Below are 57,671 nucleotides of genomic sequence, written 5' to 3'. Positions count from 1 at the left end.
CCAAACGTGAGTGAATTTTGCAATTTCTGTAAGCCGTTCTTGTTTGCCTTTTTCTGAAACATAAAAGAGGTGTTCGCCAGTAATGATGGCTCCGTAATTATTAAGAGGAAATACATTAACACTTTTTTCTACTACTTCTCGTCGTACTCTTGGATTTTCTGAACTACATAAGTTGTTCTTTACACTTTCCATCATATGCGTTAGTCCTTCTGTCAGACCTCCTTTATCGTGATAAAACTCAAAATCTTCCACAAAAAATGTTTTGAATTTATCAATATCACAACTATTATAGGATTTCCAGAATTCACCATCTAATTCGAGAATAGTGTTAGTTAGATTTTTTATACCTCCTTGATTTTGAGCTTGACTTGTATATCCAGATGCTATTGTAATGCATAGGAATAAAATTAGGGTTTGAAATTTTGATGTCATTTTTTCGTTTTTTGAACCACGTTAAGTAGAAATATTGATGAATATTGATTAACTGATGCTAATGTGGTATGATGAATGGTTAGGATATAATAAGAACCACCCGAAAAGCATAATATCTAAATAACTTGTCTGTCAACAAACAATGGGTGCTTTTCAGGTGATTCTATTTTTTTGGTTGGTGGGGTGGTTGGTTGAATTGATTGGTTAGGTTATTAATTTTTAATGTCTACGTACATTTCCTCCAGAATTATCGCTTTCCGATACACTTTCAGGATTACCGTAATAAACTACATCTGCGCCACTGGTTGCTTTTCCAGTAAACTGGTCTTTAGCATGAATTTTTATATGCGCACCACTGGTCGCTTTTGCTTCAGAAATAAGACTTAAGAGTTCATCTGCTCTTATATCAGCTCCACTTGTTGCACTAGCTTTATGGTTGTTTACTTTTCCTGATAAATTCATCATTGCACCACTTGTTACTGATGTAGTAAGTGTTTCTGCTTTTACTTTAAGTTCTACATCTGCGCCACTGGTAGCACTAATTGCAAGATCTTTCTGAACAACTGCTCCCTGAGACGTAACTCTAGCACCACTAGTTGCTGATATTTTTCCTAATTTATCATAAGAAACATAAACTGTCTTTTCATCAGCTCGATAAATATTCTTGTCAGAAGTAATGTATAGGGTTTCTCCTTCTACATACACCTCTATGTGTTGATGTAGATTTTCGTTTGCTTCAATAATTACTTTTCTATCTTTTTTATTAGTTAGTACTACATCTAAACCTCTACTAGATTTTATAGTATCAAAGTTTTCATTGATGGTTTTTTCTTTTCTAATTACTTCTCCTTCACCTCTGATTCCATCAAAAGCGATGTTGCAAGAGCAACATAAAGCGGTAAGTATTAATGTTGCTATAATTTTGGTTAGTGTTGTCATAATAGTGTGATTTAATTTATTAAACTGTTCGTTTTTTGATCCGCTTTAGGCGGACAGATTGATTAATTATCGGTTTTGATTTTTATTCCGTTCTCGTCTATTTTGATATCTACTTCTTCACTTTTGATTTGTACTCCATCTTCATCGATTTTAAGATTTGCATCTTCATCATCAGAGTTGATTTTGATTTGTACTCCATCTTCATCAATTTTTAGATTTGCATCCTCATCATCAGAGTTGATGTTAATTTTAACTCGGTCAGTATCGCTGTTGTCATTGTCTTCCCATTCATTATATTGCCATTCATCCTTAGGACAATCCTGACAAGTAAACTTACCATCAATCAATTTTAGATATTTCTCTTCTTTACCATCTATGGTTAGATAATCATTGTATTTCCAAGAGTTATTATATCCAGATGTATTATCATCAGCTAATATGGTCATTCCTTCTGGGATAGAAATAATAATTTCCACTTCTTGATCATTGTACTTGTTTGTGTAATCGGTAATTGCATATCCATTTAGTAATAACGTATTACCCTTTATATCATAGTCGTACTGAATTGCTGCAGCTCTTTCTTTAGCTTCATCGTAGCTACTTCCTTCAGCATTCTTTCTAACCATAATTTTAGGAATAGAATCTTCTCTGTTTTCTTTTATAAATACTTCGATATCCTGAATTACGATTACTTTATTATCATTTTGATCTCTTTTTATTTTAAAATCATTTTTATGATATAAATTTCTTACGTACCTACTATTCCCAACCATTTTTATGTTTAAAGTGTCTGTAGATTGAAGATATAAGTTTCTGGAATCTTCAATTATTTCTGCATCATATGCTTCTTGAGTAGCTTGACGAATCCCTACAATTGCTAATCCTATTACTGATAGAATCCAAACTGCCAATAATGCTAATTTAGCTGGTGTACCAATTGATTTTAGATTATTGATAACAATCTTTAATCCTAAGATGAATAAAAAGAAAAATGGAATACCTACTGCAAACAATGTGAGTAATGAAACCAACCATAGAGGCACATTTGGATGATTAATTACATCAATGTATTCTGTAAAAGGTGTCTCAATTAGTCCAAAAGTTCCAACGGTAAATAAACTAATAAATAAACTTATTAACGTGATTCCTGCTACAATGATTAATAGTACTCCTATGAATTTTACAAATATTTTTAGTATCACTAAAAGTACATCTCCGAGTGCATCAAAAAAACTGGTAGAACCACTTTTTACTTTATCACTATATTTCTGATAATCTACATCTTTTACCTTATCCGCAACATCATTAAATCCTTCCTTGATTTTTTTTTCGATATTACTAATATTTACAGCTTCTCCTTTCATTGCTAAATAGTCTGCTGTACTTTTTGCTTCTGGTACAAAAATCCAGAATGCGATATAGATAAGGATGAAAGCTCCACTAGAAAATACCGTAAAAAGAATCCATGCTATTCTTAACCAAATAGGATCTATACCAAGATAATGGCTTAATCCAGAACTTACACCTCCTACATAAGAGTTAGAAGTATCTCTAAATAACTGTTTAGATTTTGGAGTTCTCTGATAAGAAGATTTTGGTTCGTCTTCAAAAATCTCTTCATCCAATCTATAATCTTCGGGTTGCCCCATAACTTCGATTACTTCATCTACTTCTTTTATGCCGATTACTTGTCTTTCGTCTTTTATTTTTTCACTGAAAAGCTCTGCTATTCGTGCTTCAATATCAGCGATAATCTCATCTCTACCTTGAGAGTCGGTAAATGAACGTTTTATCGCCTGAATATAGCGCTGCAGCTTTAAATAAGCGTCTTCATCTATGTGAAAAAATATGCCTGCTAAATTTATATTGACTGTTTTGTTCATTTTTGTTTCTTTTTTTGTTTAGTAACTATAGTTACCGCATTTTGTAATTCGTCCCAAGTGGTATTTAATTCTTTTAGAAAAAGTTTCCCTGTTTCCGTAAGTCCATAATATTTACGTGGTGGTCCTGATGTAGATTCTTCCCAGCGATAACTAAGCAATCCGGCATTTTTAAGCCTTGTTAATAAAGGATATATTGTGCCTTCTACAACTAACATCTTTGCGTCTTTAAGGGTCCCTAAAATCTCTGCTACATAAGCGTCGTCATCCCTAAGAATTGAAAGTATGCAATATTCCAGAACACCTTTGCGCATTTGCGCTTTTGTGTTTTCGATCTTCATAAAACTGGTTTTTAAAAAGTTAAACTGTTCATTTTTTGATTGATTAATTGATTGATGATGTTATTTAAATATATATTGATCAGAGAATACAACTCCAGCAATAAAAACTGAAGACAAAAGATAATTGATTAGGTTAAATTTTAAGTTGTATCTCTGTTCTTTTGATGTTTTGATTAATAATACTAGTAATGTAAAGCCAACTAATAATGGTAAAATCCAATATCCAAGCCCAAGCCAAGCACTAATACGAGCTTCATCATTAGGGTTAAAAATTGATATGATCATTGCTAATACTCTAGAGTAAAATGCAAAAAATAAAAAAGGATACCAATATTTATTATTCGTTTTATTTATAAAATAAAATATCACAAAAGCCTGAAGCATGGTAAATAGGGGACCAGCTGCACTAACTAATTGTTGGTGCCAAGCTGATTGGTATTCTCCTTCTAATAAGAATGCAGAATTAAGTGTCATTCCCATTTCGTATCCTAAAAGTTTCCCAGTGATGAAGTGAGCAAACTCATGAAAAAAGAAAGAGGATACCACTGCTATGGCAGTAATTAGAACATATTTTATGTTGATTGATGAGTTCATTCTAAATTACTTTATAAATCGGATTGTTAGCGGATATCTGTATAGTTCTCCTTTATTTCCTTTTAATGCCGCGGAGATGATAAAAATGATTTCTAAAAAGAACCCTATTAGTGCTAGTACACCTACAAATGAAGCTCCTATTAATGTTCTAAATCCTCCATCAGTAGAAAAATTAATATCTAGTCCATTGTGATTAAAAACATCAAATAAAGAAGCATCTCCAAAGATGTTGAATATAAAAAAAGGAACCGATATCATTCCTAAAATTATCGTATAAAGCAGTACACTCAACTGAAAGTTGATAGCTTCCTTACCGTGGTTATCTATAAAATCTGATTTATCCTTATTGGTAGTCCATAATAATATGGGAACTATAAAATTACCAAATGGAATAAAGTATTTGGTAAATACCCCTAAGTGCATAAACGTTGCGATATTTTTGTGGTTGTTATTGGACATTTTTAAAAGTATATAATAGTTTCTTATGCAAATATATGTCTAAAAAAAGGTATTATGCAAAACATAGTACCATATTTTAACATAAATTTATGATTTGATGTTATTTTGTATGTCCATACTTTTTCAATACTTTAGGACAATTAAATACTATAATATGAAGATTACTCCTAGAAAAATTAACACCTTCACAATGTTTAAGTTACCTTCTGCGTGGCTTTGTGGAGTGCGTGTAAAAAAAGTTAATGAATCCAGTTGTACCGTAAGTGTGAAACACAGGTGGATGAATCAGAATCCTTTTAACTCTATGTTTTGGGCAGTACAAGGTATGGCTGCAGAGATGAGTACAGGAGCTATGGTGTCGGGCCAAATCCATGAAAGTGGAAAGAAAATTTCCATGTTGGTTGCCAATAATAATGCCTCCTTTACCAAAAAGGCAACAGGTAGGATTACATTTATATGTAATGATGGACATTTGATTAAAGACGCCATCCAAAAAACTATTGAAACAGGTGAGGGACAAACCGTCTGGATGAAATCCATAGGAACTAATAAAGATGGTATTGAGGTTTCTACTTTTAACTTTGAATGGACGATTAAACTTAAAAGTTAATAAATTCTAAATTTTAGTAGTATGTGTCCATAAGTTCTGATGTATCGAAAAATAAATTTGTAACACTTTATGGAAACTTATTACTTATATATTAAAACATTTATTAATCAGTAAAAATAAATAGCGAAAATCATGACAGCACACGAAATAGACTATACCATTTATGGAGAGGAAATGCAATATGTAGAAATAGAACTGGATCCGCAAGAAGGAGTAATCGCCGAGGCAGGAAGTTTTATGATGATGGAAGATGGTATTAAGATGGATACTATTTTTGGAGACGGTTCTCAGAAAGATGAAGGATTTATGGGAAAGATTTTTGGAGCAGGAAAGCGATTGCTTACGGGTGAGAGTTTATTTATGACCGCCTTTTATAATGAAGTTGTAGGCAAAAAGAAAGTTAGTTTTGCTTCTCCTTACCCAGGAAAAATTATTCCTATCGATCTTACAGAATATGGAGGAAAGTTTGTTTGTCAGAAAGATGCATTTCTATGTGCGGCTAAAGGAGTATCTGTTGGTATCGAATTCTCTAGAAAACTAGGAAGAGGTTTGTTTGGAGGAGAAGGATTTATCATGCAAAAGCTAGAAGGAGACGGAATGGCATTTGTACATGCAGGAGGAACCACGGCACGAAAAGAGTTAGCAGTAGGAGAAACATTAAAAATAGACACAGGATGTATTATTGGATTCTCTAAAGGAGTTAATTATGATATAGAAATGGTAAAAGGTATTAAGAATACTATTTTTGGGGGAGAAGGCTTGTTTTTTGCAAACCTAACAGGACCTGGAGTAGTATACATACAATCATTACCTTTTAGTAGATTGGCTAATCGAGTATTGGCTGTGGCTCCTAGAGGAGGAGGTAAAAGTAGAGGAGAAGGTAGTATTTTAGGAGGTTTAGGAGATCTTTTGGATGGCGATAATAGTTTTTAATAAAGTTAAATAAGGGTTAAAAGACAGTTTTTTGGTTTTATTTGACTATATTAGATTCAACAACTTTAAAATAGTAAGTATAATCCTACAATTACTTGTATTAAACCTAACATTTAAACCCCTATTAATTTATGGCGAGAGCAATGTTTGATTACACTAAGACTGTACTAAAAAAAGTTAGTTTTGATGTAAATCTATTTACAAAGGAAGTAATTAAAGCACTAAACAGATTACTCCCACACGAGATTGAAGAATTAAAACTTTGGATTCAATCTTTAACAGTAAACAAACCAGAGTTAGAACCTTGTTTAATCTATTTAAAATCATAAATATAAAAGCGACTTTTTAGTCGCTTTTTATTTTAGATATAGGGCTTATAATTTGTACATTCTGAAAAGTAATTGCGCCTTTTACAACCCCTGCAATTGTAGTGTGTAACGCTTCTATTATTTGCATTTTTAATTCACTTTTATGATAAATAAGGCTTACTTCTCTAGCGGGAGATGGTTCATTGAAATGATGTAAGTTTCTTTTCTCTTTATCATTAATGTCTAATGTATGTAGATAGGGTAAAAGTGTCATGCCAAGTCCCTCATTAGATAACTTAACTAACGTTTCGAAACTTCCACTTTCCAACTGAAAATGATCATCATCATAGCTTTTTTGAGTTTTACAAAGGTTAACAATCCCATCTCTAAAACAATGCCCGTCTTCTAGTAATAGCATGTCATCTATATCCAGATCAGAAACATCGATTTTACTCTTTTGATTTAATCTGTGACTAGGAGGAATATATCCTACAAAAGGCTCATAATATAATACCCTTTCTTTTATATTTTCATTTTGTAATGGAGTAGCAGCAATAGCAGCATCTAGATGTCCATCCTGTAAGCGTTCCATAATAGCTTCTGTAGTAAGCTCTTCAATTTTGAGTTTTACTTTTGGATATTTCTTTATGAAATTATGTAAGAACATTGGTAATAGCGTAGGCATTACCGTTGGTATCACTCCCAGTTTAAACTCACCTCCTATAAACCCTTTTTGTTGATCAACAATATCCTGAATACGCTCACTTTCGTTCACAATATTTCTAGCCTGTTGTACTAATTTTCTGCCTACTTCAGTAAGTTCAATTGGTTTTTTACTTCGATCAAAAATTAGGATGTCTAACTCTTCCTCTAACTTTTGAATTTGCATACTCAGTGTAGGTTGCGTAACAAAAGTTTTTTCTGCTGCTTTAGTGAAATTTTGGTGTTCAGCTACCGCAAGAACATATCTTAATTGTGTTATAGTCATTGTTATTTTTTTGCAACACAAAAATAAAAAAGCTATTGATAATATTGATTAAATAAATGATAAAAATTTGTTTTATCTATAGGGGTCTTAAGTAATCTGATTCGTAATCAATTAGGTGATATTAGATATTACTATTGGTAATTTTATAGTAGTTAGCACCCCTGAATTATCTTGCAGTTCTTCCAAATTATCCATGCTAAAATGATAATTTCCTTCATAAATAGTGTCAATCCTTGATAGAATATTGGTAATTCCTGTACCAAAAGTGACATCTTCATATTTCGGTATCGGCTTACCATTGTTAGATACTTCTATAACTAAATAATTCTTAGCTTTTGAAGCTTTTAAGGTAATTTTTAAATTATCGTGTTTTAAAGAAAATCCATGTTTTATTGAATTTTCTATAATAGGTTGTAAAACCAGAGGAGGAACTTGAAGTTCTAACAGTTCATCGTTTATGTTTATTTTAAAATCAATTTTATCTCCAAACCGTATTTTTTCTATTTGAATATATTTTTTCAATAAATACAATTCTTGTTTTAACGTAAGCAATTTTACATCCTTGAGATTTAGCGTATCTCGTAATAAATCACTTAAATCGGCAATAGCATTTTGTGATTTTTCGACATTAATTTCCATTAAAGCAGAAATATCATTCAAAGTGTTAAACAGAAAATGTGGTTGTAATTGTGACTGTAAGGCATTTATTTTAGAATCCAGTAACTGGGATTTTAGATTCTGCTCTCTTAATTCGGTATCGGTCTGTTTTTTAAGATAGTAATATGCGTAGACAATGGCGAGCATGGTAAAATAGACAAAAAAGTTAAAACTAAGTCCACTTAAACCTCTTACCCAAACCGACTCGATGGTTATAGGTGATGCTGTCTGGTGAATCAGTTTACTAGAAACCATCGCCATAAAAGATGAGTAAAAAGATAATAAAAATGCAGCAAATGTGTGTAAAATCAGGGATTGTATAAAATACTTTCTTTTATATATAAATGGCAGTGTTATATATATGGCTACACCTAAGAAAAGTGATTTATAAATATAATAAACAATAAAGGTAACTATTGTTTTACCAATGTCTTGATCAACAGGGGTTGGTCTCCAATAATTTACCAAAATAGATCCTGTAAAGTCAATAACATAAGCCATGAAATAAAATAAAAGTAAAAACCGAAGTAACTTCTTGTTTAAGAAAAAATCTTTTCGAATACTCATTTTATATTCATTTTTCGTAGAAAATCAGATTTGTAATTTTTTGTTAATACAAAGCTTTCTCCGCTATTAATAGTAATACTGTAGTCGCCAAGTCCTTCGCTGAAAACAGCTTTTATTTCCTTTAAACAAATGATAGTAGATCTATTAATTCTTGTAAAGTGATCTGGATTTAATCTACCAATTAATTCACTCATCGAAATTCGATAAATGTATTTCTCCTTATTTTGGGTGAAAATTTCGGCATAATATGCAGAGGAAGTAATGTATTTGATATCATTTACATTAATAAAAATATATTTTTTACCAATCTTAATTACAATTTTATCCAAATATGTATTATTTCTACTTTGCTTAATTTGATTATTATCTAGAAAATTCAGTAGGTGATTAATTTTATCTCGATAGTCATTAAGTTCTTCGGATTTAAGTTGAAGTTTAGCCCTGTTAAAAGAGTCAATCAATCGTTCCTTTTTATAGGGTTTTAGTAAAAAGTCAACTGCTTGAATTTCAAATGCTTTTACTGCAAAATTATCAAAAGCAGTTACGAAAATAATAAGAGGAATGGTAAACGAATCATTTTTTAGTTTTTTGATAACATCAAAACCTGTCATATCAGTCATTTGGATATCGAGGAAGACGATTTCTGGTGTTTGCGTTCTTATAAGGTCGATAGTTTCTTTACCCGAACTGGATTCGATAATTTGATCCAAACCATCAAGTTTATTAAGAATACTAAAAACTCTTTTCCGTGCTAAATCTTCATCATCTGCAATTAAAATTTTCATATTTACTAAATAGCCTGATTGAACAAAACCTACAAAATAAAATAAAACATATGATTCTTTACCAGTTTGATAAGAAGATCATAAAATATAGATATGAATTACTTAATTTTTGATATAAACTTCTAGTGTGTGCTTAAGTTATGAAATAGAAACCTATTTGATGTCAAAGTATATCTTATTTATCATCTTATGAATCGAAAATATCAAATTTTGCTTTATGATACGTATCTGTTTTTAGTTTTGTAACTATTCGCTTCCGTTGAATTATTATTAAATTTTAATGAAGTATACTATTTTTTTTGGGATGCTATCACTAGTGGTAAGTATCTCTTGCGGCAATTTAATTGATCCTGATCAAGTAAAGATATCCGAACCAACTATTCCTTCTATAGCATTTTTAGGGACCTTTCATTTTGGGTCTACAACAGATTATTCTTCTATGAAAACTGATAATTTCTTATCAGATAAAAGACAGCAAGAAATAAACGAATTGGTAGCCGTTTTGGCACAGTATCAGCCTACCAAAATAATGTTGGAATATACAATCAAGGAAAACGATAAAGTAATGGAGTGTTTTACAAATTATCTTTCTGGCGGTTACCAACTTAAATTAGACGAGAGAGAACAACTTGGTTTTCGGTTAGCAAAAAGATTAGGTCATAAAAAGATTTACTGTATTGATTACAAGAAGCCGCTTCCTTTTAGAAGATTATCCGAATTTGCTAATACATACAGCCCTGATACATTCGAAAAATTTCTAAACAGTATCAAGGAGAATGACAAAAAGGACTCAGAGTATCTTAATGATGCAACACTTCTTGATTATTATGCTTTTAAAAATACAGAAGTGGAAGATTCAAAAAATAAAAATCAATACTTAGTAGATACAGCAGGATTCATTTCTGATTCTTCCTATATAGGAGTAGAGTTTGTCTCAAAATGGTGGGAACGAAATTTTCATATTATGGCAAACATAAACTTGAAAATTGAGCCAAAAGACCGTGTTTTGGTCATCATTGGAGGAGCACATAGAGCTGTTTTAAAGGATTTTTATAAAGACAGAAATGATATAGAGTATGTAGAAATCCACACGTTTCTAAAATGAATTTAGATTATAGTAAAAAATATGCAGATGTTTGTATTCGCATACCCTTAGGATTTCATTTGGTATATGGAGTACAGGATAATATTTTTTCTTGGGATGATATGCTGGTATTCAGAGATTTTCTAGAAAGTTATCAGTTTCCTTTTCCTTTAATAGCTGCTCATATTTCTGTCTATACACAGTTTATTTGCGGTGTGTTATTTATTCTTGGTTATAAAACTAAGTATGCTGCTTTGATGATGATTTGTAACTTTATCATAGCAATTATAGCAGTACATTTAGATGATCCTTATCCTAATAAATTCCCTGCAATCATGATGCTTTTTGGTTCTTTTTATATGTTATTACAAGGTGATGGATATTACACTATCAAAATTTTGACGAATCGATTAAAATCTAAACAAAGAAATCTGCCTTTGTCGTAAATATCAAAAAATAGTAAAAACATATCGTAGGCTTTTATGTCTATATCATTCTTAGCCAAAGTCGCTTCTACTATCTTTTAATTTGTTTAAAAACCATAAGACATGAAAAAAATAGTACTACTAAACCTTATATTTCTTAATATAACGTATCATTCGAATTGTCAATCTTTCGAAAATCAAAATATACCGGACATGACAACGACGCTATCGGCATCACGAAGCGCCAACTTTGTCGATGTTAATAATGATGGATGGGATGATATATTTTTCTCAAATGGTAGATCGGGAGGACAAAATAATATGTTATATATCAACAATGCAGATGGAACTTTTACAACAGTTACAGGAGATGATATTGTAAGTGACAATAGCAGTTCTGATGGTACTAGCTTTGCTGATGCCGATAACGATGGAGATCTGGATGCATTTATGGTAACTTGGGCATCTTCGCCAAATGGCATCAATTATTTTTATCGTAATAATGCAGATGGCACCTTTACTCTCGAACCCAATAATGTGTCAGGTATTTTATCTACATTCTCTGAAATGATTACCTGGGTAGATATTAATAATGATCAGTTATTAGACATCTATTTTACCAACAGCGCTGGAGCTGCTGCCAATCGTTATTATGAGAATCAGGGAGATGGTAGTTTTCTGCCAGTTACTAATCTTGCTATTACAGGTGAAATTTTGGGTACCAGATCAGTTGATTGGATAGATTATGATAATGACGGGGATTGTGATTTGTTTTTGACCAATGAAAACAATGCAAGGAATTCACTTTTTAGAAATGACGGAGTGGATAGTTTTACACAAATAACAAATTTATCGATAGTGCAGGATTTTAGAAATTCTGGAGGAAGCTCTTGGGGAGATATAGATAATGACGGGGATTACGATTTGTTTGTCGCTAATTATAACAATCAAAATAATCAATTATTTATTAATGATGGCGGTACTTTTATCGAACAAACCTCTTCGGTTATAGCTTCAGGAGGTGGGTTTTCATTTGGTTCTTCTTTTGCAGACTTCGACAACGACGGAGATCTAGATTTATTAGTCTGTAATGCATTTTTGACAGGTCAGCAAAATAATTTTGTGTACATAAATGATGGTCAAGGCAATTTCACTCAGGATACCACTAGTGCTTTGGCTTTGCAAACAGGATGGACGTTTGGTTGTGCATTTGGGGATTATAATAATGATGGTTGGTTAGATGTTATTTTGGCAAATACACTAAATGAAGCACAGACAAATTCACTCTTTAAAAACACAGGTTCGGGAAATAATTGGGTTAAATTTAATTGTATAGGTACAACATCGAATAAATCGGCAATAGGAGCTACTGTTAAAATTAGAGCTACTATTAATGGTACTGAAGTTTGGCAGACCAGGAAAATAACCTCATCCTCAGGTTACAACAGTCAAAATAGTTATGCAGTTCATTTTGGATTAGGGGATGCCACTATAATCGACGAATTGGAGATTACCTGGCCGGTTGGAGATGTCGAAAGGTTGACCGATTTAACTGTCAATACTAATTATACATTAACAGAGAGTTCCATACTTAGTGTTTCAGAATTTGAAAGGTTTAATGCCTATATTAAAATATTTCCAAATCCAATAGGAGATAAATTACATATAACTATAGATGAATCTTTTTTAAATAAAGGAGATTCTAATTACGATTTTATACTATTCGATAGTTTAGGGAAAAAAACAAAGATTTTTAAAAACTTAAAAAAGGAAGCGTTAACGGATAATACATATTTAGATATTTCTTCCTTACAATCAGGGACTTATTTTTATGAATTAAAGCCACATAATTCAAATAATTCTGCTAGAGGAAAGGTTATCAAGAAATAATAACTAATTACTTTATAAGTCCCATATATCAAGAAAGAAGGCTTATCGATATCGATAAGCCTTCTTTATGTATGAGAGTTAATTCTATTAGAAACAGATTATTGATTTTTTACTTACACCAAAAATGTAGCTATCTAACACTTTCTCCCGCTTTTTTTATAGTTTTCGATATATAGCAAGTCAATATTTCATTATTGTGTATTAGCCCTTACGTTAATTCCAGATGATAAAAGCAAAATCTATTGATGAAACTTATTAAAGATATATGAGAGATTTGTTTTTCTATTGAAGTTTTTTACAAAAAATGTTTACCTCTTTCTTTTTGCTCACACTAACTACTGAAAAAACTTTAAATAATAAAAACAAAAGTGATGAAATCAATTACGAAAATTACCTTACTATTAGGACTTAGTCTATTTACATTTTTAACATCTTGTTCTGAGGAAGATATTGTTGAAGATCTTACAGGAGGATGTGTCCCTTTATCTGCGATAGAAAATTATACTAATGCATTTGAACGTTATTCTAATAACCCAACGGTAGAAAATTGCGAAGCTTTTAGAGCAGCTTCTATAACATATTTAGGCGAATTAGATAGCTGTCCTTTTATTGAAGATGCTGATTTAGAAGAAGTATTACGTGATGCTAGTGAGATAAGTTGTGAGGATAATACTTAAAATCATAATACTAAGAATGGGTTTTGTCTTTTTTATAGACAAAACCCTCTTTTTGATTGATGAATATCTATTGGTTGATTAAAATCTAATCTCTAGATCTAAGTTTTCGTTACCAACTTCAAATTTTGCATCTGCCCACATAGGAGGTCCATAACTCATATTGTTATTGGATACACCATAGCTCTCTTTTGGCATTCCATTTTCTTCAAAATCCATTCTTTCATTGTTATTAGCGTCGTGTACACAAGAAATTCCATATTCTCCAGCTGGTATATCTGTAAATGTAATTTTGGCAATACCATTTACAATTTCACCTTTTGCGGATTTAACAGGAGCAGCTTTCATAAAAGTAGCTTCGTCATATAATCCAAAAAGAACCGCACCATCAGAACTTGATACATTAGGTACTGTTACAGTGATGGTGATTCCTGCAGTATCTTGTGCCTTGGTTACAAAATTTACGGCTGTCATTGCTAAAAATAAGATTAGAGTTTTCATAAGAGTTTAGTTTTTTGATTTCTATTATTTCGTTTGATGATTCAAAAGTCTATAAATTTTATGCGTATTTATAAAGTATCTAACTCAATTGTAGAATTTATGGGATGAAGTGTATTTTAGTATGTGAACTGTTGAGTAAATGAGTGGTTGAGTAGGGGAGTATTTTGAGTTTTTAAGCTAGTTATTGATCAGACGTTAATAGTATACAAGTATTTTATATCAGTGCTTTATGACCTTGTTTTTGAATTCGTCATTCGCAATTACAAAAGCCCTCTTGCTTTTATCTCTAAATATTTATTGATAGTGTTTACAGTTAGGTCTTCAGGAGATGTTAAAACGGTTTGGATTCCGTGCCTTTGTAACTCTTTTACCATTATTTTTTTATCATAAGCGAATTGCTGTGCAATCGTTTGATCATAGATTTCTTCTAAACCTGTTGCAGTATGATTTATCAGTTGATGTAGCTCGGTGTTTTCAAAGAAAATTACAACCAAAAGATGTTTTTTAGCTAGTGCTTGTAAATAAGGTAGTTGTCTTTTTAATGAAGAAATATGTTCAAAGTTGGTGTATAGTAATAGAAGACTCCGATGATTTATTTGTCTTTTTGCATGTGCATATAATAATCCAAAATCAGCATCTAGAAACTGTGTTTTTACATTATATAAAGTTTCTGAGATATTATTGATATATGTTTTCTTTCTACTTGCAGGTAAGAAATCACGAACCGTATTAGAAAAAGTAAACATTCCTACTTTGTCATTTTTTTTAAGTGCTATGTTAGAAAAAGCCAATGTACTATTTATTGCGTAATCTAATAAGCTTAGTTCTTTGAAAGGCATTTTCATCACACGACTTTCATCAATAATAGAGTAAATCGGTTGTGATTTTTCATCTTGAAATTGATTAATCATCAGATTTCCGTGCTTAGCAGTTGCTTTCCAGTTAATGGTTCTCACATCGTCTCCAATGACATATTCTTTGATTTGTTCAAACTCCATAGTATGTCCTATGCGTCTGATTTTTTTAAGCCCGAACTGAGTTAATTTGTTATCGATAGCCAAAAAGTCGTATTTCTTCATTTGAATAAAAGATGGGTATACTTTTACCATTGCCGATTTATCAAAACTATAACGCCTTTTGATTAAATTGATTTTAGTCATAGCATACACGTGTAAATGACCAAAAATATATTCACCTCTTTTTACAGGTCTTAGTGAATATTCAAAATCTAAGGTGGATTTTGGGTTAATTGTACCTGTTTTTAAAAAGTCACGTTTTTGAAACTGAATAGGAATTTCATCAATTATTTCTGTGTAGGTAGTAAATGAATAGTTGTTTTTGACTCTCACCGGAATCGCATTAAAGTCACTATTCGAAAATTTTTCAGGGAGTAATCTACTAGCTTCAATACCATTTCTGGTGTTGAACAAAATCACAATATCGAATAAAAAAGTGATCATTAATCCCCATACTAATAACCAAGCTAATGGATATATTGCATGAAACCAATACGAAACTAAAAATAGTACCGATAGGATAGCGAGTATATAAAATACTCTGGAACTTAGGTATAAGGATTTATAGAATTTAATCACAATTAACGTGGTATTTCTACTGATTGTAAAATCATCTCAATTACATTCTCTGTAGTCATTCCTTCCATTTCACGTTCTGGAGATAGTATAATACGGTGGCGTAATACAGGATATAATGACTTTTTAATATCTTCTGGAGTCACAAAGTCTCTACCATTAATTGCTGCAAATGCTTTTGAAGCATTCATCACTGCAATAGAAGCACGTGGAGAACCTCCAAGATAAAGATGTGGATGTGTCCTGGTTTTAGTAACAATCTCTGCTATATATCCTAAAATCTTTTCTTCTATAATAACTTCCTGAGTTTTTTTCTTATACTCTGCTAGTTTTTCTGGTGTCATCACTGGATTTACCATTTCTAATGGCTTTAGAGCTTTCCTTTCATGATGTGTTTTTAGAATATCCACTTCTTCTTGTAATGAAGGATAATCTACTTTGATTTTAAACAAGAAACGATCTAATTGAGCTTCTGGTAAAGCATAGGTTCCTTCTTGTTCAATTGGGTTTTGCGTAGCTAACACCATAAAAGGAGGTTCCATAATATAACGGATTCCATCAATGGTTACCTGACGTTCTTCCATGACTTCGAATAAAGCTGCCTGCGTTTTTGCAGGAGCACGGTTGATCTCATCAATAAGTACCATATTAGAAAATATGGGGCCTTTCTTAAACTCGAAATCACTGGTTTTCATATTCAATACCGAGGTTCCTAAGACATCACTAGGCATAAGATCAGGAGTAAACTGAATTCTGTTAAATTCGGTTTTCAATGTCTTAGCAAATAGCTTTGCTGTAATTGTTTTGGCAATACCAGGAACTCCTTCAATAAGTACATGACCATTGGATAAGAGTGAAACAATAAGTAGTTCGATAAAATCCTGTTGACCTACAATTACTTTAGCTAATTCAGATTTTAATTTTTCTACTGCTTGTTGTAACTCACTAAGATCAATACGATTCTCAAAGCTTATCTTTTCCGAAGTAGTTTCGGTAGTCGTTGTAGTTTCTTTAGGAGTATCAATAGGAGCAGCGTTTTCCTCGCTTTCCTGAGGAGTATTCTCTAAAGCATCATTTTGTAACTCTTCGTTTTCCATATGATTATATTTATTCTCGGTTAGAGATTGTTCTATATCTTTATTGTTATGATTTATTTTTGAATTCGCTTATCATATCATATAATCGAATTAATTCTTCTTTTGATATTACTCTTTTTCGATTAAGTTCTTCAAAATACTTAAATAAACTTTTAGTGTCTTCTATGTTATTATTACTTCTGGCAGAAATATCTAACAATGTTTTTTCGTCCAGCGTGTTTGTCTGTATTCTAAGATCGTGATGAACATAGTCTAAAAAGAGAAGGTTTTGTTTTTCTACAATTTCTTTATGTTTTTCCTTTTCATAGTACATTGCGCTAATCGTTCGGGTAAAGGCTAGCGTCTGGTTTTTAAGAGGTTCTATAATCGGAATACTTCTTTGTTTTCGTTTTCCTTCAAAAATAACAAAAAGCAAAACTCCAATTATTAAGGTGTAGTATGCCCATTTTAGATATCTGTTTTGTAACAGGAAAAATAGAGGAGATGTATAGATCGTCTTCCCTGATTTATAATGATTGTCCCAGAAAATTTTTTTAGTTTGATCAATATATGATACTATATTCTGAGTGTATTCATAATTTTTGCCCTTTAACATAAAGTAATTTCCAAAAGCTTCAGGAAAAGAATGAAGTAGTATTTCTCCATCACCAAAGGATTGTTTGATATAATTTAGTTTTGGGTCTTTAATCTGTAACGTATCATTATATAATTGTGTGACTCCAAGAACGGTCGTATTAACAGTGTCTATTTCACTAAAATAAGGATTGTATACATCACGATCATAATGATATGGTTTTTCTGCTTTTAGATTTTTATTCACTAATTCGACCATTGGTTGGGTAGAAATATCATCGATTGATATCAGATTATCTGTATCGATTAACAAGGTGTCTAGTAGGTTTCTACTAATTGTTTTGGAGGACACAAATAAGGTATTACCTTTTTCTACCCAGTTTAATATTCTATCTAATTCACTATCATCAAAACCAATAGATCCGTTTACGAAAAAATATGTCCCGGATACGGTATCATTATCTAATAAAAACTCATAAGGCGGTTGGTTAATATCTTTTAATGTACTATCCCCAAAAGTCTCTTTCATTATAGAGTAAGAGACAAATGTTCCTAAAGGAATTTTGTCGGTCTTAGCATAGCTCGGAAACCAGTTAATAGGTTCTGGCTCACTTGCCTCTAAAAAAGTAAGTAAGCCTATAGCGGCTATGATTATAATGATAAATATTTTAGATTTTTTACTTAACAAATTATGAGGGTATACTATTAGTTATTGATTTAAATTTTTGTTGTGCCTGATGAAAGGATTTCTCATCAACTTCAAAACTTCCATACCATATAAAATCATACAATCGGGTAATGTTTTGAAACTTGCTTTTTAAGGAATCATCTGTCAATTCTTTTAAATAATCGGTATTTGTTTTTTGAGATTCCCAATTTATTAATTCAGTATCCGATAATTTTTTTAATACAGAAAGGTAATAATACCTGATCGCTAGTCTATAATTATTCTCTTTTAGAGCTAACTCAATCAATTGTTGAATATCTTGATTCTGAATGATATCTTCATCCTCGGTAAGGATAATTTGTGGGGCTTCTTGTTTTTCGAATAATATATCTCTTGGACTTACTTTCATAAATAACCATCCTAGCAAAAATAATACACCAATAATGATTAGATAGGGCAATAGCTTGAGTAAAATCGCCCAAAACCCTGTAACTTTTTCTACACCAAATAACCAATGAATAAAGCTATTCCATAATTGACCTAACCATTTTTTGAATCGTGTCCAGATATTATCGGGCTCTTCATATTCGGTATAGTTAAAATCCTCATCATTTTGTAATTCTTGAATTTTATCAGAACTAAACTTTTTAATTTCTTTGGTAGCATCCAGATCATATATGATCTCTTGAGATTCGGATACCGTTGTGCTATCTTGAACATCTGCAGATACAGAGAAAGAAACGACTAGAAATAGAAAGTAAAGTAGTATTTTCAAATTATTCCGATTTACCTAAAGAATCAATCTGCTCTAACGTTCCTGTATGATGTTTTCTTTCATTTAGATTAAAATAAATGAATGCGCTAGATATAGATGTAAAAAGATATATTATAATGTATTGTATAACAGATGAGATAGTATTAAGTAAAATAAATACCCAGTCAAACATACTTGATGGATCAGAAAAAGATCCTTCTGTTGCAGCTGTAAATGTTTTAAAGAAAGTGTACATTATAGCAGGAATAGAAAACACCATACTTATGATATAGGATAATATTCCGATTACCAGAAGTGTAGCAAAAGTAATCCACCATTCATTTTTTACTAATTCAAAACTTTCACCAATAGCATCAAACACGCCTGATTTACGAAAAATAAGAATAGGGAAAACAAGACTTAGAGGTACATAAAGATATATTCCTGGCACTACACATAACGCAAGTCCAATTCCGGTCATTATAGATGAAAGAATAGCAAGTCCTATTATACTTCCTAAGTCATTTTTTACTCCATCGGTAATTGTTTTTTGGTTAATTACTCCATTATTATCAATATATACTTTGATATAATGCAAAACAGTTCCAAACATTAATCCGTAAAAAATTAAGACGCTGATAAGCATAACTAATGCAGCTATTATTATTGCTCCAGAATTAAATATTTGTGAATTGCCTGCAATATTAAATGGATCTAATAAGTTAGATGACGAATAGGTATAATAACCTATGGTAAATAACATTACAATAAAGACAATACCCGATGTTTTAAATAAAACAGAAAATAAAGGTTTAAAATTTGTTCTTAAAAATGCAAAAACATCGGAGAGGATATCTCCAAGTTCTCTTTTTTTCTTAAAATCGATGTATTGATTATTCATATAATGATTTTTTGTATAATTGTCTGGGATATATAACGTAATAAAATAGAATTAGACTTAAAGATCCCAGTATAATAAAAATGGCCAGCCAATCCGGCATTTCTGTATGTCTAGTTACAAAACCTTCTAAGAAACCTGCAATAATAAAAAAAGGAATTGTACTTATCACAATTTTTAATCCTGCTTTAACACCTCTAACAAAAGAAGTAAGACGTGTATACGTTTTAGGAAATAAAATAGAATTACCAACTACTAATCCTGCACATCCTGCAATAATAATAACCGAAATCTCTATGGTTCCATGTATCCATATGGTACGAGCACTTTCCCAGAATAATCCTTTTTCATAAAAGAAATACTGAAAAGAACCTAACATAATAAAATTTCGCATCAACATGTATATGGTGCCAATCCCTAGCATGATCCCTAATATAAAGCAGTTTAATGCTACTCTAATGTTGTTTATAGTAATACCAAGAAACATATTAGTTTCTTCCATTTGCTTATATACAGCCATAGGATCGTCATTCTCAATATTCTCTAATGTCATATTTACATAACCATCTCCTAGAATAGATCTCACAAATGCTCCATCTGTAGCAGAAGAATAAACGCCAATCACTGTAAAAAGTGCTGAAACTAAAAATGCAATAAGAAGTTGTCGTTGGTATTGATAAAACTCTAATGGAAACTCTTTTACCCAAAAGGAATAAAATCGATTTTTCTTTTCTTTTTTTGTTTTGTAGATTTTTTGATGTGCTTTAGAAGCGAGTCCGTTTAAGTAGCTGAATGTTTGGCTATTAGGGTAAAAGGTTCTTGCGTAACTCAAATGATCAGTGATCTCAATATATAAACTAGAAAGTTCATCTGGAGTTATTTGTGCATTATTAAGCAGAACACTTTCAAATTTTAACCATTTATCTTTATTTTGCTTCACAAAAGCCGCCTCACGCATGGATCAAAAATTAGGAGCTTCAAAGAAACATAATTAATGGATAATTTTCAAATAGAAACTGCTCAAAATGTAAGTATACAGCAAAATACAGCTGGAATAGGGGAACGGATCTTGGCATACTTGATCGATCTCTTGATTATTATAGCCTATTTCATTATTGCGATTTTTTTTATAGGAGCTTTAGACTTAGATGTAGGAGATCAATGGTCATTTTGGTTGATAATAGGACTTCCTCCCTTTCTTTACTTTTTGTTATGGGAAACTTTTTGGGATGGTAAAACCCCAGGGAAAGCTACTATGAAGATAAAAGTTGTGCGTTTAGATGGATCAAGACCTGCTTTTTCTGGTTACCTTATCAGATGGTTGCTTAGGCTGCTTGATATTACTTTAGCATCAGGAGGAATTGCTGTGGTGGCAATTCTTTTTAAAGGAACCGGACAACGACTTGGTGATATGGCCGCCGGAACTACCGTGATAAGTGAGAAACAAAAAGTTAGATTTCATCAAACAATTTTAGTAGATATTCCAGAGGATTATAAACCAGTATATCCACAAGTTACTGTTTTTAGCGATATGGAGATGCGTAAAATAAAAGGCATTTATCATGATGCCAGAAGAAATGGGAATCATAATATCATTTTGGAACTTTCTAATAAGGTAAGTGGTCTTATGCAAATTACGCCTCAAGAAAAACCAGTACAATTTCTTTCTAAAGTATTAGAAGATTATAATTATTATACGCAGAAGCTCTGATATGATAGATGAGTATTAGAGCTAGTGAGTACCTGTTTTTTTATAGATTTACCTCAAGCCTATTTAATCACCTCTGCTTTAATAAAGATATTTTCCTTAGGCCATTCACTGCCATCTACAGGAACATTAGATATTTTATCAGCTACATTCATTCCTTTTACGACCTTACCGAATATGGTATGTTCTCCATCTAGATGATGAGCTCCTTGTTTAGCAATGACAATAAAAAATTCATAAGGAGTAGAACGATTAGATGGGTTATTAACCCATTGCTTCGATAAAGCTACGGACCCACGATTATGAGTAAGACCCTTAATAGGCTCGTGGGGTACAGTATAATCTCCAATATCATGACGTTTTTGAGCCATTTGATTACGATCACTATTTCCACCTTGAATTACGAATCCTTTGGCTACTCGATAAAAAAAAGTTTCATCGAAATATTTTTGTTTTACTAAGTAGATAAAATTAGCTCTATGTAATGGAGATTCTTTAAAAAGTTTGATATGAATATCTCCAAATTTAGTATTAATACGCACTAAGGTTTCAGGGTTTTCCTTACCATATTGTAGTAAGAAGCTCTTCATGTTTTTATTAGTAAGCTTAAAAGGCTCATCTTCCAAAACAGAAGTATCTTTAGTTTTTGCTTTAATTTCAGTTTTTAGTGTATCATTCTGGTTACCAGATTTTTTTGCAGAAATAGGCTGTTCGTTTTCGATAACCGGCTGCTTAGTTTTTTTAGAATGTGTATCTTCACAACTGTAGAAGCTAAAAAAAACAATACAACTATACACTAAAATTACTCTGTTAAATGACATTCGAAACGTTTAAAAGTTTGATTCCAAAAATACAGAAAATGTCAGTACCTGGAGAATCTTCTCATTTTATTATGGCTCCCGAAATGCGGATGCAAGAGCTTTATAAAATTAAAATAGAAGAAAAAAATCCTAGGAATGCAGCTGTACTTATGCTTTTTTATCCTAAAGAGCATCATACACATTTAGCGTTAATATTACGTCCTACTTATGAAGGAGTACATTCTGGTCAAGTGGCATTACCAGGTGGTAAAGTAGAAGAGTTTGATAAAAATTATGAATCTGCAGCCTTAAGAGAAACCTGGGAGGAAATAGGTGTAAAGTCTGATTCTGTTGATGTATTGAAGCATCTTACCAAAGTGTATATTCCTCCGTCTAATTTTTGGGTACATCCTTTTCTTGGAGTAACTCATAAAACACCTAATTTTATTCGTCAGGAAGAAGAGGTAGCAGAAGTTATTGAGGTTTCATTAGAACAATTATTAGATGAAAATCGCGTAATTTCTAAAAAATTATCAACTTCTTATGCCGAAAATATCGAAGTACCATCCTTTGAATTAAATGGTTACGTAGTTTGGGGAGCAACTGCGATGATGCTTAGTGAACTTAAAGTACACTTAAAATCTGCGTTGGAGGCATGATTTTGTATATTTGGCTCCCATTTTCTTCTTAATATTTAGAAGAATTTAACTGAAATGTTATCTATTATTTAATTAATTGTGATTAGTTTTAAGTAGAACTAGTTGATAGTCAGATGTTGTTGTCTGTTTTGTTAAATAAAAGAGACACTGATAAATTAAAATTATTTATGGGATTATTTAAAAGAAATCCTTTTGGTCATATATTATTTCTGAAAAAGTGGCTCATAAGAATTATGGGTTCTATGACACATAGACGTTATAGAGGATTTAATGAATTACAAATAGAAGGGAGTGAGATTTTTAAGGATCTTCCTGATACTAATGTACTATTTGTTTCTAATCATCAAACGTATTTTGCAGATGTAGTGGCTATGTTTCACGTTTTTAATGCGAGTTTAAGTGGGCGTACAGATTCTATTAAAAACATAGGATATCTATGGAAGCCTAAATTAAATTTATATTATGTAGCTGCTAAAGAAACCATGAACGCTGGTTTATTGGCTAAAATACTAGCATATGCTGGTGCTATTACTGTAGAAAGAACATGGCGTGATAAAGGTCAGGATGTTAACCGTCAGGTGAAGATGAGTGATATTACGAATATCAAAAGAGCTTTAGAAGATGGATGGGTAATTACATTTCCCCAAGGAACTACTAAACCATTTAAACCTATTCGTAAAGGAACTGCTCATATTATTAGACAATATAAGCCTATTGTGATTCCTATTGTAATAGATGGATTCAGAAGATCTTTTGATAAAAAGGGTATCAGAATCAAAAAGCGTGGTATTTTACAGTCGATGGTTATTAAAGAACCATTACAAATTGATTATGAAAATGATTCTATAGATGATATCGTTGGTAAATTAGAATTCGCAATCGAGCAACATTCTTCTTTCCTTAAAGTAATCCCTCAAGAAGAGTTAGATGCAGAAGAAGAATTGAATAAGAAGAGACGTTGGGAGTATTAGATACTTTAGCATAGCTAGTTACATATACGTATCTCTAATAATAAATCAAAAGCCAGAAGATTATTAGATTTTCTGGCTTTTCTATGTTAACTCAATATGTATAAAAAAGACAATTACATGATTTGGCAATATCCCCAATGACAAAAGAATTCTTCATACTCATAACCTGGAATTCCATTTAAAGAAAGACAATCCGCATGATTCCTACACTGCATACCTGTATTACCACCATTAATATTTTTTTGCTCCTTTTTGTTTAAAACTTGAGCCCCTTTTAATTGCATTAATTTTTTCATTTTTTTACAAATTACTTGATTTTATTATTGTAGCAAGCATTTAAAGACAGTTGCTATTTTCTGTCTGTTTTGGCTAAGAATCTTCTTTATTTTTTAACGTGGATTTAAAAAACCTTATAATTAGGATATTGAGTTTCCTCTCCCGGAGGGAGAAGCAACTAATCAAGTTTATAAAAAACGGATTATCCTATAAATTTTAAGTTGAACTCACGTTTTTTTCTTAAAAAGACGCTCTAAATGATTTTTTTTTAGTTGTTTAATTAAATGAACAAATAGAAAGTATAACAAGATTTCCGTTGATTATTCTTTCTACTCCGCAACTTCCTGAGCAGCAATCGCTGTTATCAATACATCTTCTGGCTACGTTTTGACATCCATAGACACCGCCTTGAATTGATTTTTGATGCTTCTTTTTAAGAACTGTTACTCCGTTTACTTTTAGAATTTTTTGAATCATTGTGTGATTTTTAGGTTAGAAATGTTTTAAAAGAAGAGGTCTAAAAAATAAAATATCAATGTCAAACCGAGCCTGTCGAAGTTTTTACATTTTAATTTTCAAATTCTCTTTGACAGGATCAGATTGACCACTTCTTACTTTTAGAGCTTTTTATACAACCTCAGGAAAATCATTCTTAGTCTATCTGTTCGAAACAACGACCAAAAGAACAACTTCCTGCGCATAATCGAAGACACTGATCTCCGTAATACGTTCCGGCCTTAATGGTTTGCTGTTCGTTTTTGTTTAGTTTAGATACCCCTTTTAAATTTAAAATGTTGTTAAGCATAATGATGTGTTTTAAATACCTACTCTGTCATAAGGTTTTCGGTTACCCCTTGATCAAAATTAATCGCTATTACTATTTTGATTCTGAGACTAAAGTAGAAGGTAATCAGAGGTATTAAAAAAGAAGGTTGACCATTTTGAACAAAATAGTCATAAAAAAACCCTGCATATGGGCAGGGTTATTAGCGTACAAAAAAAATGTAATGCTATTTAATACCTAAAGCACAAATATTCCAAAGCTCATGACCCAGATCGACAACGTTTGTTGGATCTGTAGTGGTACTAGAACCTCCTTCTATTTTTTTCATGGCATCTGCGCTAATCCTTGCTATGGTTAACTTTTTTAGGTTGATTTTTTGTGTTCCGTCTTTTTTCATTTTTAAGATGATTTAGTTATTACTGGTTTTTTCTTTTTTCCAAAACATATCGGAATCAGGAAAAATGTATTTTGTTAGAAATATATTTTATTAATAGGGTTTTTAATAATCATAGATGGCTAAATTGTTTAAAATAGCCATAGAATTATGCCGTAATTTCAGAGCTTACCCGTTGCTTATCCAGACTCTTAATGTAATAGGACGGATTGATTCCTGTTTTTGCTTTAAAATGCTTTACCAGAGAATAGCTACTTTTATATCCAATCTCTGAGGCTATGGATTGGATAGAGAAAGATCTAAATTTTTTATCATCCTTTAATCTTTTTATAACATACTCAATCCTAAGATCATTGATATACTCGTTATAATTCTTCTCCTTATGGATGTTTATGGTTTGGGATAAGTAGGTGGCATTGGTTTTTAACTTTTTTGCCATAGCTCTTAGATTACAATCAGATTTCAGAAAATATTCCTGAGCTTCTAATTTTTCAAGCCCTTTAATAATTTCGTTTACCTTTTGATCATCGATAGCTATCTCTTTTCGCGGTTCTTCTTTGGGGATTGAAATTTGTTTAATCGATTCTAAAACATTGATTTCTTTCATTAATTTGTCAAACAAGGTTTTATTTGATCGTTGCTTTCTAAAATATAAGAAGATACTAGACATCAATGCTATTGCGGTAATCAAAAGAATCCAGAATATTCGATTTTTTGCCAGCTTCTCTTCTGCTTGCTTTGCTTCCAGTACAGTTATTTCTTGTTGTAATTTATCAGTTTCTTTTTCATGAATAATATCGACGGTTTGATCTTTATCTTTTTGGTAATATTCATTTAAGGTAGCATATTTATTATTCCAAAACATGGCCTGTTTATAATCTTCCTTTTGATTATAACAATTTGCTAATAACAAATGGGATCTAATAGCAGGAGGCTTATATGTATCATTTTCTTCAAAGGAATTAATACTATTTAATAATATATTAATAGCTTTGTCATATGATTGTTTTTTATAAAAACAATTAGCAATGAAATAATCTGTTCGAATTGTTGGAAATGATTTATTATCAATTTTTTTATGATTCAGTATTTCTTTTGCTTCGAATAAATACTGCAAGGATTGCTCATAATCCTTCTTGTAGAAGAAAACCATTCCTTTTTTGATTAAAAGATCCAAATACAGTTCGTCTAATTTAAGAGACTTACTCATTTCCATACCCTGATTGGCATAGTGTAATACAGAGTCATATTTCTCGCCATCCAGATATATATCACTTAGTGTAGTTATAAATCGTATATGATTTTCTTTATTATAAAACGTTGTTTTAGGAATTGCTTTTAATGATCTTAGTGCAATTTTCTGTGCTTTCTCATTCTGATTCATTCTTGATAACACTATTATAAGTCCAGAATTTACGATGATTTCATTTTTTACATTTTCTGTTCTTTCAGCAATATCCAATGCTTTATAGTAATTGTCCAGCGCTTCTCTATTTTTTCCACTCCTAAGGTAGATATGTCCTTTCATTGTAGAAACCAAGTAGGCCAGTTTGTCATTTTTCAGTTTCGTAGCAATGTTTTCTAGCTTATTGTATAGTGCCAGGCTTTTTTCAAATTCTTCTGTTTTAAATAATACTTTTGCCTGTTTTTTTAATTCTGAAACATCTTGTATTGTATTTTCCTGAGCAGAAATATAGAAGGTGTTCAATACAAGTAAGAATAAAGGTAAAAGAAGGTACTTACCTGATAAAGCTTTATGGTGAGTTGTCATTATGATGGGTATGTGTATTGTCCAAAAGTAAGTAATACTTTTATTTTTTTAGAATATCCAATCAATATCACCAGAATAGAAAAGAAAAATATTGTATTTATGCGACCATCCTTAAGCTAAAAATCCCTAGGATAATCTAAAGAGAACATGCTGAATCTATCATGAAACAAAATATTCTGTTTTACTCTAACCATTCCTTAAAATCTTTTACACGTTCTCTGGCAACAATGATCTCTTGTTCATTAAAATGATGCAATTTTATCTGTAGTCTAGAATTGGTGTACGAAATGATATCTTTAATTGCATTAATATTAATATAGAATTTGCGATTGACCCGGTAGAATTGTTGTGGGTTTAATTCATCTTCAAGAGACTCTAGAGTAGTATCAATAAGATAGTTTCTATTTTCATTGGTATGAAGATAGGTGCCTTTGTTTTCAGAATAAAAACATTCAATATCTTCTACAGAGAATATTTTAAGATGTTGCCCCACTCGAGCCGTAAAACGTTTTTTATATACTCGATCCATAGGATTGACTAGCAACTTCTTGATATCTTCAAAATCAACTTTTAAGGATTGGGGCGAAGAGAGTTGGTTTTTGTATTTTTTTACAGCAGCTTCTAATTCCTCATCGTCAATAGGTTTCAGTAGGTAGTCAATGCTATTTAGTTTAAAAGCTTTTAATGCGTATTCGTCATAAGCAGTCGTAAAAATAATGGAACTTTTGATCGTAACGGTATCAAATATTTCGAATGACAGACCATCACTTAATTGAATATCTAGAAATATAAGATCCGGATGCTCATTGTTACTAAACCATTCGATAGATTCACTAACAGAATGTAGCATAGTATGAACCTTAATGTCGAGGTCATCGAGCATACGACTTAGTCTTCTGGCAGCTGGCTTTTCGTCTTCAATTATTATTATGTTCATGTTTTTAAGTTACAAAGTTTTAAAATTACAGAATTGCAAAGTTAGATAGGATCAAAGTTCGAAAAAATCCAACAGTCCAACAACTCAATTGATCTAATGATCCAGATTACTCCCAAAGCTGTTTTTCATTGTCTTCTTCATCCATATATTTTCTAATTCTTCGTTCTTCCCAATCTTTATCAAACATAGGATTAATTCGATAGGCTTTTACTGCATGAAAGGCTAAACCAATTCCCCAGCCAAAAGCGGCCCATAAAAACCAGGCATATCGCCACTCGTTTGTGTAATAATTTATTCCGGCAAGAAACCCTATGACAATGATGTATGAAAAAAGGTTATTATAAAATTTCTTTAATTCGTCTACACGTTCTTTTGCTCGTTCATATCTTTTTTGTTCTTCGAAATCTTTCATGATGGTTAGTTTTATGTTAGTAGTTTTTATTTATGTTCTAAAGTAAGATTGATATAAGGAAATCACGTCAGTTCGAGTACTTCGACTTTAGGCGAAGTGTATCGAGAACAGTGATTTTCGTATTAAAAATCTATTCTCGACACTATTTTTTATTCACTTTGTTCCAAAAAAATCATTCGAATTGACGATTTTTGATTTCAATTATGTTATCATATTTATAATCTGTCTAGTGTATCATCCTCGTCCATTAATTTCTTAATTTTTTCTTCTTCCCAGTTTTTACCGAAAATAAAATTTCGTTTAAAAACCTTTAACCCATGGAATAATAATCCTATTCCCCAAAATATTGGAGTAATGTATAAGTGCCACTGTGACCAGTTTTTAAATCCCTGACTTTCGAAATTAGTATTAATAAAGAGCACAATTATATTAATGACAATATAAAAGGTTAAATGTGTATAAAACCCTCGTTCATCATCCACTCTTTTTTTCGCTAATTTGTATCTTTTTTCTTCTTCATAATCTTGCATGAGGATCAGTTTTTTAATTGTTATTCTTTGATTGATGATTCCATTTAACCTCATTAGACTTTTTATTGAAAGTTTACTTGTCTTCGATATATCCGTCTGAGACAAACACTCTGACTGACATAAATTTTCTTAGCTCGAACTTACACTTTTAATAAAATTGATACTTATAGGATGTCTAATGTATCATCCTTATCCATTAGTTCTTTGATTTTTCGTTTTTCCCATTGTTTACTAAAAATGATGTTAGGGTTAAAAACCTTTACCCAATGAAAGAATAATCCAATTCCCCAGAAAAACGGAGTGATATATAAATTCCAGTTTAACCAGTTGTTAAATCCTTCATCTATAAAATCAGAGTTGACAAACAACAGGAAAATGTTTACAATAACATATACCGTGAGGTGACTATAAAACCCTTTTTCTTCTTGTACTCGTTTTTTGGCTAATCTATATTTTCGTTCTTTGTTTTCCATTTTTTCTTTTTTATAATTCGTCGTTCTCACTCATTAATTCTCGGATCTTTTGTTCTTCCCATTTTTTGAAAGGATTAAACTTTCCGAATTTCTTTTCTTTTCTAAATGTCCATAAACCATGACCTAGTAGAAAAATACCCCACGCTAATGGAGGGATTATTAAATTTGGAAGCAAGTAACCATCATAGAAATAATCTTTTAGATATAAAATAACTGCGATGATGATTATGTTGATAATTACATATACTGCTACGTGGGTATAAAAGGCTTTCTCTTCGGTTACTCTTTTTTTAGCTCTTTTGTATGTTTTTTGTAGTTCAGAATTTTCCATTTTCTATTTTTTAGATATCATTCTTCTCTTCCATAAACTCCTTTATCTTTTTATCCTCCCATTTTTTACTGAAAATAGATTGATTAAGCAGTTTCTCCAACCCGTTTTTTTCTCTAAATGTCCACAATCCGTGTCCAAGTAAACCTAGTCCCCATAATAGCGGAGTACTTATTAAATTCCAAGGTAGATAGTTGTTGTATCCTTCATCATTTATATAATCTCCTAGTTCTATCTTAAAAAGAAAGATGATGATATTCATAACGACATATACTGTAGCGTGTCCGTAAAAGGATCTTTCTTCTTTTACTCTTTTTTTAGCTTTTTTATAGGCTTTTCTTTTATCAAAATCATTCATAATTTCTTCTATTAGATTCGTCCATATACTTTCTGATTTTTTTCTTCTCCCAATCTTTGCCAAATATCGGATGATGGTCAAACGCTTCTGAATAATGGAAGAGTAGGCCTAATCCCCATCCTGCCATCGGAAAAATAAACCAAGGTAGGCCAAAACCCGTAGTTCTGTAATTGATGAATATTAAAAACGGAATCACAATACAGTAAGCAGTTAAACTACCATAAAATTCTTTCATTTTCTTTACTCTATCTTTTGCTCTTTTATATTTTAGATCTTTTACGATTTCTATGTTCTGTGCTGTTGTCATATCGATTGATGTTATTCTTTTAGTTAATATTGGAAGCTTTGCAATAAAAGCTGTTTCTGTTTTGAATACAGAGAACTCTCTTTTAGTAAGCAGTTCATATCGCTGTTTTACATTTCCTAAGCCTACACCGCTACTTTGTTTAATTACTTCTTTAGGTTGTAGGTTGTTTTCTACAATCAGAAAACCCTCGTCTTCATAAATTTTAATGTGCAAAGGCCTGTTAGGCATTACTACATTATGTTTTATGGTATTTTCTAATAAAATCTGTAAAGACAGTGGTACTACTTTTGCTTCAGGATTAGAAGAGTGCTCAGGCATCTCAAAAATAATACTGTCCTCAAACCTTAATTTTAATAAGGTCATATAGGTCTTTGCGAATTTTAACTCTTCATCGATGGTCACTAATTCTTTATCCTTTTGTTCTAAAACATATCTGTAAACTTTAGATAAAGAAGTGGTAAACTTCTGTGCCATTCTAGGATTTTCGTCAATTAAGGATGTCAATACATTTAGACTATTAAACAAAAAGTGCGGATCTAATTGATTTTTTAAAGCTGCAAATTTTGCTGACGCTGTTCCTGCGATTATTTTTTGTTCTGTGACTTTAGATTCCTGTCTGTGTTTCCAATAGAAAATCCCATAAAACAGAAAGGTTACTACGGTAGCAATTGATAGAGAAATCAGGTAATACTGGGGTCTCTCATTACTAATAAATTCAAAAAATCCTTTTTCATAAACAAACAAATTGAAAAATAATCTAGCGATAAATATTGCAACCACTGATACCATAGTAGCCAGGATAATGGTTACGGTTAAATTTTTTACTGTATATAACTTTTCTTGACATTTTTTTCTTCGAGATATGAACAGGTATACATTAGCTATATATATGACTATAGAAAACACAACATTCTCTAAGTATTCGTTTAGTAATTCTCGGTTAAAATTTATCTCAATTCCTTTAAAATAATAGATGATAAGGAATGTGATAAATATTGCGGTTCCGATTAAAATACCTTTTCCTATTTCTTTAAAAATGTTCATTTAGTTTTATTTACAATTTTCTTGTATCCTTGTTATTTGGTTTTTCCCCCAATCTGGGTAAAACGGCACGTTAGATGGTTCTTTTTCAAAGTACAAGATAGCTTTTTCTATCTCAGGACAAAAGACTTTTGGGTCTTTACCCCAGAATTTTGCCGCCCCCATTTGCCATTCTGCATGATATAGTATTGCTCTTGGGTTTTCAGGTTCAATAATCTTTGCTTTTTGATACAATTCTTCCACTTTACCAGAATGTGTCATTCCATATTTTGCACCATCATATACTACATAAGCTGTATTTAGCATGGCTTCCATAATCAGGATTTCTGCGTTGTCTTTAGAAAAAGTTTTAGCTTCATTCAGGTAATTCTGTGCTTTGGTCAAACGAGATTCTATTTCCTCAGCATCTTTAATACCAAAAGTAGTTACGATATGTATTTGTGCAGCATAATAATACGGTAGCCAGTTGTCTTTTTCTGCCTTACCAATACGCTCAAATAAATTGGCAGCTTCGTCATTCTTTTGATTCCCCCATAATTCAAAAGCTTTCCCCATTCCTTTTTCATAAGCTGCTTGAGAATTTACAGAAGTAATTGTAAAAAGACTCAGTATGATAATTATTGTTTTCATTTGTAGTGTTTTAAGGTTTTGTTTAATTATTATCAGCGCGACAATTGTTTTTGTTTTACAATGTAAATATCCTGTAATACTATGTGTTTTGGAATTAAATAGTACCGAATTGTAGTTTATTAAGGATGAATTGTATTACAGTTTAATGGTCTGAATTACTGCTTCTTCTTCTGAAACTGAAAATTTAGCATCTATCCATTTAGGAGGACCAAAGCTTCCTTTAGCATTATTACTAGTTCCATAAGGTTCTTTTGGGATTTTAAAGAAGTTTGTATCTAGTTTTTTATTATCGTTTTCATCGTGATATAACGAAATTGCATACATTCCATTAGGTATGTCATCTAATGTAACTGTTAGTGAACCTTTTTTAGCCTTTACGGTAACCGATTTGTACGTTTTTCTATAAAAATTATCTTCACCTTTATACAAACCGATCATAATAGTTCCATTATCTGATTTTACATTGGTTATGTTAATTTCAATACTGTTTGTAGTATTTTGAGCAAATATTGCTATTGGTAATAGAAGCGTGAAAATTACTGTAATAGATATAGTTTTCATGGTTTTTATTTTAAAGTTAAACTGAATTTGTTATTAAGAAATAATAGGGTTTGTGTTCGTGCCTTTATCTGAAAAATTATAAGTTATCTAATTGATTATCTGTTTTATTGTCACTGATTGTCCAGAAGAATCCTACGATAAAAAAACGATCGGCAGTTGGTCTGATAGCACGTCTTGCAAAATTTCCATTTACATTGGGAGTATTGGCATATTGATAATTAAATACATTGTCGAAACCAAGGACATTAGATACAGATACAAATAAAATCTTTTGTTGACTGATTAAATATGCCCAGCTCATATTTAAAGAATTAAAAGTCCTTGTTTTCTCACCTAAAAAGTTATTTGTATTTGGATCAGTGTATGGACGGCCTGATGCAAAGTTATAGGTAGCACTGATTAATGACTTCCAATCTTGAGCCCAATATTTCCCTACAACGGATAGATTATGTTTTGTCGCAAAATTAGGAGTAGCTCGCTCTGGATAATTTCTATAATCCCTCTTGGTGTCCAGATATGAATAACTAGTCCAATACTCAAAGTTTTTTATAGACTTGTTATCTCTCCAATAAAGATCTAACCCAGCAGCGTATCCATCTCCTGTACTATTATAATTACTGCCGAATTCTGGCATTTCGGTATCAAATTTCGCTAAACGATCATAACTTTTATAATAGGCTTCTGCTCTTAGTGTTCTACCATTGTTTTGATAGAGATAATTAAGAATATAATGGGATGATTTTTCTGGATCTAGCGAGCTATTATATTTAAGAATATCTTGCTGAGGTGTCTGATAAAAATCTCCATATGCTAAGGAAAGCTGTGATTTCTCTGCAATTTTATAGGCTAAAGATGCTCTTGGAGATACTTTAGTAAAGTCTAGTAAAGCATTATGAGTTGCCCGTATTCCTACTTGCATAGCCAGTTTTTTATTGAAAAATATATTTGCTTCAGAAAAAGCGGCCGTGCTATTATTTTTAAAACTGCTTTGGAAATTTCCGAAAGAAATATCACTAACCCCTTCTTTAAAGTTTCCAAGAAATTGTTCTGCACCAAAGCTTAGTTTGAAACGATTACTGAATCTCTTTCTTAGTTTTATTTTTAAATGAGCTGCATTATCGTCATTACCGACATTTGTTTCTTCAATTTTTATATCATTATGGTCGTTTGCAAAACTTGCTCCAGTTGCCAGAGTCCAATCATTTCCTAATGCACCTTTATACGATGCATTGATATACAAGTTTCTATTTTTAAGTCCAAAATTGATGCCTTCTGGTACATTGATGTCTTCCTGGGTTAATTCGAAATCTGTATAATTTAATCCTCCATATAGTTTAAACAATCCATTATCGAATTGATGTCTATATACAGCCTCCCCTGATAAAGATTCAAAAGGTTTTATCCAATCTACACGTTGGGATATAATTTCCTGATAAGGTTTTAGGTTTAGGTAGAATGCATTGATACTTAGAGAATTTTTCTTCCATTTCTGAGTGTTTCCTACACCAAGCCCCACACTGATAAAAGATAGATCTGTTTTTTCTTGTTCGGGTTCATCGATAGTGTTAAGAAGTAAGACACTGGATAAGGCATCACCATATTCTGCAGAATATCCACCTGTGGAAAAATTAGTTCCTTTGAATAAGAAAGGGGAGAAGCGACCTCGAGTTGGGATATTGTTTGCTGTTGCTGCAAAAGGTTGAAAAACTCGCAGTCCATCAATATACACATTGGCTTCATTGGCATCACCACCTCTTACAAATAATCGACCGTCTTCTGCTACCGTTGACGTACCTGGAAGTGTTTGGAAAGCTCCTATATAATCTCCAGCGGCTCCTGCAGTTGTAACAATATCTAGCGGAGTTAATACGGATGCTTTACTATTGTCACCGGCAGAGAAAGTCCCTGCATTAAGGATAACACTGCCTAGTGAATTTACATCTTCTTTTAACTTGATTTTTAAGTCTTTCATTTCAGTCACAACCATACTCAGTGAGAAGGTTTCAAAAGAAAGAAAAGAAACGACTAATGTTTGTTCACCAGTTTCGGTAGTGGTAAAAGAAAAGGTTCCATCATCCGAAGATGATGCACCGTCATAGGTTCCATCCAGATAAATATTGGCTCCCGGAATTGGAACTCCTGATGGTTCTGTAACAATACCAGAAATAGTGTTTTGTGCATTCAAAAATGCTGCAGAGAGTAATAAAATTGTAGTTAGTAATGATTTCATCTGTTCGTTTTATGGTGTTAGATCGATGATTCAAATTTGCGTTAAAGAATTAGGTCTGAAAATTGAATACTACCGAACTGTAGAATTATTAGGATGGATTGTTATGTTGACTAAAATAGGAAGTTGTTAAAATAAACTAAGAAATTAGTTGAATCATTCAACTAATTTCTTAGTTTTACATTTTATAATCAATCGAAAAATGAAAAAACTGTTATTACCTACTGTTATTTTATTCTCTGTTACACTTAATGCACAGCAGATTACCGTATTTTATAAGGAGAAAAGAATACCAGATCAAGTAACTACCAAGAATGGACATTTTGATTCTTTAGAATTTGAGGTTTATATGTTAGAAATGGCGAAAATTAAAGCAGCAATATATGCCGATAAGGATAAGGATTCTCTAGATTATTACAGAAATAAAATTCAGGAAGAGGTAAATAAAATGATGATACATTCTAAAAAGATAGAACGTAAGTCTTTAAATATTCCAGAATATGATTATATCACGGTATTAAAAATTAGAGCGCTAAAGTCCTTGTATTACCCGCAGGAAGAAGTTGGTAATGATACAGTATCGGAGATAAGAACCAATAGAAAAGGGCGTGAGTTTAAAAGAGAACGCATCAATTACAATAACTCCGAAGTAGTTTATATAGATCAATCTGAGAAAAAGAAAATAAGTTCGCTAGAAGTTTATGAGTTTGATCTTAAAGGTAGAAAGTTTTTAATTGAAGAAGTACTAGAACAACCACAATGGACATTAACAAAAGAAACAAAAAAGATCGATCAATATGTTTGTTATAAAGCGACACTAAACAACTCAGACAAAAAAGTAGAAGCCTGGTACACCAGAGAGATTAAATCAGCTCATGGTCCTAAAGGATATTACGGGCTTCCTGGGCTCATTCTGCAGCTAAAAGAAGATAAAAAAACAGTTAATTTTCATAAAATTCGTATACTCTCTGGAGATGGTTTTGAAATAAACCCTCCGACTGAAGGTGAAAAAATTACGAGACAAGAACTTATAGATTTACCAGCAAAATTATTTAACGAGTATTAAAGTGATTACCATTGAAAAAAAATTATATTGCAAATTATCAATAACTCTATGTATGAAAATAAAATTACTTTGTATTGTGTTTTTAATTTCTTTTTCTGGAAAAAGCCAGGAAATGACGGTTCATTATAAAGAAAAAAGAAAGTCAATTTATGAATGGGTGAATTCTTTTGTTTCAGAAAAAAGACTTACAAAAGAGGAGAAAGAATTTATAAACGAAAAGGCAGAAAATTACCGAAAGAAATTTTCTATTTATGAGTATATAAGTGTTTTAAAGATTGACGGTAGTAAATCTATTCATTATTCTGAGGAGGAAATATCGGATATTGATATTAATAATGATATTTCTTATGGAGAAAATGGAAAAGTTTTTACTGTAAGACAAACCTGGAGAAGGGATAAGCCAATTACTACTTATATGGATCTTGATGCTAACAAAAAGGTAAGTACTGATTTTATTTCGGATAAAAATTATATAATTTCTGAAAGTTTGGTTCCAATGAATTGGAAAATCATGGAAGAAACCAAAGTAATAAATGGGTATACATGTACAAAAGCTATTTTGATCAATACCAATGAAAAATACGAAAGTCAAGATCAAAAAATAGTAGTATGGTATACAAAAGATATAGTATCAACCGTTGGGCCATTAGGATATTGGGGACTACCAGGTCTGATTATTATGATTGTAGAAGACAGAGCTACAATTGTTATGGATAGCATATCATATACACTTGACGGTTTTGAAGTGAAACCGCCAACAGAAGGCAAAAAAGTTACTAGAGAAGACCTTCCTAGTCGTGGATTTATGAGTATTGATTAGTATTACACCCGTTCAATAGCATTTTCTTCTTTATTCTTAAAAGGTCTTACGATCAATCTGGCAGCTTTGTCATAATTGATGTAGTTATAGGTCCAGTTAAAGAAGGTTACAAAACGATTTCTGAAGCCTACTAAAAACCATAAGTGAATAAACATCCAGATAAACCAGGCAAAGAATCCTCCAAATCTAAATTTACCTAAGTCAACAACAGCTTTGTTACGACCTATAGTTGCCATGGATCCCTTATCAAAATATTTAAAAGGAATCATTGGTTTTCCTTTTAGATGTAATTTTAGGTTTTTTACTAAGTGATTTCCTTGTTGAATTGCTGGTTGAGCTACCATTGGATGTCCTCTCGGATAATCCTCCGTTTGCATCAAAGCGATATCTCCTAAAGCATAAATATTATCATATCCTTCGATTTGGTTAAACTGATTTACTTTATATCGATTGGCTCTTGGTATTAAAGTTTCTGCGTGTAACCCCTCTACAGGAGCTCCAGTAACGCCGGCCGACCAAATAAAAGTAGCAGTTTTTAGAGATAAATCTGTATTGGTAGATACTAGATTAGATTCATAATTTGTTACCTGTGTATTGGTATGAATATGAACTCCCATTTTTTCTAAGAACTTGGTAGCCTTTTCAGAAGCGTGTTCACTCATAGGTGGTAAAACTCGATCAGCGCCTTCTATTAGATGAATTTCCATAGCACTAAAATCCATGTCTGGATAGTCACGTGGTAACACATTAAGCTTTAGTTCTGCTATTCCTCCAGCTAATTCTACACCAGTTGGACCTGCACCTGCTAATACAAAACGTAGTAACTCTTTTCTCTTTTCTGTGTCAGTTGTAATTACTGCTTGCTCCAGGTTTTCTAACATCAAACTTCTAAGATTTAATGCCTGCGGTAAGTTTTTCATTCGCATCGCATTCTTTTCTATAGTTTCATTTCCAAAGAAATTGGTTCGTGCTCCTGTAGCAATTACCAAATAATCATAAGTAATACTACCAATAGCCGTATGAACCTCTTTGTTCTTTGGGTCGACAGCAGTTACCTCTGTCATCCGGAAATATGTGTTCTTACCACGTTTTACGATTTTTCGTAACGGATATGCAATAGAATCTGGTTCTAAAGAAGCTGTAGAAACTTGATATAATAAGGGTTGGAATGTATGGTAATTATGTCTATCTAATAAAACGAGTTGTACATTTTCTTTTGCCATTTTTCTGGCAAGTGCAACTCCGGCAAAACCACCTCCGATAATCACTAATCTTGGTAAATTAGTATAAGGAATATTCATAAATATCATCTTGTATTACAAAGATAAAATGATAATATCAGATAGACTATAGAATATTTATTTTTGTTAAAATAGAATAATAAACTAACTGATTATCAATTGATAAAGAAGGTGTTTTTTTAAATGAAATTATCATAAATAGAAAAATTAGTTTTTAATCTGTAACAGATTTGTTTTATTGTCTACATATAAGATGTAACTAACTAAAGTGAATAAAGAATTAGAACATAGTTTTGTAACCAATCTTGAGCAAAATCAAAATATTGTGCACAAGGTCTGTAGGATATATACAAATGATGCAGACTCACATAATGATTTGTTTCAGGAGATAACTATTCAGTTATGGAAAGCATATCCTAAGTTCAGAGGCGATTCTAAATTTAGTACCTGGATGTATAGGGTTTCACTAAATACAGCGATTACCTTATATCGTAAATCTAAAAGAAGTATCAAAACTACAGATTTTGATACGATGGATTTCAAAATTAAGGCCGAAGAATATGATGATGAAGTAGAGCAACAGCTTAAGTTAATGTATGCAGCAGTAAAACAACTAAATGATATTGAGAAAGCGTTAGTTTTCTTATATCTAGAAGATAAATCATATAAAGAAATTGCAGAGACTATGGGGATCTCTGAGGTAAATGCCAGAGTGAAGATGAATCGAGTGAAAACAAAGTTGAAAAAAATATTAAACCCATAATTATGGATGAATTAGAATTATTAAAAAAAGACTGGAAGAATCAAGAAGAAGGCCTTCCTAAGTTATCATATAATGAAATCTATAAGATGATTTTAAAGAAATCGTCGTCAATGGTAAAATGGATTTTCATCATTAGTGTTTTAGAATTTATTTTGTGGTCTTCAATTGATGTCATTGTACGATTAAGTGGTCACTATGATGAACTCGAGGTTCATGGATTAGAAGGTTTCTCTATTTTTACCACAATACTATATTATAGTATCTTGGTATATTTTATGGTTCAGTTTTACCTGAATTATAGAAATATCCAAACCACAGATTCAGCTGCTGTATTGATGAAAAACATACTGAATACAAGAAAAACAGTTAAGCGGTATGTATGGATCAATATTGGTTTTTTGGCATTAACTACTTTAGTTGTCGTAATGTATACGGCATTCTATACAGATGTATATGCTAGCAAGTCGACAGATCAAGAAGTACCAGCTTATTTGATTATAATTACTTCCCTGATTGTAGTAGCAATTTTTCTTGGACTATTAGCACTGTTGTATAGATTGATATATGGTATATTGACAAGGAAACTTAAGAAGAATTATGAAGAGCTTCAAAAACTAGAAGTATAAAAAAATAAAAAATCCCTGATTAAATTAGGGATTTTTTATTTATTCTCGTTAAAGGCTGAAGGTAATAGCTGAGGAATAAACTTAATTAGCAAAGGCATTAATAAACTTCCTCCTGGTAAAATAAAGATAGCTAGAGAAGGTATCGTCTTGCATACATCCAGTAATTGTTGTTTTACTTTTTGCTTTTCTTCTTTGGATAGATCTCTCACTGCAGATTGACCTAATAAAATCATCAAATCTTTACTTTCTGAGATCTCTTTAATTAGCCGTTTCTTATTTCTAAGTATTAATACACTTACTGTTCTGGAAGTTTGCTTATAAAAATGATGCGCAGGATTAGAATAATTAAAAAAAGAAATATCTTCTTTATATTCTTTTACAAATGATTGTACAGAATACAGAGATTCTCTTACCCATTGATTAGGTAATCCTAATTCTGCTCCTAAAGCGCGAATAAAATCCTGTTCCCCAAAATCGATCTCTTTATCATTCCATACTGCCAAACTAGTAAGATCCAAAATATATCTTTTTTCTAAATCATCGGTATACTCATCCAAGTCGATTTGATCGAAACTAGCATCCTCATCCGTACTAACTTTTGTATATCTCACCGATGAAGCAAATAGCTTAACCAATAATTCATCATAATTATCTTTTTCGATTTTTGAGTTCAAAGCCAGAAAAACAATATTTGTTAAGGTTTCTTCCAGCGTAGCTGCATATTCAATAGGATTCTTATCATGAATTAAGAAATGCTCAAAAGCCAATACATCAATAAACAATAGTGCATTCGTTAATAAATGACTAAAGTTTTTCTTAAAAATAGATTCATTGGTTTGGATACGGGTATGCATAATCTTCTCCAGCTTTTCACTTTTGCTCGTAGTCAATGCATTAATAAAAGAGAAGAAAGATTTTTTAGTATCCAGATATTCATAAAACTCAATAAGTGCTTTTATACAATCTTTTGGATCACCATTATCAATAGTTTCATAGTAGGTTACTACTAAAGCTGCGAAAAGATTAATTTTTGTCTTCTCTTCTTCAGAATAAATAATTTCCGAATCATTAGGTAAGACTATTTCTACTGATGTACCATATATAAAACCTACTTTCCTAAGTCTTAGATACAATATATCTAAAGAAGACTGAGAAAGAGTGTTAACATCAAAATCTCTTAAAAATTTATCTATCCAACCAGTAGTTGAAGGGTTCATTGGTTAATTAGTTTACTACAAAGTTAATTTTTTTTATACAAACGAGCTTTTATGATCATTAAGATCATGAATTAACTAGTTAACAAATATTTAACAATTCACAGAAAACCAAGGTCTTTTATTCCTCGTATGTATTGGCGTAAACATTTAAAATTAAAATAAAATGAACAAGATTAGAAAAACAAATTTATTCATCTTAGGAGGGCTTTTTAGCTTGGGAGCTGTATTTATGGCGGCAGATCATATTGATGCTCCTGCAGTGGTAGGAAGCACAGCGGATATCACGGATCTTTATGCTTTTGAAGGTGCAAATCCAGATAATACAGTATTCGTAGCTAATGTTCAGGGACTATTAGCTCCAGGAAGCTCGGCTACTTTTGATGAAAATGTATTAGTAGAAATTAACATCGACAATGATGGTGATTTGGTAGAGGACCTTGTTATACAAGCAATCCCTAGAAATGGTATTATGTATTTTTTCGGTCCATACGAACCTTCCCAAACAGGACTTAACAGTACAATCGATGAAAATACTCAATATCTGGGTCAAGTAGCAATCAGTTCTGGATCTGGAGCTACTACATCACAAGCAAATAGAATTTCCTATTTCGCAGGGTTAAGAGAAGATCCTTTCTTTTTTGATTCCAATCAATTCAATGCAATCATTGGAGGAATGGCTTCTGGAGGATTTAACAATCCTGGTAATGATGATTTTGATGGAACTAATGTCTTATCTATTGTGGTAGAGGTTCCTAATTCGCTTTTAGGAGGAACATTCAGTCATCCTGCAGGAACCGGTGTTGAGGTATTTAATACTTGGGCAGAAGCAAAAAGAAAACAATAATCAAGAATTTAAAAAATAACAGATATTATGAAACTAAATAATTTAAAAAATATATCATTAGCGTTAGCATTAGTAGCAGGAATCGTAAGTTGTAGTAGTGATGATGATGCAATAGTAATCGAACCACCAGTAGTAGTTGATTTTTCGGGAACATTTTCGCAAGAAGATCAGATGGGACGTCCAGGAATTAATACCGTATTCAGTGCGACACCAGATATCGAAAATAACTTTAACGTTACAATCCCTTCACAACAAGGAGCCGCTTTTCAGTCTTTATTTGAAACACAATTAGCAGGGTTACATAATGCATTTGGTGCAACTTATGAAAATAATATTCTTGGTTTGGATATTACAACACTCACTACGGTATTAGCTTCAGACGTATTACAAGTAGCACCAGGTACTCCAACAACATATTTTGATGGAACTAATGTATTAACAGGAAGAAATCTTACAGATGATGTAATTGATGTTTCTTTAATTTTATTATTTGGAGGTCAAAATGGAGATCGTTTTAATGGACAAGATTTAGACGGTGATACTATTCCTGATTTACCAATATTAGTAACAGATGGTGTAAGTAATGCAGGTGAAACACCATTAAATACATTTCCTTATTTAGAACCCCCTCATGGTTCATAAGTAATTTTATAATTAAGTTTTTTACTGTCTAACTGAGTCTGTCTGTAAGTATAAAAGTCAGCCCTCAAGTGACTCTATACAATTTATATAATTGTAAAAGATGGACTCAGAATGACAGTTAGTACATTATCAAACAAAACAAACATCAAAAAACAAACACATGAGAGTATTAAAAGGCATTATAGGTTTTATGGCAGTTATACTCATTATTTCCTGCCAAGAAAAAGAAACTTCGATAACTAACCCAAAGGATTATGCAATATATCTTAAGAAACAAGATAATGAAACAGTAAAAGAAGCAACAAAGAGACTTCAGTTTTGGAACGCTAAGATAAAAGAAGATAGTCTACAGATTACGGCATTAGCTCCGGTAGCTGCAGCATATACTGAACTATTTCAATCAACAGGAGATATCAAGTTCCTCAAACTAGCAGAAAAAGTATTAGTTAAATCTGCAGAGGTAGCGGCTATTGGCAAATCTGGACACCTTTTAGCTTTAGCTCATAATTATATCTCTCAACACAGGTTTATAGAAGCTAAAGAAGCAGCACAAGGAGCATATCTTTTAAAAACAAATATTAAGGCTTCAGAAATGGTTCTTTTTGATGTATCCATGGAATTAGGAGAATACGAAAATGCTCATAAATACCTGGAAAGGATAGCAAACCAAAATGATTTTAATTTTTTGATTCGTTTAGCGAAATGGAATGATTACAAAGGAAATCTGGATGCCACCATAAGAAATATGGAAAAAGCTAAACAAATAGCCGAGAACAGTAAAAAAGAAGGTTTACTATTATGGTCGTATACTAATTTAGCAGACTATTATGGTCATGCTGGTAGAATTAAAGAATCCTATAATCATTATCTAAAAGCTTTAGCTATAGACCCTTCTAACGCCTATGCGAAAAAAGGAATCGCTTGGATCATATATTCTTATGAAAAAAAGCCCGTAGAAGCTTTAGCAATCTTAGACGAAATAACATCAAATTATCAAAGTCCTGATTATTTTCTTTTGAAGGCTGAGATTGCAGAGTTTCAAAAAGAAGATATCACTAAAAAAGTATATCTTAAGATGTATGAGCAAGCTGTTAAAGATGAACGATACGGATTCATGTATAATACACATAATGCATTATTACTAGCAGAAGAGTACAAAAAATTTGATCAAGCCTTGGACATAGCCGAAGAAGAGATACGGAACCGTCCCGCACCACAATCCTATGATCTTAAAGCCTATATTCTTAATCTGAAAGGAGATCATAAAAAAGCATTGGACATTGCTCAAAAGCACTTACTAAATAAGACGTTTGAGCCAGAGGCAAACTATCACATTGCAGAGATTTATAAGGCGAATGATATGAAAGATGCAATTGTTCCGATTAAGGAAGAATTATTAGAGAGTGGCTACGAATTAGGACCTGTAACTTTTAGAAAAATACAGGAGCTGTAAACATTTTTCACCCTCTAAACAACACTCATGAAAAATATTTTTATAATAACTTCACTGATATTCAGTGTATACGGTTATGCTCAAAATCAAAGCTTAAAAGGTAAAGTTATTGATGTATTTGATACTCCTTTGTCTGAAGCTTACGTGTATAATAATAAGGCAGAGAGTCATACACATACTTTAGACAACGGAATTTTTTTACTCCATAAAGTGAAAGAAAATGATACGTTAACAATACGATTGTTAGGTTTTGAAACTAAAAGAATAGTCATTAAAAAAGAAGATATATCGAATGGTATAAAAGTGCGATTGGAAAACAAAATTTTTCAGCTTGATGAATTGGTTTTGAAACAAGAAATTAATCCATTACAATTAATAAATAAGTTGGATATGAGAGTAAATCCAGTAAACTCCTCTCAGGAATTATTACGAAAAGTACCAGGTCTATTTATTGGTCAGCATGCTGGAGGGGGTAAAGCTGAACAGATTTTTATTAGAGGATTTGATGTTGATCATGGAACAGATGTATCAATTTCTGTAGATGGTATGCCTGTAAATATGGTATCTCATGCTCATGGACAAGGATATGCAGATTTACATTTTATTATTCCGGAGACCATTAATAAAATACGTTTTGGTAAAGGTTCGTTTACGGCCGATCATGGAAATTTCAATACGGCTGGATATGTAGACTTTAAAACAAAAGAGAGTTTTACTGAGAATGAGATCAAAGTAGAAGCAGGAGCTTTCAATACATTAAGAACAGTAGGATTATTTAATTTATTAGAAGCTTCTAATAAAGAGAACGCTACACTAGCAATAGAATATTTAGAAGGTGATGGACCTTTTGAGTCTCCTCAAAATTTTAATAGAATTAATCTAGCGGGTAAATATGTGGCACAGTTGCAAAACAATAGTAAAGTGTCTTTTTCTGCTTCTCATTTTACCAGTAGATGGGATGCCTCTGGACAAATACCAAACAGAGCTGTAGCTCAAAGCCTAATTTCACGTTTTGGTGCTATAGATGATACAGAAGGTGGAAATACATCCAGAACTAATTTTAATATGATGTATGACAAGTTCCTAACTGATAACACTACTTTTAGAACAAATGTATTTTATACGTTGTATGATTTTGAACTGTATTCGAATTTTACTTTTTTCTTAAATGATCCTGTAAATGGAGATCAGATCAGACAAAAAGAACGTAGAAACCTATTTGGTTTTAATAGCACATTTAGTTCCAGAAAATATTGGGATAAGCTCGATTTGGAGTTTAACGGAGGAATAGGTCTTCGAAATGATGCGATAAAAGGTAATGAGTTATCCAGAACGGCGAATCGAAATGAAACTCTGGAAAATGTAAGTCTAGGAACAGTAAATGAGACAAATGCGTATGCTTTTGCTGATGTTACGTTAGATTTTGGGAAATTAAAAATAACCCCAGTAGTGCGTTTGGATTATTTTAAGTATACCTACGAGGATGCATTGCTAACACCATTTCAGATACAGTCTGAAACTAAATCAATCATTACTCCCAAATTAAGAATCTCTTACGATCCAACCGATAACTTACATTTTTTTATGAAATCAGGAATAGGATTTCACGGGAATGATACTCGCGTAGTTGTTGCACAAAAAGGAGAAGAGATTTTACCTAAGTCATATGGAATAGATGTAGGTGCAAATTGGAAACCTTTTTCAAGAGTATTTCTAAATACAACACTTTGGTACCTAGGATTAGAACAAGAATTCGTGTATGTAGGTGATGAAGGAGTTGTTGAACCAAGTGGGAAAACAAGAAGAATAGGAATTGATTTTAGCGGTAGATATCAGATAAATGACTGGTTGTTTTTAGATTCTGACGTAACTTATACATATGCCAGAAGTATTGAAGAACCAGATGGGGAAGATTATATTCCTCTAGCGCCAAAGATTACTGCTGCGGGAGGAATAAGTATAGAAAGTTTTCATAATTTTTCTGGTGGAGTTCGGTATCGATATCTAGGAGATCGAGCAGCAACAGAAAATAATAGTATAGAGGCAGAAGGATACACAGTATTTGATATATCCTTAAATTATAAATGGAAGCATTTTGATTTTTCTGTAAGTATTGAAAATCTATTTGATACTGAGTGGAATGAAACACAATTCGCTACGGAATCAAGGTTGGCAAATGAAACCCAATCCGTAGAAGAAATTCACTTTACACCTGGTACTCCATTTTTTGCTAAAGCAGGGATAATCTATAGGTTTTAGTATATAATTATAAACAAAATATGGTATTACAAAAGTAATAGAATCACTTGGTTTTGTTTTTTGATGTTGTTATGGAAAAGCTTGTTTGTTGAGGTACAAACAGGCTTTTCTTTGTTTAATATAAAAACTAACCGTAGATTTATTTTTCATAATAACAAACGAAGTTTATAGATTAAAGGTAAAAATTTAATAGATAATATAACTAATGACGAAATATTCAATTGTAAAATTTAGTAGTATCGTTTTACTCTGTGTACTTGCTTCTTGCAATTTTTTAAATGATAAAAAAAACGGAGTTACAGAGGAGATTGGAGATAAAGAAGAAGACAATAGGCCTTATTTCGAGGGAGAAATAAAACTATCAGAGTCCAGAGGTCTTTATGGATCTTTAACCAAAGTACATACTACTTATTTTATTTCCGAAAATAAAATAAAAAGAGAGCAGCGATGGGGAGGTGTGTATGCTGTATTAGATAATTATGCGGGTATAATTATAGATTTGAAAAAGGATAGTGTTGTTATGTATTATGCAGATAAATTAAGTAATACGAAGAATAAACATACACTTAGTATCAAAGATTATAAATTTCAATTAGAAAATAAAGAAATGCCCAGCGGTATTCCTTCTCCTGTAGATCGCACCTTCAAATTATTATCAGAATATAAATTGATAGAACAAATAAAAGATTCTACGATAATTAAAGAGTTTAGCTGTGATTTCACCAGATATCATGATGATACCGGTTTTCTAAAACAAGATGTATTTGATTCTAAAGAAATAAAGGTAAAACGAGAATTGTTAGATATGGTATTTTTAAACCTTCCAGATGATATTAATTTTCCTTTAAAATCAGATGTGAAAACAACTTTTTCTGAAATTAGTAATGATTCGATCATTAAAGGGAAACAAACAAAAGCCATTGATCAATTGGCAAGAAATATATTACGTAAAAAAGATTCTACTGTCAAGAAAGAAACAGATTTAGAGAAGTTGTCTAAAAACAAATGGCTAAATATGGGATTACAAATTCTGAAAAAAGGAGTAGATCTAAACATTCATATTACTACAGATGTTTCAGATTTTTCTGTTAGAGCATTATCAAGTGTTGATATTTCTATACCATCAGGAGATTTTTCTGAGATTTCTGATTTTGATGAGTTTTTAAATACGCTGCCTACTGGCGGAGATATAGATTTTGATGATTAAGAACCAATATAGAATACATCAAATATTTGACGGAATAGAATAGGAGGTAATTATTTTATCATAAAAAAAGTCTACCATTCTAATTTAGAATGGTAGACTTTTTTATGATACTTATATAATAATCTTGTTTTAAGGATTTTTGATAGCTTTCTCTTTTACAATACCTGCCATGATTTCTTTATATACATGGCTTAAGTCTGTAGGTAGTAAACCGTCATTTTTAGAATGGCAGGAAAAACAACTACCATATTTAGAATAAGCAGAGCCATTTTGCGCATATGTTTCCATTGTACTATTAGCTAATTGACTAGTTCCGATAGCAACTCCAGACGCTGTTAAAGTATCTTTAACCGAATAACTTTTTCCGGTAGGAGGTGCACCATCATTTGTCCAGGTAGCACCAATGAAAATATAATTTTTGCGCATATCTCCATCGCTTAACTGACCAAGAACACTATTGTTAGTCGATATAATCTGACTGTTAGATGCTGCAACCGAAGCATTTTCAGGATTTGGTACACCTGCATCTGCAACTCCCCAAGGCTTGGTCATCTTGGTGTTACTGGCAGTAATTTTTTGAGAAGGGTTTATTTTGGTATATGCTACAATATCACTATCAGTATATTTCATATGTGATTGATTATAAGTACTGCTTGCGCTATCATCGTTTAATAACCAATCATTTCCAGTATCCGCAGAAACGGTTTTAGTTTTAGGCGTTGGTTTAGAATTATCCAAATATGTATATGATAGATTAGGAGCGTTATTAACGTGTTCAAAAGTTGCCCAGACCATTTCTGGATGACCAGCGGTACTACCAACAATATGAATTCCTACTAGAGCAAGTTTGGCCGTTCTGGTTGGATTTTTGGTATTTGGTGTCCATTTAGTATCTGTTTTTATATAATTAGGTACAATAGCATCCATAGTAATATAGTTACTATCAGATAAGCCCGTTACATCTACCCAAGATGTTTTTATTTCTATGGCTAATGTTTCAGGATCTTTTAATGGCTGTCCTATATTATTAGCAAAAGTCTCAATACTATCTAGTTTTTTTTGGGTAGTAGGAAATTCAGTATCCGAAAATTGATCCATCTTAGCGCCAAGTACAAACTTTGCATATACATCATTCACCATAGTGATATAATACAAGATAGAATCATTTTTTTGTGCCATTAGTACATCATGAGTCGCCTGACCTTCTTCAGTATCACTTTTTTGAAGGTTTGCAACAGCACTGATCATTTTACCAGATGCGTGTGGGATTAAGGTTCTTTCTTTGGTTCCATTTACTAAATTAATTGGTGAAACAGTATAGAAAGCAGGAGTTTCTATTACGGTCCCACTGTTATAATCTCCTTCTTTTATAGGAGATGTCATCCATAAGAACATTTGTTCTGACCATTTATAAAAATCACAATTGTTTTGATGTGTAAATGTTACACTATTGGCAGGTGTTACAATCCCATTTTCAGAAACACTCTTAGACTTAAACCAAGAACTAAAATCTGTAGCATCTACTACACAAGATTTCAAAACATCTGTTGGGAGTTTAGAATTAATTGGAGTGACAGCAGCGACCAATGTTTCCGTATCTTGATTTGGAGAATTCGTAACATATTCTTTTTTTTCTTTTTTATTACATGCAGCAATGGTAATAATCGTTAAAATTACCATCAATAAAGCGTTAAAAGATGATTTTTTCATTTGTTAGTTATTTAGTTAATATCGTTTTATCTTATCTGGAAACAGATAGACTAAAATTACCCCAAAAAAAATAACTGTACTAGCGTATTTATACGGGTTTTTGGAAATATAGGTTCTTAGAAAATGAGCATAGAAAACCCTGTTAATACTTAAAGGATTAGACGTAGTTTAACCTGACAAACATTTAATTTTTGTAATCAAAATCCATCAATTAGAGTATCCGCCTCTGACGGATGTATCGAGAATAGGGTTTTGAGTCTGAAAAACTATTCTCGATAGCTCTGCTAAGCTTGTCGAATTACAATTTTTCTTCATATTATTACAAAAAGTCCCTCGAGTTGACACTTTTCTTTTACATTTCATTCTAAAAGTACAACAGGTTTATTTATAATGTAAACCATGAAAAGACTGGAAATGTAGTAAATGCTATTATGAATTACCTATATTAAGATTCTACCACTCCAAGAGTATATAATTGTTCTAACGTAGGAGATTCGCTTCCGCCTTCAGGTTCAAGTGTGATACCAAAAGCTTCTGATTCATTAGGATTTGTGAATGAGAAAATTTTCGTTTCTTCTTCTGTAAACTTATCTAGTATTCCTAAACTAGTAGGAGTGAGCGGATCCAATTTTAAAGACCATACCTGATATACTTTTCCAGGTGGAGGAGTTGGTAATCCAGCTACATCTATATAAGCGGTTTGTTTTTCTTTATCCCAATATACAGCAGCGTAGGCTGTAGGGGCTATTTCTTGAGCTTGTAATGGAATTTGAAGTATGTCTTTATCACGTAAGACACTTAATAATGTTTTTGCTTTAGACAAATCTTCTTCTGCTACATTAATTTTTCCTTCTAATAAATTTTGTTCTATTTGAGATTCTACTAATTGCTGGCGTAAATCTTTATTCTTATTAAATTGTATAAACAAGCCAATTAATAAAGCTACAGAAGCTGCCCAACCTATATAGGAAGGCCATTTATTACGCTTAGGAGTAATCGGAATGACATCTACATCATTATCTGTAAAATTTAATTTTTCTTTAATACGATTAAATACAGATTCTGGATTATAAGGTGCGGTTGCTGCAGATAGCTTCATAAGAGATTTTTCAATCTCTTTTACCTCTTCCTCAATTTCAGGATGCTCTTTTAGTGCATTATATACTTCAGCATTTTCTTTTTCTGATAATGCACCGTATACATACAGTTCTAATATTCCGGATGATATAAATTGTTTGATATCCATAATTATACTTCCAAGACTTCTCTTAATTTATTAATGCAAATTCTGTTCCGAGTTTTAATAGTTCCAATCGGAATGTCTAATTCTTCTGAAGCCTCTTTTTGTGTGTAACCTTTAAAAAACAATAAATCAATTACTTTTTTACAAATAGGTTCTAGTATATTAATGTACTTTTTGATACCTATTGCATCCATCTTATTTGAGAAATTACTTTTCTCTTCTAGTATATCTACGAAATAATCCGCAGTTTGGTTTTGTTGCAAGTTTTTAAAAGCTACCGATCTTGTTTTATCTATAGCCGCATTACGGGCAATATTAAGTATCCATGTGAAAAAACGTCCTTTTTTTTCTGAGTAAGAATCAGCTTTATTCCAAACTTTTACAAATACATCTTGTAATACTTCTTCTGATAAAGTTTCATCTCTAAGAATAGTATAGATCACGCCAAATATATTCTCCGCATACATTTCATAAATGCGCTGAAAAGCTTTTTCATTTTTTTGTTGTAGTTGAAGAATCAATTCATTGGATTGCATAGGCTGATAAGAGAGATTGTTTTTGAGGAAGAAGTATTGTATTTAAAAAAAAGAAAGAGGCTAGTAGTAGCCTCTTTTATGTATATTATTCTATAATTCCTCCGCAGCTTACTCTGCTTCCTGCAGCACCTGATGGTTGAGATTTATAATCATCAATCCCCTGATGTACTATAATAGCTTTACCAACAATATCTTTTTTTTCATCTCCACATCCAATACACCATTCGTTAGTTGCAAAAGTTATAGAACCTTTGCCATCTGCAGAAGAGTTAAAATTACCGATATCTCCTTTATGATATCCTTCAGATGCTCCCCACTTTCCATGCGGTTCCATAGTTGGGTTCCAGTGTCCTCCGGTTGATTTACCATCTACAGAAGAACAATCCGCTTTTTCATGAATATGAATAGCGTGTTCACCTTCTGATAATCCACTTAAATACGCTACCATGGTCACCATGCCACCTTCTTCAGTAAAAGTAACATTACCTGATACCTCACTGTCACTTTTAGGGGTCAAAGACATTGCCAACGTTTTTGGCTCACTAGTTTCTTCTTTTTCCTCAGTAGTTTCCTCGGTAATTTCTTCATTTACCTTGTTTTCATATTCCTTTCCCTCTTTCTTATCGCCTTTACAGCTAAGAATAACGATAGATAGAAAAGCAATTACCAATAGGTTTAGAGTTTTCATAATTTAATGATTTGTTACGTTTTGTTTAAACTAATATAGGGCAGTTTTAGCTTACAGCAAAGGATTTAAGAGGTTTTTAGATTTTGTTATATACTAATTGTACTCAATTCCGTAATACTAATTCCAGAATTAGCTTCGGGAGCGAGTTTGTATTGATACAATCCAGTTTCTCCAATTGCTATTAAGAGATCTCCAGAAATAATCACATCAAACGCACTTTGATTAACAGATGTAATCAAGTTAGATGCTGCTGGATTAGATATGTCAAATATTTTAATCTCATCATCACAAACAATTAAAAAATCATCATATAGACCCAATCCCCTGGGAAACGTAAGATTTCTGGAATTAATCAAAATAGGTTCAGTTATGGTAGTGATATCATATATCTGTAAAACATTGATATTATTACCACAAAATGTTTCAGAGTGCAATGTCACAAAGGCGTGTGTGTCATTAGCAATCACAGGATCACAAGCTGTAAAATGTTCTACACGAGATAATTTCTCTGGAAATTCAGGATTCGTTAATCCATATATAAACATTCCATTTCTGGATCCTATATATAGATAGTCTCTATAACTAAAAAGAGTTTCAATATTAAACCCGATAGGTATCGTATTTACTTGAACGGGATCCTTTACATCTGTAATATTAAATACGGTAAGATCGGTATTGTCTACTGTGTACAGGTAATCTCCTTTTAGAGCAAATGTTGCTAAAGATCCCCCAGTACCGTCAGCAACAGGAGATAATGAATCACTAGAAGAATCAGAGTCACAACTAAATATTATAAAAGAAGTGAGTATCATATAGATATATTTTTTCATGATGTTTTGTTTTAGTTAATTAGTGTCCATCCTATTACTACATTATTTTCAGGAATGTTATATGGAAGAAAACCATCTGGTGAGCGTAATTCAGGAAATATATTAATTACTCTTTTTGTAATAGTAATTCCATTAGTAATATCGTATTCGACAGCAATTAGATCTGTGGCTTGATTGATATAGATCATATTGTCACGGATGGCAAGATCTGTTGATCCAGGAACCTCTAGGAATTTTATAGGAGTAGGGGAGCTTGGATCAGAATTATCATATATATGAAAACCTTTATGTACTTCATTGATAAAAAGCAGATCATCTTTGATATAAATTTTTCCTGAAGTATTAATCGAAGTAGGATTTTTTAAAGAGACTGAGTTTTCAAAATTGCTGCGATCTAATAGTATTGGTCTATATCTAGAGAAAACTGGATCATCATCGCTATTTTCGCAATCTACAAGAAAAGGGCAGCAGCTTTGTAAGCATATCAGGAGTAAGCCTAATACTAGTAATTTTGTTTTTTTCATCTTTTGACTGTTTGACTAAAAGATGAAATTATACGGAGATGGTTGCGTTAGAAGTAATACTTTAGATACGGGTTTTATAGTTTTTTTAATGTATCCACCTGTTTTTAAAGATTCAATTTGATTGCAAAATGAAGTATGCTCGTTCTCAGTGAAATGTTATAACTTCTTTATTAATTCTCTAGGATTTCTAATACCTAGCCTTAGATTTTCTGTAATGATTAGAGCTTTATCAATGCGAGTTTGAGAATTTTTAAACCCTAACACATAATAAATCAGACTTCTTTTTTTGCCAGCTGTAAAAGATTCGAAAATCTCCGAAGCTTCTGGATCACTTTGTAATACAGCTTCCAGCTCTTCTGGCATCTCAACACCATATTTAGAAGTATCTTCAAGCAATTGAACCTGAAAATAATCACTTGGAAAAACTCCTAATTGTTTTTGATATTTCTTACTAAACATTATAGAGAATAGCTCTTTTCTTTTTTGTAAAGCTGCGTGAAATTGAACTGACTTATTCTGATATTGTATTTGAACAACAACTCTTTTATGATTTTGACTCACAAAAGATTCAGCAATTTTAGAAGGAACTAATATGCTATGTGTTGATTGTAAGGAAGTTTCAAAAATTGGACTTTTCATTTATTCGTTTTACTAATTATTCCGAGCTTCGGATAAGAACTCATAACTACAATTCTAAATTAGAATTAAATTAATAGCGAGACGTATTTTATAGACTCAAAAATATAGAATTTTTTTAGCAAAAATATTTCTTACCAAGAATAAGTTGTTTAACCATTTCTCCTATTGATTAGTCAAAAAGCCTATAAATCACTTCTGGAGGTCATTTTTTTTGAAAAAATTAAGAAAAAATTCTACAGGTATCCCGTAACTGTAAAAAGGGATAGTTATTATTCTGATTTTCAGAATAGGAAAATAATTAGATGAAAATATTTTCCAAACTCTAGTGTTCATATAGGTTAACTAACAATTGGTAGTTTAATGTTTTTTATTTGTTTTTGTTGTTAAGATATATTTACTAAAAATGTGAAATAATTGAACTTTGTTCAGTGATATTAGATTTGTGTAATAGATGTTTTGGATTTTGTTAATTTTAGTTAACACAAATTCAAAATTTATACATATGAAAAAAATGTACTCGTTTGTCTTATTTACATTGTTAATAGGACAAGCAATGTTTGCACAAAACATCATGGATGGTATTGTAAAAAACCACCTCAATGAAACAACTGCTAAATCGGCTCTGACAACAGAAGATGTATCAGAGTGGAAAGTAACAAATGTAGTTCCCTCGCTAAACCCTGAAATACAACATGTGTATGTTCAGCAATATTTTCAAGGGATTCCAATACAGTATGCAACTTATAAACTTACTGTAAAGAATAAAGAGACAGTAACTTGGGAGATTGATCAATTCGTAGATGATATAAAATCTAAAGTTACTTCTGCAAAATCTTCTCTTTCACCAGAAAGTGCTATTATGAATGTAGCTAGAGCTCATAATTTGCAATCTCCACAATTAGTTAGAGCTAAAAGCAAAGCTGATGGAGTATTAGTATATGAAAACTCTGGAATTACATTAGAGCCTATAGAGGCAAAACAAGTGTATATTAAGCAAGATGATAAGTTGGTTTTAACTTGGCATGTAAGCTTGTATCAAAAAGATGGTCAACATTGGTGGAATGTTAATGTAGATGCTACTACAGGTGAGCTTTTATATACAGAAGACTGGGTAATTAGCTGTAATTTTGGTACTCCTGATCACGAAACTCACAATCATGGAGAATCTGTATTATTTGATAAAGATATTCCTACAGCGCCAACAAAAGCAGAAGCTACTGCTGCGCTTGCACCTGATTCTTACAATGTTTATGCAATGCCAATAGAAAGTCCAAGTCACGGTAGTCGTTCGATAGTAACTGATCCAGCGAATACTGTAGCTTCTCCATTTGGATGGCATGATACTAATGGTAGTCCTGGAGCTGAGTTTACAATTACTAGAGGTAATAATGTATGGGCTCAGGAAGATAGAAATGGAAATAATGGTACAGGTTTTTCTCCAAATGGAGGAGCGAGTCTAGATTTTAATTTTCCAATTGACCTTAGTCAAGGACCAACAACATATGATGATGCAGCAATAACAAACCTATTCTACTGGAATAATATTATGCATGATGTATTCTATCAATATGGTTTTGATGAAGCTAGTGGTAACTTCCAGGAAAATAACTATGGAAATGGTGGTGCAGGAAGTGATTCTGTAAATGCAGATGCACAAGATGGAAGTGGAAGTAATAATGCGAACTTCTCGACTCCAGGTGATGGAGGAAATCCTAGAATGCAGATGTTCCTTTGGACAAGTCCAAACCCTGATAGAGATGGGGATTTAGATAATGGAATTATTGCTCACGAATATGGTCATGGTATTTCTATTAGATTAGTAGGAGGACCTTCTTCTAATAATTTAGGTGGTTCTGAGCAAATGGGAGAAGGATGGTCTGACTGGTTTGGATTAATGCTTACGATGAGAGCTGGTGATTCTGGAACTGATTCTAGAGGAATAGGTACATATGCATTAAACCAACCAACTACTGGTGATGGTATTCGTCCGACTCCTTATTCTATTGATAGATCTGTAAATAATACAGATTATGCAGATATAGGAGGATTAGCAAGACCACACGGAGTTGGATATGCATTTGCTACTATTTTATGGGATATGACTTGGGGATTGATTGATGCCGAAGGTTTTGATCCAGACTTCTACAATGGAACTGGAGGTAATAATATCGCTATGGCTTTAGTAATTGAAGGACTAAAAAATACAGCGAATAATCCAGGATTCGTATCCGGAAGAAATGGTATACTACAAGCAGACCAAGATTTATATGGAGGTCAGTACGAATGTATCATCTGGAAAGCGTTTGCTGAGCGTGGTGTAGGTCAGGATGCTAATGAGAATAATAATGGAGGTTCTAATGGACAAACAGATCAGACTGTGTCATTCGTTAATCCTTGTGATGGCGGTGGACCTGGACCTGGTGGAGATGAATGTACTGGAGATATAGCTTCATTCCCATACAACGAAAGTTTTGAAGGAAATATAGGAGATTGGTCTCAAGCTTCTGGAGATGATTTAGATTGGACTGTAGATTCTAATGGTACTCCTTCTAATGGAACAGGACCTAGTGGTGCTGTTGATGGTAATTCTTATATTTATGTTGAAGCTTCTGGAAACGGAAATGGATTCCCTAACAAAAGAGCGATTTTAAATTCACCTTGTTTAGATTTCAGTGGGTTGACTTCTCCAACATTAAGTTTCCAATACCATATGGTAGGTAATGCAATAGGTACTTTGGATGTAGAAGCAAGAACAGATAATACAGGAGATTGGACAAGCGTATTTAGTAGATCCGGAGCACAAGGAACTGACTGGAATACTGCTAGTGTTGATCTTTCTGCATATGCTGGAAATGCAAGTGTACAACTACGTCTTAATACGGTTACAGGAAATAGCTGGCAAGGCGATGTTACGATCGATGATTTAAGTATCACTAATGGTACAGTTGATCCAGGACCAACTTGTGATGCAATCGATTTTAATAACTTCTCAATTACTCCTTTCTCTAATCAAGATGCGGCAGGTAACTTCTCTATTGTAAATGGTGGAGCTGGATTATCATTGTCTAATAACACTTGGAAGTATATTGCACTAAACTATACTGTAACTGCTAATACGGTTATTGAGTTTAGTTTCAGTAGTACTGCTCAGGGAGAAATTCACGGAGTTGGTTTTGAAAATGATAATACATTAACTTCTACTAGGTATTTCAAAGTTCATGGTACTCAGAATTATGGAGTAACAAACTTCGATAACTATTCTAGTGGTACAACAACTTATGTAATTCCAGTAGGTAACTTCTATACAGGAAGCATGGATCGATTGGTATTCATTAATGATAATGATGCGGGATCTGGAAATACTTCAATTTTCTCTAATGTTAAGATTTACGAAGGATCTTGTAATGGATCTGCTGTAGTAGCAGATTTCGGACCTACGACTCCTATCATAGGGAATGAAGATGAAGAAGGGATTTCTAATTTCACAATTGCTCCAAACCCATTAAAAAGTGGTGGTTTATTGCAAGTTTCTATGAAAGACTCTAAGAATTCTGATACTGCTTATTCTATTATGAATATGGTAGGACAGATTGTTGGACAAGGAACCATAAGTGGTAGCAAAACTATCAATGTTGGTAACCTTGAAGTTGGTATGTACTTACTAAAAGTTCAAGGAGAAACGAAACGATTTATAATTAAATAGATTATATCTTAAGTTTGTTAAGAAGGCTGTCCAATATGGGCAGCCTTTTTTATCTTATTGATACTATGTTTTTTAAGTAAAAGAATAACTAATAAAGGAGTTAATCCATGTGGAATTCTATAAATGACTTCGTGCAAATTCTGATGAATAGATTGTAAAGGGAAATCCCAATAAAAATTAGCAACTATCCTTGCCATAGCTGTTAACAATCCCCACCCCACAGCATACCATAATGCGTATATCTGAACGTTAGGGATAAAAATTAGAATCGCAAGTATGAAGTCCAAAATACCAGCTATATATAAAAACGATATAGCGGTTGTTTCAGAAAACCCAAAAATTTGTATAGTCATATCTATGAATTTTCCTGGAACAGGGTAAAAACCAAAAGCGTATAATCCGTGAGAGAAAAAGGTGAAGGCAATTAGTATCTTAAAAATAAAAACTAAGCTTTCATGACGTAGTTTTTTAGAATAACTATACAGCAATACAAATGGTAATCCGAATTGAATGCTGTGTTCAAAAAATTGAGCAATATGATAAAATTTTTCTTTCGTAAGTAATATAGTTAATAATACCAAACTGCAACCTCCTAAATATATAGGAATTCGAAACCATTTAGTTGTATTCTTTTTTATCATCAAGACAGAAATAGCAGCAATAAGGTATAAAACTCCATTGATTTTAATACCATTTTGTATTATTAGATCTGTCCGATTACTTGTAGCATATTCTTGCCATGTAATATTGAAAACCCCTTCAATTATAGGTTTTAATAAAGATTCATCCCAAAAGAAAGATCTATACGGAGCATCCCAAAAAAGATGCTGCCAAGCTCTACCAAT

Annotated in this window: 60 protein-coding genes and 1 pseudogene (2 of these 61 only partly in view); 19 read left to right on the top strand and 42 right to left on the bottom strand. The window is 32.0% G+C overall.

Annotated features, from left to right (window positions below; genetic code table 11):
- From Q0829_RS20575 to Q0829_RS20550, 6 genes are all read right to left on the bottom strand, one after another.
- Positions 1 to 432, bottom strand: the 5' portion of a protein-coding gene (locus Q0829_RS20575) for a DUF4440 domain-containing protein (RefSeq protein WP_298546458.1). 354 nt of this gene lie to the left of the window's left edge; 432 of the gene's 786 nt are visible here — the first part of the coding sequence; its start codon is at positions 430 to 432; its stop codon lies off the left edge, out of view.
- Between the two features lie 219 nt (positions 433 to 651).
- Positions 652 to 1,371, bottom strand: coding sequence for a head GIN domain-containing protein (locus Q0829_RS20570; RefSeq protein WP_298546456.1), 720 nt, complete (start codon positions 1,369 to 1,371; stop codon positions 652 to 654).
- 62 nt (positions 1,372 to 1,433) lie between these two features.
- Positions 1,434 to 3,254 carry a PspC domain-containing protein gene (locus Q0829_RS20565; protein WP_298546454.1) on the bottom strand — a complete coding sequence of 607 codons (1,821 nt, stop codon included), beginning with the start codon at positions 3,252 to 3,254 and terminating at the stop codon, positions 1,434 to 1,436.
- Complete coding sequence (locus Q0829_RS20560; RefSeq protein ID WP_118457539.1) at positions 3,251 to 3,592, bottom strand: PadR family transcriptional regulator; 342 nt, start codon at positions 3,590 to 3,592, stop codon at positions 3,251 to 3,253. Before Q0829_RS20560 ends, Q0829_RS20565 begins: the two co-directional genes overlap by 4 nt.
- A gap of 60 nt (positions 3,593 to 3,652) precedes the next feature.
- Positions 3,653 to 4,186 carry a hypothetical protein gene (locus Q0829_RS20555; RefSeq protein ID WP_298546452.1) on the bottom strand — a complete coding sequence of 178 codons (534 nt, stop codon included), beginning with the start codon at positions 4,184 to 4,186 and terminating at the stop codon, positions 3,653 to 3,655.
- A 6-nt stretch (positions 4,187 to 4,192) separates the two neighbouring features.
- A complete protein-coding gene (locus Q0829_RS20550; protein WP_298546450.1) occupies positions 4,193 to 4,645 on the bottom strand; it encodes a DUF4870 domain-containing protein in 453 nt (150 codons plus the stop codon).
- A 154-nt stretch (positions 4,646 to 4,799) separates the two neighbouring features.
- Here Q0829_RS20550 and Q0829_RS20545 point away from each other — a divergent pair, with 154 nt between their 5' ends.
- The 3 genes from Q0829_RS20545 to Q0829_RS20535 all read left to right on the top strand — a co-directional run bounded on the left by Q0829_RS20545 (position 4,800) and on the right by Q0829_RS20535 (position 6,517).
- Positions 4,800 to 5,255 carry a DUF4442 domain-containing protein gene (locus Q0829_RS20545; RefSeq protein ID WP_298546448.1) on the top strand — a complete coding sequence of 152 codons (456 nt, stop codon included), beginning with the start codon at positions 4,800 to 4,802 and terminating at the stop codon, positions 5,253 to 5,255.
- A gap of 132 nt (positions 5,256 to 5,387) precedes the next feature.
- Positions 5,388 to 6,188, top strand: coding sequence for a TIGR00266 family protein (locus tag Q0829_RS20540; RefSeq protein WP_298546446.1), 801 nt, complete (start codon positions 5,388 to 5,390; stop codon positions 6,186 to 6,188).
- A 131-nt stretch (positions 6,189 to 6,319) separates the two neighbouring features.
- The gene (locus tag Q0829_RS20535; protein WP_298546444.1) at positions 6,320 to 6,517 is read left to right on the top strand and encodes a hypothetical protein; all 198 of its coding nucleotides are present in this window, start codon (positions 6,320 to 6,322) and stop codon (positions 6,515 to 6,517) included.
- 16 nt (positions 6,518 to 6,533) lie between these two features.
- Here the strand turns inward: Q0829_RS20535 and Q0829_RS20530 are convergent, their stop codons facing one another.
- The 3 genes from Q0829_RS20530 to Q0829_RS20520 all read right to left on the bottom strand — a co-directional run bounded on the left by Q0829_RS20530 (position 6,534) and on the right by Q0829_RS20520 (position 9,493).
- Positions 6,534 to 7,484, bottom strand: coding sequence for a LysR substrate-binding domain-containing protein (locus Q0829_RS20530; RefSeq protein ID WP_298546442.1), 951 nt, complete (start codon positions 7,482 to 7,484; stop codon positions 6,534 to 6,536).
- A gap of 111 nt (positions 7,485 to 7,595) precedes the next feature.
- A complete protein-coding gene (locus tag Q0829_RS20525) occupies positions 7,596 to 8,708 on the bottom strand; it encodes a histidine kinase (protein WP_298546440.1) in 1,113 nt (370 codons plus the stop codon).
- Positions 8,705 to 9,493: a LytTR family DNA-binding domain-containing protein gene (locus Q0829_RS20520; RefSeq protein ID WP_298546438.1), complete on the bottom strand. Its 789-nt coding sequence runs from the start codon at positions 9,491 to 9,493 to the stop codon at positions 8,705 to 8,707. Before Q0829_RS20520 ends, Q0829_RS20525 begins: the two co-directional genes overlap by 4 nt.
- A 280-nt stretch (positions 9,494 to 9,773) precedes the next feature.
- Between Q0829_RS20520 and Q0829_RS20515 the strand changes: the two genes are divergently transcribed.
- From Q0829_RS20515 to Q0829_RS20500, 4 genes are all read left to right on the top strand, one after another.
- Positions 9,774 to 10,598 (top strand): DUF5694 domain-containing protein, encoded by an 825-nt coding sequence (locus tag Q0829_RS20515; RefSeq protein ID WP_298546436.1) that lies wholly within the window; start codon positions 9,774 to 9,776, stop codon positions 10,596 to 10,598.
- A complete protein-coding gene (locus Q0829_RS20510; protein ID WP_298546434.1) occupies positions 10,595 to 11,023 on the top strand; it encodes a DoxX family protein in 429 nt (142 codons plus the stop codon). Before Q0829_RS20515 ends, Q0829_RS20510 begins: the two co-directional genes overlap by 4 nt.
- Positions 11,024 to 11,125: 102 nt before the next feature.
- Positions 11,126 to 12,892, top strand: a complete 1,767-nt coding sequence (locus Q0829_RS20505) for an FG-GAP-like repeat-containing protein (protein WP_298546432.1) — start codon at positions 11,126 to 11,128, stop codon at positions 12,890 to 12,892.
- 371 nt (positions 12,893 to 13,263) lie between these two features.
- On the top strand, positions 13,264 to 13,569 hold the full coding sequence (locus tag Q0829_RS20500; protein ID WP_298546430.1) for a hypothetical protein: 306 nt from the start codon (positions 13,264 to 13,266) through the stop codon (positions 13,567 to 13,569).
- A gap of 78 nt (positions 13,570 to 13,647) precedes the next feature.
- On the opposite strand, the gene Q0829_RS20495 is transcribed toward Q0829_RS20500, so the two are convergent.
- The 7 genes from Q0829_RS20495 to Q0829_RS20465 all read right to left on the bottom strand — a co-directional run bounded on the left by Q0829_RS20495 (position 13,648) and on the right by Q0829_RS20465 (position 20,606).
- Complete coding sequence (locus tag Q0829_RS20495; protein ID WP_298546428.1) at positions 13,648 to 14,067, bottom strand: DUF2141 domain-containing protein; 420 nt, start codon at positions 14,065 to 14,067, stop codon at positions 13,648 to 13,650.
- A gap of 260 nt (positions 14,068 to 14,327) precedes the next feature.
- The gene (locus Q0829_RS20490) at positions 14,328 to 15,659 is read right to left on the bottom strand and encodes a DUF58 domain-containing protein (RefSeq protein WP_298546883.1); all 1,332 of its coding nucleotides are present in this window, start codon (positions 15,657 to 15,659) and stop codon (positions 14,328 to 14,330) included.
- Positions 15,660 to 15,664: 5 nt separating this feature from the next.
- Positions 15,665 to 16,756, bottom strand: a complete 1,092-nt coding sequence (locus Q0829_RS20485) for a MoxR family ATPase (RefSeq protein ID WP_298546426.1) — start codon at positions 16,754 to 16,756, stop codon at positions 15,665 to 15,667.
- A 46-nt stretch (positions 16,757 to 16,802) separates the two neighbouring features.
- On the bottom strand, positions 16,803 to 18,017 hold the full coding sequence (locus tag Q0829_RS20480) for a DUF4350 domain-containing protein (protein WP_298546424.1): 1,215 nt from the start codon (positions 18,015 to 18,017) through the stop codon (positions 16,803 to 16,805).
- Between the two features lies 1 nt (position 18,018).
- Positions 18,019 to 18,771, bottom strand: a complete 753-nt coding sequence (locus Q0829_RS20475) for a DUF4129 domain-containing protein (RefSeq protein WP_298546422.1) — start codon at positions 18,769 to 18,771, stop codon at positions 18,019 to 18,021.
- A 1-nt stretch (position 18,772) separates the two neighbouring features.
- Positions 18,773 to 19,651, bottom strand: a complete 879-nt coding sequence (locus tag Q0829_RS20470) for a hypothetical protein (protein ID WP_298546420.1) — start codon at positions 19,649 to 19,651, stop codon at positions 18,773 to 18,775.
- Positions 19,644 to 20,606, bottom strand: coding sequence for a stage II sporulation protein M (locus Q0829_RS20465; protein WP_298546418.1), 963 nt, complete (start codon positions 20,604 to 20,606; stop codon positions 19,644 to 19,646). The genes Q0829_RS20470 and Q0829_RS20465 overlap by 8 nt, the downstream gene beginning before the upstream one ends.
- 36 nt (positions 20,607 to 20,642) lie before the next feature.
- Between Q0829_RS20465 and Q0829_RS20460 the strand changes: the two genes are divergently transcribed.
- Positions 20,643 to 21,359, top strand: a complete 717-nt coding sequence (locus tag Q0829_RS20460) for an RDD family protein (RefSeq protein WP_298546416.1) — start codon at positions 20,643 to 20,645, stop codon at positions 21,357 to 21,359.
- Between the two features lie 59 nt (positions 21,360 to 21,418).
- Here Q0829_RS20460 and Q0829_RS20455 read toward each other — a convergent pair whose 3' ends face one another.
- The gene (locus Q0829_RS20455; RefSeq protein ID WP_298546414.1) at positions 21,419 to 22,177 is read right to left on the bottom strand and encodes a peptidylprolyl isomerase; all 759 of its coding nucleotides are present in this window, start codon (positions 22,175 to 22,177) and stop codon (positions 21,419 to 21,421) included.
- A gap of 38 nt (positions 22,178 to 22,215) precedes the next feature.
- On the opposite strand from Q0829_RS20455, the gene Q0829_RS20450 reads away from it, so the two are divergent.
- Positions 22,216 to 22,815, top strand: coding sequence for a CoA pyrophosphatase (locus Q0829_RS20450; RefSeq protein WP_298546412.1), 600 nt, complete (start codon positions 22,216 to 22,218; stop codon positions 22,813 to 22,815).
- A gap of 167 nt (positions 22,816 to 22,982) precedes the next feature.
- Positions 22,983 to 23,786 carry a lysophospholipid acyltransferase family protein gene (locus tag Q0829_RS20445; RefSeq protein ID WP_298546410.1) on the top strand — a complete coding sequence of 268 codons (804 nt, stop codon included), beginning with the start codon at positions 22,983 to 22,985 and terminating at the stop codon, positions 23,784 to 23,786.
- 113 nt (positions 23,787 to 23,899) lie between these two features.
- Here the strand turns inward: Q0829_RS20445 and Q0829_RS20440 are convergent, their stop codons facing one another.
- The 15 genes from Q0829_RS20440 to Q0829_RS20370 all read right to left on the bottom strand — a co-directional run bounded on the left by Q0829_RS20440 (position 23,900) and on the right by Q0829_RS20370 (position 34,818).
- Positions 23,900 to 24,082, bottom strand: coding sequence for a hypothetical protein (locus Q0829_RS20440; RefSeq protein ID WP_298546409.1), 183 nt, complete (start codon positions 24,080 to 24,082; stop codon positions 23,900 to 23,902).
- A 256-nt stretch (positions 24,083 to 24,338) separates the two neighbouring features.
- Positions 24,339 to 24,539, bottom strand: coding sequence for a hypothetical protein (locus Q0829_RS20435; RefSeq protein ID WP_298546408.1), 201 nt, complete (start codon positions 24,537 to 24,539; stop codon positions 24,339 to 24,341).
- A 175-nt stretch (positions 24,540 to 24,714) separates the two neighbouring features.
- The gene (locus Q0829_RS20430; RefSeq protein WP_298546407.1) at positions 24,715 to 24,867 is read right to left on the bottom strand and encodes a hypothetical protein; all 153 of its coding nucleotides are present in this window, start codon (positions 24,865 to 24,867) and stop codon (positions 24,715 to 24,717) included.
- 205 nt (positions 24,868 to 25,072) lie between these two features.
- Positions 25,073 to 25,243 (bottom strand): class I lanthipeptide, encoded by a 171-nt coding sequence (locus Q0829_RS20425; RefSeq protein WP_298546406.1) that lies wholly within the window; start codon positions 25,241 to 25,243, stop codon positions 25,073 to 25,075.
- A gap of 145 nt (positions 25,244 to 25,388) precedes the next feature.
- Positions 25,389 to 27,011, bottom strand: coding sequence for an AraC family transcriptional regulator (locus Q0829_RS20420; protein WP_298546405.1), 1,623 nt, complete (start codon positions 27,009 to 27,011; stop codon positions 25,389 to 25,391).
- Positions 27,012 to 27,192: 181 nt separating this feature from the next.
- A complete protein-coding gene (locus Q0829_RS20415; RefSeq protein WP_298546403.1) occupies positions 27,193 to 27,948 on the bottom strand; it encodes a LytTR family DNA-binding domain-containing protein in 756 nt (251 codons plus the stop codon).
- A 106-nt stretch (positions 27,949 to 28,054) separates the two neighbouring features.
- Positions 28,055 to 28,360: a 2TM domain-containing protein gene (locus Q0829_RS20410; RefSeq protein WP_298546401.1), complete on the bottom strand. Its 306-nt coding sequence runs from the start codon at positions 28,358 to 28,360 to the stop codon at positions 28,055 to 28,057.
- Positions 28,361 to 28,575: 215 nt separating this feature from the next.
- Positions 28,576 to 28,890 (bottom strand): 2TM domain-containing protein, encoded by a 315-nt coding sequence (locus Q0829_RS20405; protein ID WP_298546398.1) that lies wholly within the window; start codon positions 28,888 to 28,890, stop codon positions 28,576 to 28,578.
- A gap of 164 nt (positions 28,891 to 29,054) precedes the next feature.
- Positions 29,055 to 29,363 carry a 2TM domain-containing protein gene (locus Q0829_RS20400; RefSeq protein WP_298546396.1) on the bottom strand — a complete coding sequence of 103 codons (309 nt, stop codon included), beginning with the start codon at positions 29,361 to 29,363 and terminating at the stop codon, positions 29,055 to 29,057.
- Positions 29,364 to 29,373: 10 nt separating this feature from the next.
- Positions 29,374 to 29,694, bottom strand: a complete 321-nt coding sequence (locus Q0829_RS20395; protein WP_298546394.1) for a 2TM domain-containing protein — start codon at positions 29,692 to 29,694, stop codon at positions 29,374 to 29,376.
- 10 nt (positions 29,695 to 29,704) lie between these two features.
- Positions 29,705 to 30,049: a 2TM domain-containing protein gene (locus Q0829_RS20390; protein WP_298546392.1), complete on the bottom strand. Its 345-nt coding sequence runs from the start codon at positions 30,047 to 30,049 to the stop codon at positions 29,705 to 29,707.
- On the bottom strand, positions 30,042 to 31,400 hold the full coding sequence (locus tag Q0829_RS20385; protein ID WP_298546390.1) for a 2TM domain-containing protein: 1,359 nt from the start codon (positions 31,398 to 31,400) through the stop codon (positions 30,042 to 30,044). Before Q0829_RS20385 ends, Q0829_RS20390 begins: the two co-directional genes overlap by 8 nt.
- A 6-nt stretch (positions 31,401 to 31,406) precedes the next feature.
- Positions 31,407 to 32,027 carry a hypothetical protein gene (locus Q0829_RS20380; protein ID WP_298546389.1) on the bottom strand — a complete coding sequence of 207 codons (621 nt, stop codon included), beginning with the start codon at positions 32,025 to 32,027 and terminating at the stop codon, positions 31,407 to 31,409.
- 135 nt (positions 32,028 to 32,162) lie between these two features.
- Positions 32,163 to 32,588: a DUF2141 domain-containing protein gene (locus Q0829_RS20375; protein ID WP_298546388.1), complete on the bottom strand. Its 426-nt coding sequence runs from the start codon at positions 32,586 to 32,588 to the stop codon at positions 32,163 to 32,165.
- Positions 32,589 to 32,664: 76 nt separating this feature from the next.
- Complete coding sequence (locus Q0829_RS20370; RefSeq protein ID WP_298546387.1) at positions 32,665 to 34,818, bottom strand: TonB-dependent receptor; 2,154 nt, start codon at positions 34,816 to 34,818, stop codon at positions 32,665 to 32,667.
- A 199-nt stretch (positions 34,819 to 35,017) separates the two neighbouring features.
- Here Q0829_RS20370 and Q0829_RS20365 point away from each other — a divergent pair, with 199 nt between their 5' ends.
- Together Q0829_RS20365 and Q0829_RS20360 are read left to right on the top strand one after the other, a co-directional pair.
- A complete protein-coding gene (locus Q0829_RS20365; protein WP_298546386.1) occupies positions 35,018 to 35,881 on the top strand; it encodes a GLPGLI family protein in 864 nt (287 codons plus the stop codon).
- Positions 35,882 to 35,933: 52 nt separating this feature from the next.
- Complete coding sequence (locus Q0829_RS20360; protein WP_298546385.1) at positions 35,934 to 36,701, top strand: GLPGLI family protein; 768 nt, start codon at positions 35,934 to 35,936, stop codon at positions 36,699 to 36,701.
- A 2-nt stretch (positions 36,702 to 36,703) separates the two neighbouring features.
- Here Q0829_RS20360 and Q0829_RS20355 read toward each other — a convergent pair whose 3' ends face one another.
- On the bottom strand, positions 36,704 to 38,002 hold the full coding sequence (locus tag Q0829_RS20355; RefSeq protein ID WP_298546384.1) for an NAD(P)/FAD-dependent oxidoreductase: 1,299 nt from the start codon (positions 38,000 to 38,002) through the stop codon (positions 36,704 to 36,706).
- Positions 38,003 to 38,210: 208 nt separating this feature from the next.
- On the opposite strand from Q0829_RS20355, the gene Q0829_RS20350 reads away from it, so the two are divergent.
- Both Q0829_RS20350 and Q0829_RS20345 read left to right on the top strand, forming a co-directional pair.
- On the top strand, positions 38,211 to 38,705 hold the full coding sequence (locus Q0829_RS20350) for an RNA polymerase sigma factor (protein WP_298546383.1): 495 nt from the start codon (positions 38,211 to 38,213) through the stop codon (positions 38,703 to 38,705).
- Positions 38,706 to 38,707: 2 nt separating this feature from the next.
- Positions 38,708 to 39,331 carry a hypothetical protein gene (locus Q0829_RS20345; protein WP_298546382.1) on the top strand — a complete coding sequence of 208 codons (624 nt, stop codon included), beginning with the start codon at positions 38,708 to 38,710 and terminating at the stop codon, positions 39,329 to 39,331.
- Positions 39,332 to 39,366: 35 nt separating this feature from the next.
- Here Q0829_RS20345 and Q0829_RS20340 read toward each other — a convergent pair whose 3' ends face one another.
- A complete protein-coding gene (locus Q0829_RS20340) occupies positions 39,367 to 40,548 on the bottom strand; it encodes an LETM1-related biofilm-associated protein (protein WP_298546381.1) in 1,182 nt (393 codons plus the stop codon).
- 172 nt (positions 40,549 to 40,720) lie between these two features.
- Here Q0829_RS20340 and Q0829_RS20335 point away from each other — a divergent pair.
- From Q0829_RS20335 to Q0829_RS20320, 4 genes and pseudogenes are all read left to right on the top strand, one after another.
- Positions 40,721 to 42,034, top strand: a pseudogene (locus Q0829_RS20335) (DUF4331 family protein).
- Positions 42,035 to 42,194: 160 nt separating this feature from the next.
- The gene (locus Q0829_RS20330) at positions 42,195 to 43,487 is read left to right on the top strand and encodes a hypothetical protein (protein WP_298546380.1); all 1,293 of its coding nucleotides are present in this window, start codon (positions 42,195 to 42,197) and stop codon (positions 43,485 to 43,487) included.
- Positions 43,488 to 43,514: 27 nt separating this feature from the next.
- Complete coding sequence (locus Q0829_RS20325; RefSeq protein ID WP_298546379.1) at positions 43,515 to 45,746, top strand: TonB-dependent receptor plug domain-containing protein; 2,232 nt, start codon at positions 43,515 to 43,517, stop codon at positions 45,744 to 45,746.
- Positions 45,747 to 45,951: 205 nt separating this feature from the next.
- On the top strand, positions 45,952 to 46,953 hold the full coding sequence (locus Q0829_RS20320) for a hypothetical protein (protein ID WP_298546378.1): 1,002 nt from the start codon (positions 45,952 to 45,954) through the stop codon (positions 46,951 to 46,953).
- Between the two features lie 129 nt (positions 46,954 to 47,082).
- On the opposite strand, the gene Q0829_RS20315 is transcribed toward Q0829_RS20320, so the two are convergent.
- The 7 genes from Q0829_RS20315 to Q0829_RS20285 all read right to left on the bottom strand — a co-directional run bounded on the left by Q0829_RS20315 (position 47,083) and on the right by Q0829_RS20285 (position 53,123).
- A complete protein-coding gene (locus Q0829_RS20315; RefSeq protein ID WP_298546377.1) occupies positions 47,083 to 48,663 on the bottom strand; it encodes a hypothetical protein in 1,581 nt (526 codons plus the stop codon).
- A gap of 445 nt (positions 48,664 to 49,108) precedes the next feature.
- Positions 49,109 to 49,909: an anti-sigma factor gene (locus Q0829_RS20310; protein WP_298546376.1), complete on the bottom strand. Its 801-nt coding sequence runs from the start codon at positions 49,907 to 49,909 to the stop codon at positions 49,109 to 49,111.
- Positions 49,910 to 49,911: 2 nt separating this feature from the next.
- Positions 49,912 to 50,442, bottom strand: a complete 531-nt coding sequence (locus Q0829_RS20305) for a sigma-70 family RNA polymerase sigma factor (protein WP_298546375.1) — start codon at positions 50,440 to 50,442, stop codon at positions 49,912 to 49,914.
- Between the two features lie 85 nt (positions 50,443 to 50,527).
- Positions 50,528 to 51,130, bottom strand: a complete 603-nt coding sequence (locus Q0829_RS20300) for a superoxide dismutase family protein (RefSeq protein WP_298546374.1) — start codon at positions 51,128 to 51,130, stop codon at positions 50,528 to 50,530.
- Between the two features lie 86 nt (positions 51,131 to 51,216).
- Positions 51,217 to 51,960 (bottom strand): hypothetical protein, encoded by a 744-nt coding sequence (locus Q0829_RS20295; RefSeq protein ID WP_298546373.1) that lies wholly within the window; start codon positions 51,958 to 51,960, stop codon positions 51,217 to 51,219.
- A gap of 11 nt (positions 51,961 to 51,971) precedes the next feature.
- Positions 51,972 to 52,484 carry a hypothetical protein gene (locus tag Q0829_RS20290; RefSeq protein WP_298546372.1) on the bottom strand — a complete coding sequence of 171 codons (513 nt, stop codon included), beginning with the start codon at positions 52,482 to 52,484 and terminating at the stop codon, positions 51,972 to 51,974.
- 156 nt (positions 52,485 to 52,640) lie between these two features.
- Positions 52,641 to 53,123 carry a YdeI/OmpD-associated family protein gene (locus Q0829_RS20285; protein WP_298546371.1) on the bottom strand — a complete coding sequence of 161 codons (483 nt, stop codon included), beginning with the start codon at positions 53,121 to 53,123 and terminating at the stop codon, positions 52,641 to 52,643.
- Between the two features lie 502 nt (positions 53,124 to 53,625).
- Here Q0829_RS20285 and Q0829_RS20280 point away from each other — a divergent pair.
- The gene (locus Q0829_RS20280) at positions 53,626 to 56,826 is read left to right on the top strand and encodes a M36 family metallopeptidase (RefSeq protein WP_298546370.1); all 3,201 of its coding nucleotides are present in this window, start codon (positions 53,626 to 53,628) and stop codon (positions 56,824 to 56,826) included.
- A gap of 17 nt (positions 56,827 to 56,843) precedes the next feature.
- On the opposite strand, the gene Q0829_RS20275 is transcribed toward Q0829_RS20280, so the two are convergent.
- Positions 56,844 to 57,671, bottom strand: partial view of a DoxX-like family protein gene (locus tag Q0829_RS20275; protein WP_298546369.1) — the 3' portion only. It continues 54 nt past the right edge of the window; the window shows 828 of its 882 coding nt (coding positions 55-882); its start codon lies beyond the right edge, outside the window; it ends in the stop codon at positions 56,844 to 56,846.

The organism is uncultured Aquimarina sp. (assembly GCF_947492405.1).
GTDB lineage: Bacteria > Bacteroidota > Bacteroidia > Flavobacteriales > Flavobacteriaceae > Aquimarina.
Note: the sequence above shows the minus strand (reverse complement) of the source record. Positions and strands in the feature narration are given on the sequence as shown.

Coding starts and splice junctions, on each gene's coding strand:
- Q0829_RS20395 (WP_298546394.1), bottom strand. CDS start 29,694: ATGGAAAATTCTGAACTACAAAAAACATACAAAAGAGCTAAAAAAAGA.
- Q0829_RS20355 (WP_298546384.1), bottom strand. CDS start 38,002: ATGAATATTCCTTATACTAATTTACCAAGATTAGTGATTATCGGAGGT.
- Q0829_RS20550 (WP_298546450.1), bottom strand. CDS start 4,645: ATGTCCAATAACAACCACAAAAATATCGCAACGTTTATGCACTTAGGG.
- Q0829_RS20455 (WP_298546414.1), bottom strand. CDS start 22,177: ATGTCATTTAACAGAGTAATTTTAGTGTATAGTTGTATTGTTTTTTTT.
- Q0829_RS20535 (WP_298546444.1), top strand. CDS start 6,320: ATGGCGAGAGCAATGTTTGATTACACTAAGACTGTACTAAAAAAAGTT.
- Q0829_RS20450 (WP_298546412.1), top strand. CDS start 22,216: ATGTCAGTACCTGGAGAATCTTCTCATTTTATTATGGCTCCCGAAATG.
- Q0829_RS20570 (WP_298546456.1), bottom strand. CDS start 1,371: ATGACAACACTAACCAAAATTATAGCAACATTAATACTTACCGCTTTA.
- Q0829_RS20380 (WP_298546389.1), bottom strand. CDS start 32,027: ATGAAAACAATAATTATCATACTGAGTCTTTTTACAATTACTTCTGTA.
- Q0829_RS20340 (WP_298546381.1), bottom strand. CDS start 40,548: ATGAACCCTTCAACTACTGGTTGGATAGATAAATTTTTAAGAGATTTT.
- Q0829_RS20500 (WP_298546430.1), top strand. CDS start 13,264: ATGAAATCAATTACGAAAATTACCTTACTATTAGGACTTAGTCTATTT.
- Q0829_RS20325 (WP_298546379.1), top strand. CDS start 43,515: ATGAAAAATATTTTTATAATAACTTCACTGATATTCAGTGTATACGGT.
- Q0829_RS20425 (WP_298546406.1), bottom strand. CDS start 25,243: ATGAAAAAAGACGGAACACAAAAAATCAACCTAAAAAAGTTAACCATA.
- Q0829_RS20315 (WP_298546377.1), bottom strand. CDS start 48,663: ATGAAAAAATCATCTTTTAACGCTTTATTGATGGTAATTTTAACGATT.
- Q0829_RS20410 (WP_298546401.1), bottom strand. CDS start 28,360: ATGAAAGATTTCGAAGAACAAAAAAGATATGAACGAGCAAAAGAACGT.
- Q0829_RS20280 (WP_298546370.1), top strand. CDS start 53,626: ATGAAAAAAATGTACTCGTTTGTCTTATTTACATTGTTAATAGGACAA.
- Q0829_RS20470 (WP_298546420.1), bottom strand. CDS start 19,651: ATGAATAATCAATACATCGATTTTAAGAAAAAAAGAGAACTTGGAGAT.
- Q0829_RS20300 (WP_298546374.1), bottom strand. CDS start 51,130: ATGAAAACTCTAAACCTATTGGTAATTGCTTTTCTATCTATCGTTATT.
- Q0829_RS20285 (WP_298546371.1), bottom strand. CDS start 53,123: ATGAAAAGTCCAATTTTTGAAACTTCCTTACAATCAACACATAGCATA.
- Q0829_RS20375 (WP_298546388.1), bottom strand. CDS start 32,588: ATGAAAACTATATCTATTACAGTAATTTTCACGCTTCTATTACCAATA.
- Q0829_RS20345 (WP_298546382.1), top strand. CDS start 38,708: ATGGATGAATTAGAATTATTAAAAAAAGACTGGAAGAATCAAGAAGAA.
- Q0829_RS20510 (WP_298546434.1), top strand. CDS start 10,595: ATGAATTTAGATTATAGTAAAAAATATGCAGATGTTTGTATTCGCATA.
- Q0829_RS20525 (WP_298546440.1), bottom strand. CDS start 8,708: ATGAGTATTCGAAAAGATTTTTTCTTAAACAAGAAGTTACTTCGGTTT.
- Q0829_RS20385 (WP_298546390.1), bottom strand. CDS start 31,400: ATGAACATTTTTAAAGAAATAGGAAAAGGTATTTTAATCGGAACCGCA.
- Q0829_RS20405 (WP_298546398.1), bottom strand. CDS start 28,890: ATGCAAGATTATGAAGAAGAAAAAAGATACAAATTAGCGAAAAAAAGA.
- Q0829_RS20435 (WP_298546408.1), bottom strand. CDS start 24,539: ATGATTCAAAAAATTCTAAAAGTAAACGGAGTAACAGTTCTTAAAAAG.
- Q0829_RS20560 (WP_118457539.1), bottom strand. CDS start 3,592: ATGAAGATCGAAAACACAAAAGCGCAAATGCGCAAAGGTGTTCTGGAA.
- Q0829_RS20420 (WP_298546405.1), bottom strand. CDS start 27,011: ATGACAACTCACCATAAAGCTTTATCAGGTAAGTACCTTCTTTTACCT.
- Q0829_RS20305 (WP_298546375.1), bottom strand. CDS start 50,442: ATGCAATCCAATGAATTGATTCTTCAACTACAACAAAAAAATGAAAAA.
- Q0829_RS20495 (WP_298546428.1), bottom strand. CDS start 14,067: ATGAAAACTCTAATCTTATTTTTAGCAATGACAGCCGTAAATTTTGTA.
- Q0829_RS20390 (WP_298546392.1), bottom strand. CDS start 30,049: ATGAATGATTTTGATAAAAGAAAAGCCTATAAAAAAGCTAAAAAAAGA.
- Q0829_RS20360 (WP_298546385.1), top strand. CDS start 35,934: ATGAAAATAAAATTACTTTGTATTGTGTTTTTAATTTCTTTTTCTGGA.
- Q0829_RS20540 (WP_298546446.1), top strand. CDS start 5,388: ATGACAGCACACGAAATAGACTATACCATTTATGGAGAGGAAATGCAA.
- Q0829_RS20555 (WP_298546452.1), bottom strand. CDS start 4,186: ATGAACTCATCAATCAACATAAAATATGTTCTAATTACTGCCATAGCA.
- Q0829_RS20515 (WP_298546436.1), top strand. CDS start 9,774: ATGAAGTATACTATTTTTTTTGGGATGCTATCACTAGTGGTAAGTATC.
- Q0829_RS20400 (WP_298546396.1), bottom strand. CDS start 29,363: ATGGAAAACAAAGAACGAAAATATAGATTAGCCAAAAAACGAGTACAA.
- Q0829_RS20520 (WP_298546438.1), bottom strand. CDS start 9,493: ATGAAAATTTTAATTGCAGATGATGAAGATTTAGCACGGAAAAGAGTT.
- Q0829_RS20440 (WP_298546409.1), bottom strand. CDS start 24,082: ATGAAAAAATTAATGCAATTAAAAGGGGCTCAAGTTTTAAACAAAAAG.
- Q0829_RS20310 (WP_298546376.1), bottom strand. CDS start 49,909: ATGGATATCAAACAATTTATATCATCCGGAATATTAGAACTGTATGTA.
- Q0829_RS20460 (WP_298546416.1), top strand. CDS start 20,643: ATGGATAATTTTCAAATAGAAACTGCTCAAAATGTAAGTATACAGCAA.
- Q0829_RS20430 (WP_298546407.1), bottom strand. CDS start 24,867: ATGCTTAACAACATTTTAAATTTAAAAGGGGTATCTAAACTAAACAAA.
- Q0829_RS20545 (WP_298546448.1), top strand. CDS start 4,800: ATGAAGATTACTCCTAGAAAAATTAACACCTTCACAATGTTTAAGTTA.
- Q0829_RS20505 (WP_298546432.1), top strand. CDS start 11,126: ATGAAAAAAATAGTACTACTAAACCTTATATTTCTTAATATAACGTAT.
- Q0829_RS20295 (WP_298546373.1), bottom strand. CDS start 51,960: ATGAAAAAATATATCTATATGATACTCACTTCTTTTATAATATTTAGT.
- Q0829_RS20465 (WP_298546418.1), bottom strand. CDS start 20,606: ATGCGTGAGGCGGCTTTTGTGAAGCAAAATAAAGATAAATGGTTAAAA.
- Q0829_RS20565 (WP_298546454.1), bottom strand. CDS start 3,254: ATGAACAAAACAGTCAATATAAATTTAGCAGGCATATTTTTTCACATA.
- Q0829_RS20320 (WP_298546378.1), top strand. CDS start 45,952: ATGACGAAATATTCAATTGTAAAATTTAGTAGTATCGTTTTACTCTGT.
- Q0829_RS20415 (WP_298546403.1), bottom strand. CDS start 27,948: ATGAACATAATAATAATTGAAGACGAAAAGCCAGCTGCCAGAAGACTA.
- Q0829_RS20485 (WP_298546426.1), bottom strand. CDS start 16,756: ATGGAAAACGAAGAGTTACAAAATGATGCTTTAGAGAATACTCCTCAG.
- Q0829_RS20370 (WP_298546387.1), bottom strand. CDS start 34,818: ATGAAATCATTACTAACTACAATTTTATTACTCTCTGCAGCATTTTTG.
- Q0829_RS20330 (WP_298546380.1), top strand. CDS start 42,195: ATGAGAGTATTAAAAGGCATTATAGGTTTTATGGCAGTTATACTCATT.
- Q0829_RS20445 (WP_298546410.1), top strand. CDS start 22,983: ATGGGATTATTTAAAAGAAATCCTTTTGGTCATATATTATTTCTGAAA.
- Q0829_RS20290 (WP_298546372.1), bottom strand. CDS start 52,484: ATGAAAAAAACAAAATTACTAGTATTAGGCTTACTCCTGATATGCTTA.
- Q0829_RS20365 (WP_298546386.1), top strand. CDS start 35,018: ATGAAAAAACTGTTATTACCTACTGTTATTTTATTCTCTGTTACACTT.
- Q0829_RS20530 (WP_298546442.1), bottom strand. CDS start 7,484: ATGACTATAACACAATTAAGATATGTTCTTGCGGTAGCTGAACACCAA.